The 57,671-nt window shown below is 72.9% G+C and carries 45 protein-coding genes (1 of these 45 running past the window's edge); 17 read left to right on the top strand and 28 right to left on the bottom strand.

What is annotated here, in order from left to right; genetic code table 11:
- The 3 genes in view from AB0J71_RS34875 to AB0J71_RS34865 are tightly spaced (at most 19 nt apart) and all read left to right on the top strand, a layout consistent with a single transcriptional unit that may run on beyond the window.
- Window positions 1–190, top strand: partial view of a hypothetical protein gene (locus tag AB0J71_RS34875; RefSeq protein WP_352319611.1) — the end only. Its footprint begins 725 nt before the window's first position; the window shows 190 of its 915 coding nt (coding positions 726–915); its start codon lies off the left edge, out of view; the stop codon is at window positions 188–190.
- A 12-nt stretch (window positions 191–202) separates the two neighbouring features.
- The gene (locus AB0J71_RS34870) at window positions 203–3,913 is read left to right on the top strand and encodes a signal recognition particle (protein ID WP_364418161.1); all 3,711 of its coding nucleotides are present in this window, start codon (window positions 203–205) and stop codon (window positions 3,911–3,913) included.
- A 19-nt stretch (window positions 3,914–3,932) separates the two neighbouring features.
- Window positions 3,933–6,626, top strand: a complete 2,694-nt coding sequence (locus AB0J71_RS34865; RefSeq protein ID WP_364418159.1) for a DUF3962 domain-containing protein — start codon at window positions 3,933–3,935, stop codon at window positions 6,624–6,626.
- 237 nt (window positions 6,627–6,863) lie between these two features.
- Here the strand turns inward: AB0J71_RS34865 and AB0J71_RS34860 are convergent, their stop codons facing one another.
- Window positions 6,864–7,724 carry an alpha/beta hydrolase gene (locus AB0J71_RS34860; RefSeq protein ID WP_364418157.1) on the bottom strand — a complete coding sequence of 287 codons (861 nt, stop codon included), beginning with the start codon at window positions 7,722–7,724 and terminating at the stop codon, window positions 6,864–6,866.
- A 76-nt stretch (window positions 7,725–7,800) separates the two neighbouring features.
- On the opposite strand from AB0J71_RS34860, the gene AB0J71_RS34855 reads away from it, so the two are divergent.
- Window positions 7,801–8,745, top strand: a complete 945-nt coding sequence (locus tag AB0J71_RS34855; RefSeq protein ID WP_364418154.1) for an RNA polymerase sigma-70 factor — start codon at window positions 7,801–7,803, stop codon at window positions 8,743–8,745.
- A gap of 104 nt (window positions 8,746–8,849) precedes the next feature.
- Complete coding sequence (locus AB0J71_RS34850) at window positions 8,850–10,046, top strand: FAD-dependent oxidoreductase (RefSeq protein WP_364418152.1); 1,197 nt, start codon at window positions 8,850–8,852, stop codon at window positions 10,044–10,046.
- 37 nt (window positions 10,047–10,083) lie between these two features.
- Here AB0J71_RS34850 and helR read toward each other — a convergent pair whose 3' ends face one another.
- The 3 genes from helR to AB0J71_RS34835 all read right to left on the bottom strand — a co-directional run bounded on the left by helR (window position 10,084) and on the right by AB0J71_RS34835 (window position 14,030).
- Window positions 10,084–12,315 carry an RNA polymerase recycling motor ATPase HelR gene (gene helR, locus AB0J71_RS34845; RefSeq protein WP_364418150.1) on the bottom strand — a complete coding sequence of 744 codons (2,232 nt, stop codon included), beginning with the start codon at window positions 12,313–12,315 and terminating at the stop codon, window positions 10,084–10,086.
- 291 nt (window positions 12,316–12,606) lie between these two features.
- A complete protein-coding gene (locus AB0J71_RS34840; protein ID WP_364418148.1) occupies window positions 12,607–13,587 on the bottom strand; it encodes a sporulation protein in 981 nt (326 codons plus the stop codon).
- 170 nt (window positions 13,588–13,757) lie between these two features.
- Complete coding sequence (locus tag AB0J71_RS34835; protein ID WP_352319599.1) at window positions 13,758–14,030, bottom strand: GlsB/YeaQ/YmgE family stress response membrane protein; 273 nt, start codon at window positions 14,028–14,030, stop codon at window positions 13,758–13,760.
- Window positions 14,031–14,297: 267 nt separating this feature from the next.
- Here AB0J71_RS34835 and AB0J71_RS34830 point away from each other — a divergent pair, with 267 nt between their 5' ends.
- Entirely contained in the window at window positions 14,298–14,903 is a 606-nt protein-coding gene (locus AB0J71_RS34830; protein ID WP_364418146.1) for a YbhB/YbcL family Raf kinase inhibitor-like protein, read from the top strand.
- A 4-nt stretch (window positions 14,904–14,907) separates the two neighbouring features.
- On the opposite strand, the gene AB0J71_RS34825 is transcribed toward AB0J71_RS34830, so the two are convergent.
- The 4 genes from AB0J71_RS34825 to AB0J71_RS34810 form a co-directional block, all read right to left on the bottom strand.
- Entirely contained in the window at window positions 14,908–16,464 is a 1,557-nt protein-coding gene (locus AB0J71_RS34825; RefSeq protein ID WP_364418144.1) for an alpha/beta hydrolase, read from the bottom strand.
- Window positions 16,465–16,556: 92 nt separating this feature from the next.
- Window positions 16,557–18,371, bottom strand: coding sequence for a glycoside hydrolase family 15 protein (locus tag AB0J71_RS34820; RefSeq protein WP_352319593.1), 1,815 nt, complete (start codon window positions 18,369–18,371; stop codon window positions 16,557–16,559).
- A 30-nt stretch (window positions 18,372–18,401) separates the two neighbouring features.
- A complete protein-coding gene (locus tag AB0J71_RS34815; protein ID WP_364418142.1) occupies window positions 18,402–19,646 on the bottom strand; it encodes an RNA polymerase sigma factor in 1,245 nt (414 codons plus the stop codon).
- Window positions 19,639–19,980, bottom strand: coding sequence for a YciI family protein (locus AB0J71_RS34810; RefSeq protein ID WP_352319589.1), 342 nt, complete (start codon window positions 19,978–19,980; stop codon window positions 19,639–19,641). The genes AB0J71_RS34815 and AB0J71_RS34810 overlap by 8 nt, the downstream gene beginning before the upstream one ends.
- A 276-nt stretch (window positions 19,981–20,256) precedes the next feature.
- On the opposite strand from AB0J71_RS34810, the gene AB0J71_RS34805 reads away from it, so the two are divergent.
- Complete coding sequence (locus tag AB0J71_RS34805; RefSeq protein ID WP_364389157.1) at window positions 20,257–22,563, top strand: tetratricopeptide repeat protein; 2,307 nt, start codon at window positions 20,257–20,259, stop codon at window positions 22,561–22,563.
- Window positions 22,564–22,572: 9 nt separating this feature from the next.
- Here AB0J71_RS34805 and AB0J71_RS34800 read toward each other — a convergent pair whose 3' ends face one another.
- Window positions 22,573–23,259 carry an alpha/beta fold hydrolase gene (locus AB0J71_RS34800; RefSeq protein ID WP_352323220.1) on the bottom strand — a complete coding sequence of 229 codons (687 nt, stop codon included), beginning with the start codon at window positions 23,257–23,259 and terminating at the stop codon, window positions 22,573–22,575.
- Between the two features lie 11 nt (window positions 23,260–23,270).
- Window positions 23,271–24,224: an alpha/beta hydrolase gene (locus AB0J71_RS34795; RefSeq protein WP_352323221.1), complete on the bottom strand. Its 954-nt coding sequence runs from the start codon at window positions 24,222–24,224 to the stop codon at window positions 23,271–23,273.
- 185 nt (window positions 24,225–24,409) lie between these two features.
- Here AB0J71_RS34795 and AB0J71_RS34790 point away from each other — a divergent pair, with 185 nt between their 5' ends.
- The gene (locus AB0J71_RS34790) at window positions 24,410–25,135 is read left to right on the top strand and encodes an alpha/beta hydrolase (protein ID WP_364418140.1); all 726 of its coding nucleotides are present in this window, start codon (window positions 24,410–24,412) and stop codon (window positions 25,133–25,135) included.
- A 42-nt stretch (window positions 25,136–25,177) separates the two neighbouring features.
- Here AB0J71_RS34790 and AB0J71_RS34785 read toward each other — a convergent pair whose 3' ends face one another.
- From AB0J71_RS34785 to hisG (AB0J71_RS34735), 11 genes are all read right to left on the bottom strand, one after another.
- On the bottom strand, window positions 25,178–26,110 hold the full coding sequence (locus AB0J71_RS34785; RefSeq protein WP_352323223.1) for a 2OG-Fe(II) oxygenase family protein: 933 nt from the start codon (window positions 26,108–26,110) through the stop codon (window positions 25,178–25,180).
- 48 nt (window positions 26,111–26,158) lie between these two features.
- A complete protein-coding gene (locus AB0J71_RS34780; RefSeq protein ID WP_352323224.1) occupies window positions 26,159–26,854 on the bottom strand; it encodes a LuxR C-terminal-related transcriptional regulator in 696 nt (231 codons plus the stop codon).
- A gap of 58 nt (window positions 26,855–26,912) precedes the next feature.
- Window positions 26,913–27,638 carry a GntR family transcriptional regulator gene (locus AB0J71_RS34775; protein ID WP_352323225.1) on the bottom strand — a complete coding sequence of 242 codons (726 nt, stop codon included), beginning with the start codon at window positions 27,636–27,638 and terminating at the stop codon, window positions 26,913–26,915.
- Window positions 27,635–28,564, bottom strand: a complete 930-nt coding sequence (locus AB0J71_RS34770; RefSeq protein ID WP_352323226.1) for a PfkB family carbohydrate kinase — start codon at window positions 28,562–28,564, stop codon at window positions 27,635–27,637. The genes AB0J71_RS34775 and AB0J71_RS34770 overlap by 4 nt, the downstream gene beginning before the upstream one ends.
- The gene (locus tag AB0J71_RS34765; protein WP_352323227.1) at window positions 28,561–29,472 is read right to left on the bottom strand and encodes a hypothetical protein; all 912 of its coding nucleotides are present in this window, start codon (window positions 29,470–29,472) and stop codon (window positions 28,561–28,563) included. Before AB0J71_RS34765 ends, AB0J71_RS34770 begins: the two co-directional genes overlap by 4 nt.
- Window position 29,473: 1 nt before the next feature.
- Window positions 29,474–31,576: a N,N-dimethylformamidase beta subunit family domain-containing protein gene (locus AB0J71_RS34760; protein ID WP_352323228.1), complete on the bottom strand. Its 2,103-nt coding sequence runs from the start codon at window positions 31,574–31,576 to the stop codon at window positions 29,474–29,476.
- Window positions 31,576–32,796: an ABC transporter permease gene (locus AB0J71_RS34755; protein WP_352323229.1), complete on the bottom strand. Its 1,221-nt coding sequence runs from the start codon at window positions 32,794–32,796 to the stop codon at window positions 31,576–31,578. The genes AB0J71_RS34760 and AB0J71_RS34755 overlap by 1 nt, the downstream gene beginning before the upstream one ends.
- On the bottom strand, window positions 32,793–33,884 hold the full coding sequence (locus AB0J71_RS34750; RefSeq protein ID WP_364418138.1) for an ABC transporter permease: 1,092 nt from the start codon (window positions 33,882–33,884) through the stop codon (window positions 32,793–32,795). The genes AB0J71_RS34755 and AB0J71_RS34750 overlap by 4 nt, the downstream gene beginning before the upstream one ends.
- Window positions 33,881–34,900, bottom strand: coding sequence for a BMP family ABC transporter substrate-binding protein (locus tag AB0J71_RS34745; RefSeq protein ID WP_352323231.1), 1,020 nt, complete (start codon window positions 34,898–34,900; stop codon window positions 33,881–33,883). The genes AB0J71_RS34750 and AB0J71_RS34745 overlap by 4 nt, the downstream gene beginning before the upstream one ends.
- A gap of 148 nt (window positions 34,901–35,048) precedes the next feature.
- Window positions 35,049–35,855: an HAD family hydrolase gene (locus AB0J71_RS34740; protein WP_352323232.1), complete on the bottom strand. Its 807-nt coding sequence runs from the start codon at window positions 35,853–35,855 to the stop codon at window positions 35,049–35,051.
- Window positions 35,852–36,718, bottom strand: a complete 867-nt coding sequence (gene hisG, locus AB0J71_RS34735) for an ATP phosphoribosyltransferase (protein ID WP_364418136.1) — start codon at window positions 36,716–36,718, stop codon at window positions 35,852–35,854. Before hisG (AB0J71_RS34735) ends, AB0J71_RS34740 begins: the two co-directional genes overlap by 4 nt.
- 183 nt (window positions 36,719–36,901) lie before the next feature.
- Between hisG (AB0J71_RS34735) and priA the strand changes: the two genes are divergently transcribed.
- Window positions 36,902–37,639, top strand: a complete 738-nt coding sequence (gene priA, locus AB0J71_RS34730) for a bifunctional 1-(5-phosphoribosyl)-5-((5-phosphoribosylamino)methylideneamino)imidazole-4-carboxamide isomerase/phosphoribosylanthranilate isomerase PriA (RefSeq protein ID WP_352323234.1) — start codon at window positions 36,902–36,904, stop codon at window positions 37,637–37,639.
- Here priA and AB0J71_RS34725 read toward each other — a convergent pair.
- The 5 genes from AB0J71_RS34725 to AB0J71_RS34705 are packed head-to-tail and all read right to left on the bottom strand — an operon-like array spanning window position 37,636 to window position 43,894.
- Window positions 37,636–38,121 carry an NUDIX domain-containing protein gene (locus AB0J71_RS34725; RefSeq protein WP_364418134.1) on the bottom strand — a complete coding sequence of 162 codons (486 nt, stop codon included), beginning with the start codon at window positions 38,119–38,121 and terminating at the stop codon, window positions 37,636–37,638. The genes priA and AB0J71_RS34725 overlap by 4 nt on opposite strands.
- Window positions 38,118–39,896, bottom strand: a complete 1,779-nt coding sequence (locus AB0J71_RS34720) for an ABC transporter ATP-binding protein (RefSeq protein WP_364418131.1) — start codon at window positions 39,894–39,896, stop codon at window positions 38,118–38,120. Before AB0J71_RS34720 ends, AB0J71_RS34725 begins: the two co-directional genes overlap by 4 nt.
- Window positions 39,897–39,917: 21 nt before the next feature.
- Window positions 39,918–41,669 (bottom strand): ABC transporter ATP-binding protein, encoded by a 1,752-nt coding sequence (locus tag AB0J71_RS34715; protein ID WP_364418129.1) that lies wholly within the window; start codon window positions 41,667–41,669, stop codon window positions 39,918–39,920.
- Window positions 41,670–41,697: 28 nt separating this feature from the next.
- Window positions 41,698–42,753, bottom strand: a complete 1,056-nt coding sequence (locus tag AB0J71_RS34710; RefSeq protein ID WP_364418127.1) for a Gfo/Idh/MocA family oxidoreductase — start codon at window positions 42,751–42,753, stop codon at window positions 41,698–41,700.
- Window positions 42,746–43,894 carry an aminotransferase class III-fold pyridoxal phosphate-dependent enzyme gene (locus tag AB0J71_RS34705; RefSeq protein ID WP_364418219.1) on the bottom strand — a complete coding sequence of 383 codons (1,149 nt, stop codon included), beginning with the start codon at window positions 43,892–43,894 and terminating at the stop codon, window positions 42,746–42,748. The genes AB0J71_RS34710 and AB0J71_RS34705 overlap by 8 nt, the downstream gene beginning before the upstream one ends.
- A 354-nt stretch (window positions 43,895–44,248) precedes the next feature.
- On the opposite strand from AB0J71_RS34705, the gene AB0J71_RS34700 reads away from it, so the two are divergent.
- The 5 genes from AB0J71_RS34700 to AB0J71_RS34680 all read left to right on the top strand — a co-directional run bounded on the left by AB0J71_RS34700 (window position 44,249) and on the right by AB0J71_RS34680 (window position 49,371).
- On the top strand, window positions 44,249–44,968 hold the full coding sequence (locus AB0J71_RS34700) for a phosphoribosylaminoimidazolesuccinocarboxamide synthase (RefSeq protein ID WP_352323240.1): 720 nt from the start codon (window positions 44,249–44,251) through the stop codon (window positions 44,966–44,968).
- Window positions 44,955–45,659, top strand: coding sequence for an SDR family NAD(P)-dependent oxidoreductase (locus AB0J71_RS34695; protein ID WP_364418125.1), 705 nt, complete (start codon window positions 44,955–44,957; stop codon window positions 45,657–45,659). The genes AB0J71_RS34700 and AB0J71_RS34695 overlap by 14 nt, the downstream gene beginning before the upstream one ends.
- A gap of 44 nt (window positions 45,660–45,703) precedes the next feature.
- Entirely contained in the window at window positions 45,704–46,591 is an 888-nt protein-coding gene (hisG, locus tag AB0J71_RS34690) for an ATP phosphoribosyltransferase (protein WP_352323242.1), read from the top strand.
- Between the two features lie 71 nt (window positions 46,592–46,662).
- A complete protein-coding gene (locus tag AB0J71_RS34685; protein ID WP_364418123.1) occupies window positions 46,663–47,871 on the top strand; it encodes an MFS transporter in 1,209 nt (402 codons plus the stop codon).
- A 51-nt stretch (window positions 47,872–47,922) separates the two neighbouring features.
- Window positions 47,923–49,371, top strand: a complete 1,449-nt coding sequence (locus tag AB0J71_RS34680) for a cation:proton antiporter (protein ID WP_352323244.1) — start codon at window positions 47,923–47,925, stop codon at window positions 49,369–49,371.
- A gap of 55 nt (window positions 49,372–49,426) precedes the next feature.
- Here the strand turns inward: AB0J71_RS34680 and AB0J71_RS34675 are convergent, their stop codons facing one another.
- Both AB0J71_RS34675 and AB0J71_RS34670 read right to left on the bottom strand, forming a co-directional pair.
- Window positions 49,427–52,588, bottom strand: a complete 3,162-nt coding sequence (locus AB0J71_RS34675) for a hypothetical protein (RefSeq protein WP_364418121.1) — start codon at window positions 52,586–52,588, stop codon at window positions 49,427–49,429.
- A 71-nt stretch (window positions 52,589–52,659) separates the two neighbouring features.
- Window positions 52,660–53,463 (bottom strand): class I SAM-dependent methyltransferase, encoded by an 804-nt coding sequence (locus AB0J71_RS34670; RefSeq protein WP_364418119.1) that lies wholly within the window; start codon window positions 53,461–53,463, stop codon window positions 52,660–52,662.
- A gap of 72 nt (window positions 53,464–53,535) precedes the next feature.
- Between AB0J71_RS34670 and AB0J71_RS34665 the strand changes: the two genes are divergently transcribed.
- The 3 genes from AB0J71_RS34665 to AB0J71_RS34655 form a co-directional block, all read left to right on the top strand.
- Window positions 53,536–54,135 carry a TetR family transcriptional regulator gene (locus AB0J71_RS34665; protein WP_352323247.1) on the top strand — a complete coding sequence of 200 codons (600 nt, stop codon included), beginning with the start codon at window positions 53,536–53,538 and terminating at the stop codon, window positions 54,133–54,135.
- 106 nt (window positions 54,136–54,241) lie between these two features.
- Window positions 54,242–55,024, top strand: coding sequence for an SAM-dependent methyltransferase (locus AB0J71_RS34660; protein WP_352323248.1), 783 nt, complete (start codon window positions 54,242–54,244; stop codon window positions 55,022–55,024).
- A gap of 116 nt (window positions 55,025–55,140) precedes the next feature.
- Window positions 55,141–57,671, top strand: a 2,531-nt coding sequence (locus AB0J71_RS34655) for a WD40 repeat domain-containing protein (protein WP_364418117.1), incomplete at its 3' end; no start/stop codon positions are given.

Below are 57,671 nucleotides of genomic sequence, written 5' to 3'. Positions count from 1 at the left end.
GCGATGCGAGATTCACAACTGTCCGGATCATCGCTGGCGCCGCGGCGGCAAGGAGTTGGACAGGGCCGATGGCCTGTACCACGTGGCCCGGCCGCTACGAGAGTTTCTCGTCGCACCACGACGGATCAAGTCATCGAATCAACGGTCACCGATGGCGCCTGACTCGCCGCGGGACGTAGAGTGGCGGTAAAACATGCGTAGCATGGGGGCTCACCTTACTCAGGCGCTCGGCAATGTGTCGAAGTCCGAGGCGGACGAGTTTCGGGAACTTACCCAAGCCGCCCTCGATTATCAGGTCGAACTGGGGCTCCGTCTCATCTCTCGAGTGGACGAGAAGCTGAGCCCGGTCGATGGATGGACGCTCTTCGGCGGTTATCCATTCGCCCGTGTCCACCGTTTGGAGCAGGACGTGCGGGGGGCCGAACTCGACGTCATGCTGCGCGCGGCCAGGTACCACCTGGAACCGATGCACAGACGCGCGGTTTGGGTGTCTGCCCTGCTCAACTACCTCCGCCGGGTTCCACGACGGCATCGCCTGTACGACGCCCCGGCCGGCCTAGGAGTGCCGGCCATCCAGGGGCAGCCTTCCATGGCCGCCAACCGAGTCGTCGTCTACGATCATCTGCTGAGCACCGACGCCCCTTTCGTCAAGAGCGACATGAAAATCGCCGAGCCGGGCGAGTACCGGTTCTTCGGACGTCGTATCGGTGTTCAGAGCGTCGTCGTTCCAGATCGGCTGGCGGAACTCGACGCGGAGGCACAGGTTCATATGAACCTGGGTTTGCGCCCTGATCGCGTCCCCTTCAACCAGCCCATTGAGGAACTCGAGGAAACCGCCCGCAGGATGGCCGAGCTTGACGAGATCGATCTGCCGGGCGAGTTCGAGCGAAAGCCCGACGATTGGGAGAGCCGCTTTCAGGCGATGGAGCTCTTCGTCCACCGTGACGGGAACGACCGGTTTGAGAAAGCCGACGGTCTAGTCATCGACGGGCTGCTCAATCTCATAGGCATCCCGGGAGTCGGCAAGAGCACCTTACGTGACATTGTCACCACGCATGCGGTGACAATGCTCAACCAGCATGTCGTTATCGTCGTCGGTGACGTCGCGGAGGCATTGCGCACCGTCCAGCGCTTCAACCGGCTTCGGGAAGCCGCCTCGCAACGCACGGGCGACTCCCGGTTCTCGGGATTCACCCGGATGCGAGCGGCACCGCTGATCGGAACCAGCACTCGCGAGCAACACCTGGGGCGTTTGCACCGTAGGGTGTCGCGACGATATCCGCTTCCCTTGCTGCAACACGACCCGGCCTTCGCCTTCCTGAGTACAGCTTGTCCTCTTAGTGCTTCACGTGGTTCGGAGGCCGACGAGCCGCTTCCCTATGAGGAGGCACCCTGCACGGACCTGCGACCGGTCAAGTTCCCCCTGGAGCAGGCCGCCACCTTGGAGGATCTGGTTCTCTCGACGGCGAAGGTGCATCGAGGCTGCCCGCTGTGGTCGTCCTGTCCTCGCCACGACATGGAGCGCGAACTGCTGAAGGCCGCCATCTGGGTGGCCACACCGGAGTCACTGGCCGCGACCTCCTTGCCACGGCATCTGAATCCCGAACGGCTCCGCTACCTGGAACTGGCCTGCCGACGCAGCGACCTGATCATCGTTGATGAGGCAGACCAGGTGCAAATCCGCTTGGATCAGGTGTTCGCGCCGACCGCGACGCTCTACAAAGCCGGCACCGACTCGTGGCTGGACGAGCTTCACCGACACAACGTGGCCGAGCTGGCCCGGGAAGGGCGAATCCAGCTGAGCGACACTGTAGTAAAGCAGTGGACTGCGGCGCTCGACATGGTGTCGGTCAGCGCGAACCGGATCTATTCCATGCTGGTGGATGACGCACAGCTCCGCGACTGGGTGGGAACGGATTTCTTCAGCGCGTGGACCCTTCAGCAGGAACTCCTCAGCAGATGGCCGGCCACTCTTGTCCCCAAGAAAGAAAGGCCACCCGCAGAGAACAACCCGAAAGGCAAAAAGAAGAAGATCTCCCCACGCGCCCTGAGTGCACATCTGCTTGCCCTCCTGGACGCCCAGCCAGATCAGCCACCCGAGGCGAGATCCGAACGGCGCAAGACCGTGCAGGCAATCCTCGACGCCTTCCGCGACGATCCGCTCGATGACGACGGCGCAGAATCAACGGACGAAGTCATCCGGACGGAAGTCCGCCGGTTGACGGACCAGACCCGGAGGCTGATCACCAACACGCCTGGCAGTTCCCAGGTCGAACGTGGCGTGCGAGCCGTCCTCCAGTCCCTCTCCGGACTGCGTGACCCCTCGGCCGACAACGACGACTCGAAACCCACCGGCACTGAGGACGAGACGTCACATCAAGACCTGGTCGACGAGTTCGAGCGAGAACGGCGCCGGTTCGAGTTCACGCTGCTCCTGTCGGTCATGCATGACCAGCTGAACGTCCTGACCGGCCTATGGGGACGGGTCGAGACCGCACTGCGGCTGGCTCCCGCCGCGAATGCGCTGTACCACCGGACGCCACTCGACTATGCACCGGTCATCCCTGAGTCCCCCATGGGGAACGTGCTGGCATTTCAGTTCGCCCGTGACGGGCGTGCCGACTACACCCGCACCGGCGAGCTGCGCTTCGTCCGATGCCAGGGAGTTGGCAGGGAACTCCTCCGCGCCCTTCCGACCCTCCACTCGGTGGAGGGCAGCCGAGGCCCGAACATCCTGCTCATGTCCGGGACGAGCTGGGCCGGCTTGTCGACTCGCTACCACATCGCGGAGCCGGTGGGAGCTGTCCTGCGCGCCGCCGGAGGCGGCGCCGACCAGCGGGGTACCGAGGCGCCCTCCTCCATCACCATGATCGAGAACTATGTATACGACCTCGACGACGACACCGGGCAGCTGACGCCTCTCCAGGCATCCGGGGCAGGAGAGCGGCGGACGGACGTCGTACAGAGGATGATCCGCAGGCTCGCCGAGCCGAAGCCCGACGGCATGGAGGCCCCGCTCCTGCAAGAACTCCACCATCTGAGGGAGCATCGGGTCGATCGTGCCAACCTCCTTCTGCTTACCGGGAGCTACGCTCAGGCGCGCCTCGCTGCACAGACCCTGCACGACTACCCGTTCTGGAAGGGACGCGTCTGCGTCCTCATTTCGGACGATATGGACATTACGTCGATGAGTGCGGCGCCGGGCACCGACGACGCCGTCCCAGTGCTACGGCGCGGAGACGTCGCCAGCCTGCGCGAAACCCCGTACACCGTCCTGGTGGCCCCGCTGCTGGCGGTCGAACGAGGGCACAATATTCTCAACACTCTTGACGAGGCGTTCTTCGGGTCGGTGTTCTTCCTCATGCGGCCATTTCCGGTCCCGTCCGACACGAATGTGCTCATCCACTCGCTCAACGACTGGACCGTTCGCGCGACTCGTCCCGGCGGCGACTTCGGGAAGATCGTCCACAGGAGCGAATCGCTGGACGCCGCAGGCTTGGAGTGGCGGCACGAAGCCCGACAACGCCTGCACACGCTGGCCAATCGCGAGATGTCATGGCGACGGTTGTCGCCGGCCGACCGTGAACGGCTGACATGGGATCTGCTCGTGGTGCTGTGGCAGGTGATCGGGCGGCTGACCCGGGGTGGTGTGGATGCTCGGGTTCACTTCGTGGACTCCGCCTTCGCGCCGAACCGGGCACTCGGACGAAGGAGAGAAACGGCCGGCAGCAGTCTTCTGGTCAGCATGCACGACGTACTCGCTCCGTACCTCGGCCAGCCGTGCATCTCCACAGTGAAGCCGGTTCCCGAGCGGCCTCCCGCAAATTTGTCCAACAGGTACCTTGTTGAGGCGCTCTACCGGCCGCTGTACAACGCGCTGCACGCACTGCTCACATCCCCTCCCCTGTGCTGAAGAAGGCCTCATAACCGCGATGACCTACAACGCGATAAAGCTGGCGGCCTATCAGCCGACGGGCGAGATTCCCTGGCCGGTCCACATCATGCGTGTACCCGCCGAACTGCGGGCGGCCCTGGAAGAGCTGTATCGCTCCGGCCTTCCCGAACACCTCGCCAAGTCCACGCGAACGTTTCCGATCCGGTCGCTCAACGCCCTGCTTCCGCTCGCGGCGCCGGACGTCCTGTCGGTGGGCCGCCGAGTGTCGATCGAAGACGACGTGCCGTGGCTCTACTCTTTGCAGCCGGTGGATGCTGACCTGATACGTGACCTGATCGGGATCTGGTCTCTCGGCCTCAAGGGCGACGCCGCCTGCCGGGAAGAAGCCGACCGCGTTCTCGACGAAGTTCCCCTTGCCTGGGAGGAGAGACCACTCGATCTGGCGCAAGCAGCGGTTGGTCCCGGTGGAACGGCTGAACCGGCTGACCATGTCTATCCTCTGCTGACGGCATTCATCGCCCGGCAGATCAGGTTGAAGGCCGATCTGTCGTCGGGAAACGGTGACCGTCTCGCTTTCATGGAATCTCCTTGGCGGGGACGAGCGGCAGAACTGGTCTCCTGGCCGCCCAGGCAGGGCCTCCCCGAAGAACCTGACAGCTGGTTCTCCTACGTCATCGTCCTGAGCGTTCAGACCCTTCCCTTCCAACCGACGTTCCGTATCCACGTCCGAACGGGGGTCAGGCGATGGGTGACGAGTACCGGTTCGCAAGGATTGGTCTACACCGCCGGACGCTCGGTGTCGGTGTATCTGGCGACCACGACGGCGTGGCCTGGAATGGCCGACGTACGCAGCCGGTTGGCGGTTCATCGGCTTCGTTACGACGCCAAGGCCGCTCAGCATGTGTGGCACTCGATCGATCAGCACGAGTTGCTTCCGCACGCCAGTCTGATCCGTTCTCCTGTGGACGCGGCGGACCTCAGCGCTGACCCTCTCAAGCACCTGACCGGCTCGGGCGAGGTGCGCGCGGCCATCCCGTACAGCACCAGCATGGGGAGGCACACGGTGGGCGCAGGGCTCATGGCGGGCGACCGCGTGCCGTTCCTCGAAGGGATCGACCAAGTCGTCTCAGAAGTGTTGGAACGAGTGGGAGCCAGATGCCGGGTCGAGCTTCCCGACAGGCCTACGAACCACCAGTCTCGGCCGACCTTTTCCACGAAGCTCTCCAAGGAGGAGCGAGATCGCCGTTCGGAGGAAGAGAAGAGCAGGCGGAAGGCTGAGGCAGCTCAGACGCGACGAGCCGCGCTCCGATCCGTGCTCTCGAGCGGCACCTTCACAGCGCGGGTCCTCTGGCAGGACCCCGCCACCCGTGACGCCCTGGTCCAGGGGCTGTGCGACGTATTGGGCCTCATGCCCATGGATGCCTCGGAGGCCGAAACTCTACGGTGGAGCACATCGGAGATCGAGGTCGTCCTCGGCCTCGCGTGCAGCGGCGACCTCTGTGGCGGACTGGACGTGGATGTGAACCGCCCGTCGCGTGCCAACGTCGACCAGGCCGTCCAGGCACGCCGCACGGCGGCGGCACTGACCTTCCGGCACTCAGCTGCGGACGCGGCTGTCGTGGAGATCGACCGTGTCTTCAAGTCCGCGCATCTCGACCCCAAATTCGCCATCCGGCTGGGTTCGGCCGACGCCGGCGTACTGACGCAGTTCGTCCAGACGGCCGAGCAGGGAAGCGCTCTCGCCAAGAACCGGTCCCACCGGGCGCAGCAGGCATGGCTTGATCTGCTCAGGCAGCTTGGCGCGGCACGGCTGCCGCTTCCCCCTCTCTACGACAGGTTCGGGGGCGATATCCAGTTCATCGCTGTGTGGGCGGTCAACCGTCAGCGGCGGAGCCTGATCAACTCCCGGCTGTGGCGGCCAATCGCCATCAAATACCAGCCGCGTTCCACGCAACCCATCACAGGATGGCGTGATGACATCAGGCAATGGACGCCCTACCGGGAATTCTTGCTCTGGCTGGCCCAAGATGCCCAAGCAGGGACACCGGACGATGACCTTGAGGAGAGCGAAGGCGAGCCGGAGGGCCAGCGAACCGGCCGATGGCGGCTTGAGGACCGCCAGCGCGAGACGATGTCCTTCATCCGCCCCCTGCTCTCCGCCCAGAGAGGCCGGCCGACGGTATTGCTGGTACATGCACAGAACCTCCGTTCCGACTGGCCGTGGATCAGCAACACGAATCTCATCCCGGATCGCCTCGATGCCGGTGATGGCGAAGACGTTCCTGTGGCGCTCTGGGACGCTGGGCTTCGCGTCGTCCGGGTACGGGACAGTCAGAGAGACGCAACACCGCAACACTATGGAGCCGACGGCAATCACGGGTTGCCCATGGGGCTCTGGAGAGAGCTCTCGATTCCAGAGAATCGGCTCTACTACTCCACCGGTGAACGAGCAGCGACGGGAAGCAACGCTGCGATCGGAGCCCGGAGGGAAGGCGTGCGGGTCACCGCGAGCAAGCGGGAGATCATTGACACAGGCACACCGGCTTACAACCCTAATCTGCTGGAAATCTGCGTCACGGCCTGTCAGGAAGGCGACGAGCCCGCCGAGTTGGCGTCCTTGGCTCACCAGTTACGCTATGCGCCGGAGCTCGACAAGTGGCTGACCCTGCCCTACCCACTCCATTTGGCCATGAAGGCAGCTGAATACGCGACGCCAATCGCCGCCGATTAGCCCATATCGCGGAATGTGCGGACGCCATCCGTTGGCGCGGCGGCAACCGTGACCGCGGCTTGGTTGTATGGCAGCTCCTGTGGCGGCACATGGCCCAGGACCGACGTCACCACTGGGATGAGGGAGGCGAGGCGACCTCGGGTAGGAGCCAGGCCTCCCTCCGCGACACGGCGATCGTCGCCCGGTCCGGCATCGCCCTGCTGAATCTTTCCCGGCCGGCGGCCGTTCGTCAGGGCGTCATTCGCGCAGGAAGGTCAGCAGGGAGGCGGCGAGTTCGTCCGGGGCCTCTTCGGCCACGTGGTGGCCGCTGTCGATCGGGTGGCCGGTCACGTCGTCGGCCCAGGTGCGCCAGATCGCCAGCGGGTCGCCGTACAGGTCCTCCATGTCGTCCTTGGACGTCCAGAGGAACAGGGTGGGGCAGGTGAGGCGGCGGGAGGCGGCGCGGTCGGCGTCGTCGGCCGCGCGGTCCACGGTCAGGCCGGCGCGGTAGTCCTCGCACATCGCGTGGACGGTCTCCGGGTCGTGGATGGCCCGGCGGTAGTCCTCGTACGCCTCCTGGCCCATCTGCTCGGCGCTGCCCTGGTACCAGGCGTCGGGGTCGGCGTTGATGACGCGTTCGGCGGGTTTGGCGGTCTGGCCGAGGAAGAACCAGTGCCACCAGGCCGCCGCGAAGCGGGCGTCGGCCCTGGCCAGCGCCTCGCCGATGGGGATGCCGTCCATCACGACCAGGCGGGTGACGGCGTCCGGGTGGTCGGCGGCCACGCGGTGGGCGACGTAGGCGCCGCGGTCGTGGCCGGCGACGGCGAAACGTTCGTGGCCCAGCGAACGCATGAGGGCGACCATGTCGCGGGCCATGGCGCGTTTGGAGTAGGGGGCGTGGTCGGGGGTGGTGGGCGGCTTGCCGGAGCGGCCGTACCCGCGCAGATCGGGGCAGATCACGGTGTGGTGGGGGGCCAGGAGGGGCGCGACGCGGTGCCAGGTCGCGTGGGTGCGGGGGTGGCCGTGGAGCAGCAGGAGGGGCGTGCCGGTGCCGCCGTACCGGACGAACAGCTCGGTCTCGCCTACGTCGATCATGCCGGCCGCGAAGTCGTCGAACATCGGCCCCCTCTACCCGGGACCGTCTTGGATCAACACCGGCGTTCCGCCGCATCAGGGGACGTTCTAGGATCGGGCCATGCCTTTGACCGTGGACGACGTCGACCGGTTCGTGGCCGCCAGACCCCGTCTGGAGGCCATCGCCTACCGCCTGCTCGGCTCGGCCGCGGAGGCCGAGGACGCCGTGCAGGAGACGTTCCTGCGCTGGCAGTCCGCCGACGCCGGCCACATCGAGGTGCCCGAGGCGTGGCTGACCAAGGTGCTCACCAACCTGTGCCTCAACCAGCTCGGCTCCGCGCGGGCCCGCCGCGAGACCTACGTCGGGGAGTGGCTGCCCGAGCCGCTGCTCGCCGGCGACCCGATGCTCGGCCCGGCCGAGACCGCCGAGCAGCGCGAGTCGGTCTCGTACGCCGTCCTCACGCTGATGGAACGCCTGTCTCCCAACGAGCGGGCGGTCTACGTGCTGCGGGCCGCCTTCGACCACTCCCACCGGGAGATCGCCGAGATCCTCGACATCACCGAGGCGGCCAGCCAGCAGATCTTCCACCGCGCCAAGAAGCACGTCGCCGACGGCCGGGCCCGCACCGAGGTCGACGAGGCCGCCGCCCGGCGGATCGTCGAGGAGTTCCTGGCCGCCGCCACCAGCGGGCAGACCGAGCCGCTGGTCCGCCTGCTCACCGAGGACGCCGTCGCGATCGGCGACGGCGGCGGGAAGGTCCCGGCCCGCGCCAAGGCGTTCGTGGGCGCCGTCGCGGTCGCGAAGTTCCTGTGGGGCCTGGTCAAGCCCGGCAAGGCCAAGCGGGCCATCATCGGCGGCTCGCCCGAGATCTACCCCTGGACGGCCAACGGCGAGCCGGCCGTCGTCGCCGTCCTGGACGGCCGGGTCGTCTGCGTCATGTGCCTGGAGGTCACCGCGGAGGGCATCGCCGCGTTCCGCAACCAGATCAACCCCGACAAGCTGGACCGCGCGACCGCGCGCTGGGCGGCCAGCGACCACGGGGAGCCGGTGTTCAGAGCCTTCTGAGACACGGTGTGACGCGGTGTGACGCGCTTCACACCGTGATCCTGTCAGGAAAGCGCGGGCCGTCCGGTTCAGGTGGCGAACCCGCGTCAGACAGGAGCGAGGAAATGCAGCACCGCATCATCGTCCTCGGAGCCGGCTACACCGGAGCCGTCGCCGCCGGCCGCCTGGCCAGGCAGCTGAGCCGCGAGGACGTCGCCATCACCCTCGTCAACGCCGAGCCCGACTTCGTGGAGCGCGTCCGGCTGCACCAGGTGGCGACCGGGCAGGACCTCAGGCCCAGGCCGTTCCGCGAGATGTTCGCCGGCACCGGCGTCGAGCTGCGGCTCGGGACGGTCACCGGCCTCGACGCCGACCGCGGGACCGTCACCGTCACCGGCGCGGACGGCGCCGAGGAGCTGGCCTACGACACGCTGGTCTACGCGCTCGGCAGCGGCTGGAACGCCGAGGGCGTGCCCGGGACCGCCGAGCACGCCTACGACATCGCCGGCCGGCCGGGGGCGCTGCGGCTGCGCGAGCGGCTGGCCCGGCTCGACGCCGGTCAGCGCGTGGTCGTCGTCGGCGGCGGGCTCACCGGGCTGGAGGCCGCGGCCGAGATCGCCGAGGCCCGTCCCGACCTCGACGTCGCCCTCGCCGCCCGCGGCGCTCTCGGCGACTGGCTCTCGCCGAAGGGCCGCGCGCACGTGCGCAAGGTCCTGGACGGGCTCGGGGTGAGCGTGCACGAGCACACGGTCGTCACCGGCGTCGAGGCCGACCGCGTCACCACCGACGGCGAGCCCATCCCGGCCGAGGTGACCGTCTGGACGGCCGGCTTCGCCGTGCACCCGATCGCGCGCGCGACCACCCTGGAGGTCGCCGGCACCGGCCAGATCGTGGTCGACGGGACCATGCGCTCGGTCTCGCACCCGAACGTGTACGCCGTCGGCGACGCCGCCATGGCGATGGGCCCTGGCGACAAGCCGCTGCGCATGTCGTGCGCGTCGGGCATCCCGACCGCCTGTCTGGCCGCCGACTCGATCGCGGCCCGGCTGACCGGCGGGAAACTGCCGAACACCACGCCGCACTACTTCAACCAGTGCGTCTCGCTGGGCCGGGGCAACGGCCTGATCCAGTTCGTCACCGCCGACGACCGCGCCCTGCCCAGGGTGCTGACCGGGCGGGTCGCCGCCGTCTACAAGGAGCTGATCTGCAAGAGCGCCGCCTGGGGCGTCGCCAACCCGATGATGGGCAAGCCGGCCCGGCGGCGCCGCGTCGTCCGCCCGAACGCCCCGGCCGGCCCCGCCGCCGCCAGGGCGCGTGCGTGACGACGGACGGCGCGGCGCACCCGGCGGCGGGCCCCCGTCAGGGGGTCGTGAGGACGACGAGCTGCCGGGTCGCCCGGGTCATCGCCACGTAACGGTCGACAGCGCCCTCGACGCCCTCGACGCCCTCGACGCCCCCGACGCCCCCGACGCCCTCGCCGAACCGGTCCGGATCGACCAGGACGACCAGGTCGAACTCCAGCCCCTTCGACAGCTCCGGCGTCAGCGACCGGACCCGGGGCCGCTCCCGGAAGGCCGGGTCCCCGATCACGCAGGCGATCCCCTCGGGGTTCGCGGCGAGCCAGGCGTCGAGGATCGCATCCAGCTCGGCGACCGGCCCGCGCGTGACCGGGATGCCGCTCTCCCGGATGGAGACCGGCACGTTGGCATCCGGCAGGGCGGCCCTGATGACCGGCTCGGCCTCGGCCATGATCTCCGCCGGGGTCCGGTAGTTGACGCTCAGGCCGGCCAGCTCGACGCGGTCGATGCCGACCCGGGCGAGCCGTTCCGCCCACGACTCGGTGAACCCGTGCCTGGCCTGGGCGCGGTCACCGACGATGGTGAAGCTCCTGGACGGGCAGCGCAGCAGCAACATCTGCCATTCCGCGTCGGTCAGCTCCTGGGCCTCGTCCACGACGACGTGCGCGAACGGCCCGGCGAGCAGGTCCGGCTCGACGGTGGGCAGCTCCGACTCGTCCACCAGGTTGCGCTGGAGGTCCGCCCGGCGGAGCTGGGTCACCAGGCCCTCGCCGTCGTCGTCGGCCTCGATCAGGTTGTCGACGACCTGGGCCATGCGCTCGCGCTGGACGGCCAGGGCGGCCTCCTGCCGGCGCTGCCGGCGGGACGTCTCCGGGTCGCCGAGGCGCTGGCGGGCCGCGTCCAGGAGCGGCAGGTCGGAGACCGTCCAGGACTGCGCGTCGGCGCGCTGGAGCCGCCGGATCTCCTCCGGGGCGAGCCAGGGGGCGCACAGCCGCAGGTAGGCGGGGACCGTCCACAGGTCGCCGACGAGGTCGGCGGGCTCGATCAGCGGCCAGGCGCGGTTGAAGGCGGCCAGCAGCTCCCGGTTCGCCCGCAGCGACCTGCGCAGCAGCTCCGGCGAGACGACGTCCTCGCCGTGCCGGTCGTGCGGGTCGTGCTTGTCGTGCTTGTCGTGCTTGTCGTGCTTGTCGATGAGGATCGTGAGCAGTTCCTCCCAGATCTGGTCGCGGGCCTCGTTGTGCGGGGTGCCGGGGTCGGGGGCCTGGAACGCCTCGATCCAGTCCTCGACGCTCAGCCAGACGTCCGACCAGTGCGTGCTGACCGTCATGCCCTTGGCGGGCGGGTTCTCGTAGAACCGGACGGCCGGCTCGATCGCCTTCACCATGTCCGCGGACGCCTTCAGCCGCGCCACCTCCGGGTCCCGCTCGGGGCCCGCCGCCGCCCCCTCGGGCACGAGGTCGCGCAGGGTGCAGGTGCGCACGCCGTCCTCCCCCAGGCTGGGCAGCACGTCGGCGACGTAGGCCAGGTAGGGCTGGTGCGGGCCGACGAACAGCACGCCGCCCTTGTTGTGGCCGAGCCGGGGGTCGGAGTAGAGCAGGTAGGCCGAGCGGTGGAGGGCGACGACGGTCTTGCCGGTGCCGGGGCCGCCGTCCACGACGAGGGCGCCGCGGGAGCCGGCCCGGATGATGGCGTCCTGGTCGGCCTGGATGGTGCCGAGCACGTCGCGCATCCTGGGCGAACGGTTGCCGCCGAGGCTGGCGATGAAGGCGGACTGGTCGTCGAGCGCGGCGTGGCCGTCGAAGCCGTCGGGGGTGAACACCTCGTCCCAGTAGTCGCTGATCCGGCCGCGGGTCCAGCGGTACCGGCGGCGGCTGGCCAGGCCCATGGGGTTGGCGTGGGTGGCGCCGAAGAACGGCTCGGCCGCGGGCGAACGCCAGTCGAGCAGCAGGCGGCGGCCGTCCTTGTCGGTGAGGCCGAGCCGTCCGATGTACACCGGTTCGGGGTGGTCGGCGGTGACCATGTGGCCGAGGCACAGGTCCAGGCCGAACCGGCGCAGCGTCCGCAGGCGGGCGGACAGGCGGTGGATCTCCAGGTCGCGGTCGAGCGCCTGCCGGCCCTTGCCCCCGGGGGCCATGCGTTCGGCGTCGAGGCGGGCGGACAGGTCGGCGATCGACTGCTCCAGGCTCTCGGCGAGGGCCGCGAAGTGTCGCTCGTCGACGGCGATCAGCGCCGGGTCGGCCTTGGCGGCGAGGTTGCCGGGCAGGTCGAACACGCCGGTGGTCAGGGGATTCATGTATGTGGCTCCGCAACGAGGTCGGTCTTCGCGTGGCAAGGCTTCTGGCCTCGGCGGACGATTCTGCGCCACGACGGGGGTCTTGCCGCAAGCCCCCCGGTGCGCTATACGTTAAGAGTGGAAAGGAGTAGAAGCTCCTTTTTCTGCCACTTTGCTCCGCGACACAGGCCCTGCCCCGGCGATGCCGGCTTCGCTTCGCGGTCCAGGCTTCGCTTCGCGGTCCAGGCTTCGCTTCCCGGCACGGCGGAACCGGGGTGACCCGCCCGTGACGGGCGGATCACCGGTCGAGCGTCACCAGTCGCCGTCGCCGCCCTCGTCCTCGTCGCCCTCGAAGATCTCTTCGACGATCTCGCCCGCCACCAGGCCGCCCACCACGCCGGCGGCGCCGGCCGCGGCCACCGCGCCCCAGCCCGGCCCGCCGTGGTGCTGCTCGTGATGACCATAACCATGGTGACCGTGGTGGTCGCCGTACGCGTGGTGGTCGCCGTGGCCGAAGCCCGCGTGGGCGTGCGCGGCCAGGCCGGACAGCCAGCGGTCGAGCTCGGCGGCCCAGTCCGTCTGCAGGGCGTCGGCGTGGCTGACGGTGAAGCGGCCGATCGCGTCGCCGGAGTAGCGGCCGGCCCGCTTGTCGGCCTCCAGGACCACCTCCAGCCCCGCCGGGTCGGCCACGAAGGTCACTTCGAGCTCGCCGAGCACGCCGGCGTACCGGCCGGCCGGGTAGAACTCGATCTCCTGGTAGAACGGCAGCTCCTGGCGCACGCCGTACAGGCGGCCGGCCTCCAGGTCGGCGGACTTGAACGCGAAGCCGAGCTGCAGCAGCGCCTCCAGGATGCGCAGCTGGGAGGCCAGCGGCTCGACCGCGACCTCGTCGAGGTCACCCTTGTCGACCGCCTTGGCGATGGCGAGCTCGGTGCGCACGCCCAGCGCCATGCCGTGCAGCGGCTGCCCGCCGATCTGGCTGATCGGCGCCTCCCACGGCACGCCGACCTGGAACGGGATGGTGCGCTCCTCGCCCTGGCGCAGCACGAACGGCCCCGACACCTGGACGCGGGAGAACTCCCCGGCCCCCGCGTGCTCGCCGTCGCCGTGCTCGAACTCCACGCGGGCGACCAGGCCGAGGGTGACGTGCTCGATCTCGGCGTCGAAGTCGCCGCCCTTGAGCCGCACCTCGCCGGACAGCGTGCCGCCCGGCTGGACGCGCGGTGTCGCCAGAACGGTGTCCACCGAGGGCGCGCCGACGCCGAAGGCACCCAGCATGCGTTTGAAGACCACGGCTTGTTCTCCCTGTCGAAGATCGAATGTGTGCAGCCGACCCGCACAACGATCTCCGTCCGGCCCCGGTTCCGGCCATGCCGAAAACGTCTGCCGCGCAGGGGGCGGGAACGGCGGGATCCCGGAGTGCGGCGCGTTCGCCGCTCTCCGGGATCCCGGCGCGTTCCGCTCTACCGGACGCTGCGTCTGCCGTAGAGGCCCGCCGCCAGGGCCACCCCCAGACCGGCGAGGACCACCTGGATGACCAGTTCGATCCAGTCGATGCCGCGGGTGTCCGCGACGCCGACCGCGGCGGCGATCGCGGTGCCGATGAGGGCGGCGACGATGCCGATCACGATGGTGAGCCAGATGGGGATGCTCTGACGGCCCGGCACGACCAGCCGGCCGAGGACGCCGATGACGAGCCCGATGATGAGGGCGGAGATGATGCCGGTGACTTCCACGCTTCACACTCCCGTTCTGCCGCGCCGGGTGTCGCCACCCCTCGTGGGGGAGGAGTGCCCCCGGCCTGACAGGGCCATTGCTTCCCAGCAGCATCACGAAGAAACCGCACCACTCAGCCTGATATCGGTTCATGACGGACGGGTTCCATGGAGGTGTGCCGTTCGCGGTGGTGGCGCGGGCGGCCTCGCGGTGCCTACACTGCGGGCACACCCCACGAACAGCAGACGCGAACGAACGGCGCACCGAACCCCCCTCAGGAGCCCTTTGTGACCGTCAGACGAATCGTGCTGCACGCCCTGCTCGCCGCGACGACCGCCACTGCCGCCACTGCCGCCACTGCCGCCGCTGCCGTCACGACGACCGCCGCGACGCCGGCGAACGCCACGGCCTTCACCCTCACCAGCACCGCCTTCCCCCAGGGCGGGATCATCCCGAAGGTGCACGAGTGCACCAGCGGCGGCCAGACCGACCCCGGCCGGCGCAACGAGTCACCGCCCCTGACCTGGAGCGGCGGCCCGGCCGGGACCCGCGGCTACGCCCTGGTGATGCGGGACCTCGACAACAACAACCTCATCCACTGGGTGATCTACGACATCCCGGCGGACGTGACCTCGCTGCCGCAGAACGTCGAGCACGCCTACCGTCCCGCGGCCCCCGCCGGGGCCCGGCAGATCTACTACCGCGGCAGCGCCAGCCTGTACGGCTACCAGGGGCCGTGCTCCCCCTGGTCGGTCAACACCTACCAGTTCACCGTGCACGCCCTCGACCGGGCCGCCCTGACCGAACTGGGCTCCGGTTCGTCCACGACGACCGCGGCGAGGGTGATCTCCAGCGCGTCCCTGGGGACGGCCGTGCTGTCCGGCGAGTCCTGAACGTTCAGGAGCGCCAGGTCCAGCCCGGCAGACCCGGCACCGGCCCGGCCGGACGGCGAGGCCCGGCGGTGAGGCCCCGGGCGGGCGGCACCGCCGGGCAGTGGGCGCCGGGGGCGGGCAGGGCCAGCGTGGTCAGGTAACGGTCCACGGCCCCGGTCAGGCAGGGGCTGCGGCCGTAGGCGCCGTGGCCCCAGCCGTCGTACGTCAGCAGGCGGGCCTCCCGGCCGATCTGGCGGGCGGTGCTCAGCGCCCACGGGTAGCCGGTCGCCGGGTCGTGCAGGCCGTTGACGAGCAGCAGCGGCGGCGTGCCCGAGACGCGCAGCCGGTGTTGCGGGTCGGGGATCGGCGTGGGCTGGCCCAGGCAGGCGACGGTGAGCGAGACCGAGATCGGGCTCATCCGCATGTCGGGCGCGATGGCCGCCAGCCGCCGCAGGTGCCGCTCGAAGGCCCGCTGGTCGCGTACGGGGAGCAGGTAGTCCTGGCAGATCACCTGCGTGACGTCGTTGAACACCTCCTGGTCAGGGCCGGGCGGCGCGAGCGGCGGCACGGCGCCGGAGCCGGCGTCGAGGTCGCGCAGGAACGTGGCCAGGCCGGCCCAGTCGGGGGCGTAGAAGGTGCTGAACGTCAGGTAGAGCAGCGTCGACGGGGTGAGCGGGCCGTCGGGCAGGCGCAGCTTGCCGCGTCCGGCCCGGGCCAGCAGGTCTCCCAGCAGCGCCCGCACGTCACGTCCGCGCAGCACGCAGGCGGGGGCCGTCGCGCACCACGAGACGAACGCGTCGAAGGAGTCCTGGGTGGTCCAGGTGTCGGTGTCGAGCATCTCGGCGGTGCCGAGGCTGTGGTCCATGTTGCTGTCCAGGGCCAGCGCGCGGACCCGCCCGGGGAAACGTTCGGCGTAGAGCTGGCCGATGAGGGTGCCGTAGGAGATGCCGTAGAAGGTGAGGCGTTCCTCGCCGAGCGCCGCCCGCAGCGCCTCCAGGTCGCGGACGACGGACGCGCTGTCCACGTGGTCGTAGAGCGGCCCGGTACGGGCCCGGCAGTCCTGCCGGTAGCGGGCGTTGTACGCCAGCCGCCGGTCGAAGCCCGCCTGGTCGCGTGTCAGCGGGTCGGGGGCCTGCCGGGCCAGCGGCAGCGAGCAGAGCACCGGATGGCTGCGGGCGACGCCGCGCGGGTCGAAGCCGACCACGTCGAAGCGGGCCGTCAGCTCCGGGCTGAGCCGCAGGTCGTCGCGCAGGACGGCGTCCACGCCCGAGTTGCCGGGGCCGCCCGGATTGATCACCAGGGAGCCGATCCGGGCGGCGGGATCGGTGGCCGGACGCCGCGCCACGGCCAGGTCGAACGCCGGACCGCCGGGACGGGCCCAGTCGACCGGCAGGGTGAGCCGGGCGCACTGGGCGGCCGGATCCTCCGGGCACGGGGACCAGCCGGCGCCCGGGGTCGCGGCGACGGGCGGGGTGGCGGCGACGGGCGGGGTGGCGGCGGCGGGCGGGGTGGCGGCGGCGGGCGGTAACGGGACGAGCACGGCCACGAGGAGGGCCAGTGCCGCAAGGATCGGTCGCAGCATGAGATGTCCCATCGGGTCGGGGGGTGACACCGATCATGAGCTTCCGGCGGCTCCCCCGATACCCCCCGGGTCACGCCTTGGGATCCCCGCGGTCAGCCGAGGGCGCGGTCGAGATTGAAGGCGGCGCTGATCAGGGCCAGGTGGGTGAACGCCTGCGGGAAGTTGCCCTGCTGCTCGCCCGTACGGCCGATCTCCTCGGCGTACAGGCCGAGGTGGTTGGCGTAGGTCAGCATCTTCTCGAAGGCCAGGCGGGCCTCCTCCACCCGGCCGGCGCGGACCAGCGCCTCGACGTACCAGAAGGAGCAGATGGAGAACGTGCCCTCCTGGCCGCGCAGGCCGTCGGGGCTGGCGTCCGGGTCGTAGCGGTAGACCAGCGAGTCGGACACCAGGTCGGCGGTGAGCGCGTCGAGCGTGGACAGCCACTTCGGGTCGGTGGGCGAGACGAACTTGGCCAGCGGCATCATCAGCAGCGCCGCGTCGAGCACGTCGCCGTCCTCGTGCTGGACGAACGCCTGCCGCACGTCGGACCAGCCGTGGGCCATGATCTGCCGGTAGAGATCGTCGCGCGCCCCGCGCCAGTGGGGGATGTCGGCGGGCAGGCCGCGGCGGGCGGCCATGCGCATGGCGCGTTCGATGGCGACCCAGCACATCAGCCGGGAGTACAGGAACTTCTTGCGCCCGCCCCTGGTCTCCCAGACGCCCTCGTCGGGCTGGTCCCAGTTGTCGCAGACCCAGTCGACCAGGGCGCAGACGGCGTCCCAGTGGTCGCTGGAGATGGGCTTGCCCCATTTGTCGTAGAGGTAGACGGAGTCGAGCAGGGCGCCGTAGATGTCGAGCTGGAGCTGGCCGGCGGCGGCGTTGCCGACGCGTACCGGGGCCGAGCCGCGGTAGCCCTCCAGGTGGTCGAGCTGCCGTTCGGGCAGGTCGGTACGGCCGTCGATGCCGTACATGATCTGGAGGGGGCCGTTGGGGCCGGCGGGGCACAGGCTGACGTGCCGGGTAAGGAACGACATGAACGCCTCGGCCTCGCCGGTGAAGCCCAGCCGGAGCAGGGCGTAGACGCAGAAGGCGGCGTCGCGGACCCAGAGGTAGCGGTAGTCCCAGTTGCGCTCGCCGCCGATCAGCTCGGGCAGGCTGGTGGTCGGGGCGGCGACGATCGCGCCGGTCGGCGCGTACGTCAGCAGCTTGAGCGTCAGGGCCGAGCGGTGGACCATCTCCCGCCACCTGCCCCGGTAGCGGGAGGCCGACAGCCACTTGCGCCAGAACGCGACCGTGGCGGTCAGCTCCTCCTCCGCCTCGACGTGCGGGCAGCCGCGGGGCGGGATCTCGGCCTCGACCCGGTCCAGCGCGAAGACCTCCGACTCGCCCTCCACGAGGGTGAAGCACGCCCGCACGTCCCTGCCGTCGCACTCGACCGGCACGGTGGCGCTCAGCGCGAGCGTCAGGTCGGCGGACTCGAAGACGGTCAGGCCGTCGGCCTCGCGCACGACGTGCGGCTGGGCCCCGTAGCCGAAGCGGGGGGCCACCCGCGCGTGGAACGGCAGCGAGCCGCGCACGCAGAGCACCCGGCGGATCAGCCGCTGCCGGCCGCTGCCGCCCTGCTCGCCGATGATCGGCATGAAGTCCTGGATCTCGCCCACCCCGCTCTCGGTGAAGAAGCGGGTGATGAGCACGTTGGTGTCGGGGAAGTAGAATTGCTTGGTGCGCGCCGGCACGTCGGTGGCCAGCTCGAACGCCCCGCCGCGGTCGGCGTCGAGGATCGCGGCGAACACGCTGGGCGAGTCGAAGGCCGGGCAGCAGTACCAGTCGATGGTGCCGTCGGTGCCGACCAGGGCCACGCTGCGCAGATCGCCGATGAGGCCGTGCTCGGCGATCGGCAGGTAGCGGTCACCGTCTGCTCCACCCATCGCAGCAGTTCTCCCTGGTCAGGGCGGTGCTCAAACCTCGTGCCCGGCCTCCTCCAGCGCGGCCAGGCGGCGGCGGACGTGGGCGCGCTCGGGCTCGCTCCCGGCCGTCCGGAGCGCGGCGCGGTACGCCTCGGCGGCCTCGGGCAGCCGGCCGAGCCGGTGCAGCAGGTCGGCGCGGGCCAGCAGGTACGGGTGGTAGTCGCGCAGCCGCCGGGCCCCGGCCGGCTCCTCCAGCAGCGCCAGCCCGGCCTCGGGCCCGTCGCGCATGGCCACGGCCGCCGCCCTGTTCAGCGCCACCACCGGGGAGGGGTCGAGCGCGAGCAGCACGTCGTACAGGGCCACGACCTGCGGCCAGTCGGTCGTGGCCAGGTCCGGGGCCTCGTCGTGCAGCGCCGCGATCGCGGCCTGGACGCCGTACGGGCCGGGCGGGCCGCCGCTGAGCGCGGTCACCACCAGCGCCGAGCCCTCCTCGATCATGGCCCGGTCCCAGAGGCCGCGGTCCTGCTCGCCGAGCAGCACCGGCTCCCCCTCGGGCCCGGTACGGGCGGCGCGCCGCGCGTGCACCAGCAGCAGCAGCGCCAGCAGCCCGGCGACCTCCCGCTCGGCGGGCAGCAGCCGGTGCAGGATCCGGGCCAGCCTGATCGCCTCCTCGGCCAGGTCGAGCCGCTGGAGGAAGGGCCCGGAGCTGGCCGCGTAGCCCTCGGTGAAGATCGAATAGATCACCTGGAGCACGCCGGGCACCCGTTCCGGCAGCTCGTGGGCCTCCGGCACGCGGAACGGGACGCGGGCCTGCCTGATCTTCTTCTTGGCCCGGACGATGCGCTTGGCCATCGTCTGGGCCGGCACCAGGTAGGCCCGCGCCACCTCGGGGGTGGTCAGGCCGGCCAGGCAGCGCAACGTCAGCGCCCCGCGGTCCTCGGCCGGCAGCGCGGGGTGGGCGCAGGTGAAGAAGAGCCGCAGCCGTTCGTCGGGCAGGCCGCCGTCCTCGCCGGGGGGCGCTTCCGGAGCGGCCCGCTCGGCCTCCGCCGCCAGGACGGCCAGCCGGGTGGCGAGCGCCTGCTCGCGTCTGAGCCGGTCGACCGCCTTGCGCCGCGCGGTGGTCATCAGCCACGCGCCCGGGTTGGGCGGCACGCCCTCGGCGGGCCAGTGCCTCAGCGCCGCCTCGACGGCGTCGGAGGTGACCTCCTCGGCGAGGTCGAGGTCGCCGAAGCGGCGGACGAGCGCGGCCAGCAGCCGGCCGCGCTCCTCACGGAAGACGGCCTCGATCTCACGCATCGAAGTCGGCGACCGGGCGCACCACCACCGAGCCGCCGCCGCGCGCACCCGGGCAGCGCACGGCCCAGTCGAGGGCGGCGTCGAGGTCCGGCACGTCGATCACGTAGAAGCCGCCCAGGACCTCGCGCGTCTCGGCGTACGGGCCGTCGGTGACGGTGGGCGTGCCGTCGGCGCTCACCCGTACGGTGGTGGCGGTCACCAGGTCGGCCAGCGACTCGCCGGAGACCAGGATGCCCGCCTCCCGGACGGACTTGTCGTAGGCCATCCACTCCTGGAAGTCGCCCGGCTCCTGCTCGTCGGAGGTGCCGGCGTTGATCAGCAGCATGTACTTCACGGTGTTCCCCTTCACGGTCGGCGTACGGCGGGGCCGCCGTACGCCTTCACCACGAACGGGACCCGCCCGGATGGACACGCCACGACGATGAGTTTTCCGGGTCCGTCCGGTCATTGTCACGACACGTCACATCAGGTGGACCGACGAGCGTACTGCGAGCATGTCCGGACCGTGACGTACACCTCCATCGACCAGCACCTCAGCCCGTTTTCCGGCAGATAAGGTTGACATGCGGCGTTTCGGGGGTTTCGCCGCTCACGATGCTGAGGGGGACGGGTGGCGGAGTCGTTCGGCACGATGCTGCGGAGCCTGAGACACGCCGCCGGGCTGACCATCGAGGAGCTCTCCCACGCCTCCGGCGTCAGCGTGCGCGCCATCGGCGACATGGAGCGGGGGGCCAGCCGGGGCCCGCAGCGGCGCACCGTCGAGGCCCTGGCCGAGGCGCTGCGGCTGGACGAGCCGCGGCGCACGGCGCTGTCCGACGCCGCCCGCGCCGGCCGCCCCCGCCAGGACGCCGCGCCGGGCGCCTGCGAGCCGCCCCGCGGCGTGGGCGACTTCACCGGCCGCGAACGTGAGCTGCGCCTGCTGCGCGACCTGGCCGCCCGCACGACCGACCGCACCGCCGAGGACGCGCCCGCCGTCGTCGCCGCCGTCTCCGGAGCCGCCGGCATCGGCAAGACCGCCCTCGCCGTACGCGCCACCGCCCACCTGGCCGACCTCTTCCCCGACGGCCGCTTCTACCTGGACCTGCGCGGCATGGACCCGGTCCCGCTGGACCCCGGCACGGCGCTGTCCCGGCTGCTCAACGCCCTGGGCGTGGCCGAGCGGCGCATCCCGGCCGACGAGGAGGACCGCGCCGGCCAGTACCGCGCCCTGCTGCGCGGCCGGCGCTGCCTGGTCGTCCTGGACAACGCCGCGCACGAGGCCCAGGTGCGCCCGCTGCTGCCCGCCGAGGGCCCGGCGATGACGCTGGTCACCGGCCGCCGCCCGCTGGCCGGGCTGGAGGGCGTGCACCAGGTGCCGCTGGCGCACCTGGCGGCCGGGGAGTCGGCCGCGCTGCTGCGCGCGATCGTCGGCGCCGAGCGCGCCGACGCCGACCCGGACGGGGTCGCGCGGGTGGCCGACCTGTGCGGGAACCTGCCGCTGGCGCTGCGCATCGCCGGGAACCGGCTGCAGAGCAGGCCCGGCTGGACCGCCGGGCACCTGGCCGCCCGCCTCGGCGACGAGGGACGCCGGGTGGAGTCGCTGGCCGCCGGCGACCTGTCGGTGGCGGCGGCCTTCGCGCTGTCGTACCGGCAGCTCTCGGCGCCCGCGCGGCGCGGCTTCCGGCGGCTGGCGCTGGCCGCCGCGCCGGACTTCGGGGTGCCGATGACGGCCGTCCTCGCCGAGCTCGGCCCGGACGAGGCCGAGGACGCCCTGGAGGAACTGGTCGATCTCGGGCTGCTGCAGTCGCCGTACCCCGGCCGCTACCGCTTCCACGACCTGGTACGGCTGTTCGCCCGCGCCCGGCTGTCCGACGAGGAGCCCATGACGGCCCAGCGGCAGGCGCGGCGGCGGATGGACGACTGGCTGCTGGAGGTCGCGACCGTCGCCGGGCGCTGGTTCGAGCCGGGCTACGGCGCGCCGCCGTCCGGGTGGAGCTCGCTGGTCGAGCTGGACAGCGCGCGGCAGGCGCAGGAATGGCTCCAGGCCGAGGGCACGGCGTGGCTGGCCGCGCTGCGGCAGGCGGCCCGCGCCGGCGAGCACGCGCGGGTCGTCGAGGTGGCCGAGGCCATGCACTGGTTCTCCGACCTGTGGATGCACTGGGGGCACTGGCCCGAGGTGTTCGAGCTGTCGTCCGGCGCGGCCCGCGAAGCGGGCGACCGTGCGCAGGAGGCGGTTCATCTCAACTACCTGTCCTGGGCGCGCACGTACTGCCAGGGCCGCCACGACGAGGGCGAGCGGACCGCGCTGCGCGCGCTGGAGCTGGCCCGCGAGGTCGGGGACGTGCGCCAGCAGGGCTGGGCCCTGACCTACGCCACCTGGGCGCTGTGGGGACGCGACGAGCGGCGCGCCACGGAGACCGGCCTGGCGCACGCGCGGCGGGCGGCGGAGTGCTTCCGGCAGGCCGGCGACCCCGAGGGGTACGCCCAGGCCATGCTCAGCGTCGGCAACGGCCTGCGCCGGCTGGGCCGCATCGAGGAGGCCGTACGGCACGGGCTGGAGCTGCTGGAACGGCTGCGCGACCCGGCGTTCGGCGGCACGCCGGTCATCGTCGCCCACGCCGTCGGGACGGCGCTGGACCTGCTGAGCGACGGCTACTTCGCGCTCGGCCGCTGGCAGGAGGCCGCCGACCACTACCGCGAGGCCCTGGTCGAGCTGCGCAAACGCCCGATCAACCGGGCCACGGCCCAGACCCTGACGCACCTGGGCCGGGCGCTGGTCGAGCTGGGACGGCGGGAGGAGGCCCGCGAGGCGTTCCAGGAGGCCCTGGAGCTGTACGAAGCCTCCGCCGACGCCGTCCGGGCGGCCCGCGTGACCGCAGAACTCACCCGCCTGGCCCTGGCCGGGACCACGGTGACGACCCCGGAAGGCGCCCGCTGAGCGGGCCGGTCAGGGGTCCACGAACCGTTCGATGAAGGTCAGGGCGGTGCCGCAGACCTCGCGCCAGCCGCTGTCCACGGTCATCGAGTGCCCGCGCCCCGGCAGCTCGACGATCTCGGTCAGATGGTGCCGGTTGCGCGCCTGCCACAGGTAGGAGGCGTGCGCGGCGGCCCACGGGACCGTGCGGTCCAGCTCGCCGGCGACCAGCAGCAGCGGCCCCCGGTCCGGCGCGGCGCCGTCGAGGCCCCACGGGTCGGCCGCCTGCGCCGCCTGGACGGCGTACGTCTCGTACAGCCGCCTGGCCTCCTCCTCGCCGACGGCGTTGGCCACGGCGTGCCGGAAGCGCCCGTACGTGAGCGCCCCGCGGAACGGCGCCGGGCTGATCGCCACGCAGGCGCAGGCCAGCCCGCGCCCGGCCAGGATCTGCGCGACCAGGCCGCCGGCGGCGTGGCCGACCAGGGCCGGCCGGCGCGCCAGCCCGCCGATCAGCCCGGCGAAGTGCCCTGCGGCAGGCCCGGCGAACTCGCCGTCCTCGGGCCAGGAAGGGACGACGGGGACGAACCCCGCCTGCCCGAACACCTCGGCCCAGGGCTCCCAGCTCTCGGCCAGCAACCACGGGTCGTGGACGAAGACGACCGGGACCCGCCCGGTGGCGTTGGCGTGCCGCACCTGGTCGAGGTCGTAGGCGGAGGGCATGGCGCGGGAGGTCAGCTCTCGTGCAGGGCCCGGCGCAGCGTGCCGGCGGCCAGCTCGATCGCCGACCCGGCCGCGTACGTGCCGCGCAGCGCGTTGAGCATGACGAAGTCGTGGATGATGCCCTGGTAGCGGACGGCGGTCACCGGCACCCCGGCCGCGCGCAGCTTGGCGGCGTACGCCTCGCCCTCGTCGCGCAGCACGTCCGCCTCGCCGGTGATGACCAGCGCCGGCGGCAGGCCGGCCAGTTCCTCGACGGTGGCCCGCAGCGGGGAGGCGGTGATCTCGGCGCGCTCGGCCTCCGAGGTCGTGTACTGGTCCCAGAACCACTGCATGCCGTCCCGGCGCAGGAAGTAGCCCTCGGCGAACTGCCGGTAGGACTCGGTGTCGAAGGACGCGTCGGTCACCGGGTAGAACAGCACCTGCCCACGCAGCGACAGCCCGCCGCGCCGCTTGGCCATGATGGTCAGCGCGGCGGTCATGTTGCCGCCCACGGAGTCGCCGGCCACCGCGACGCGCGTGGCGTCCAGGCCCTTGGCTGCGCCGTCGGTGACGATCCAGCGGGCGACCGTCCAGTTCTGCTCGATGGCCACGGGGTAGCGGTGCTCGGGCGACAGGTCGTACTCGGGGAAGACCACGGCGGCGCCGGCACCGGTCGCCAGCTCGCGGACCAGCCGGTCGTGGGTGTGGGCGTTGCCGAAGACCCAGCCGGCGCCGTGGATGTAGATGATCACCGGCAGGGCGCCGGTGCTGCCGGCGGGCCGCACGATGCGGGCCCTGACCTCGCCGGTGGGGCCGCCGGGGACCGTCACCCACTCCTCGTCCACGGCGGGCAGCTCGACCGGGCCGGACTGCACCTCGTTCACGGCCTTGCGGCCCTCCTCCGGCGGGAGCTGGAAGAGGTACGGCGGCTCGGCGGTGGCCTCGGCGAACGCCTGAGCGGCGGGTTCCAGGACGGGCTTGATCATGATCGCTCCAGGAAGGAAGGGGTGGGAAGCAGGGGGGCCGTTCCCCATCCAAGCGACCGGCCTGGGGATAGACGAGGCGGAACCACAGGCAGAAGTACGTTTCCGCCTCGTGCGCGCGAGCGGCCCGGCTGTTGGATCGCCACCGGGGCCGACCGGTCCCTTTCGCCCCGAGAAGGAGTTTTTCCATGACGGAGAGCACCACCCCGACGGTCGTCCTCGTGCACGGCGCGTTCGCCGACGCGGCCAGCTGGTCCGGCGTCATCGCCGAGCTGCAGCGGGACGGCGTCCCCGTGGTGGCCCCGCCGAACCCGCTGCGCGGCCTGGCCTCGGACGCGGCGTACGTCGCCTCCGTGGTGGCCCAGATCGACGGCCCGGTCGTGCTGGCAGGCCACTCGTACGGCGGCGCGATCATCACCGTGGCCGGCGCGGCGGACAATGTCGTCGGCCTCGTCTACGTCGCCGCGTACGTCCTGGAGGAGGGCGAGAGCCTGGGCGAGCTCCAGGGACGCTTCCCCGAGCCGCCGCTCGGCGCGAGCCTGCGGCAGGCCGCCTACCCGCTGGCGGACGGCGGCGCCGCCGTCGAGTTCACCATCGCCGCCGACGCCTTCCCCCAGGTCTTCGCCGCCGACGTGCCGGCCGAGGTCACCCGGGTCCTCGCGGTGGCGCAGCGGCCCCTGGCGGCCGGGGCGTTCACCGAGACGGCGGCCACGGCGGCCTGGCGGACCAGGCCGTCGTGGGCCGTCATCGCCGACGCCGACCAGGCCATCAACCCCGACGTGCAGCGGTTCGGGGCCGAGCGGGCCGGCGCGACCGCCGTGGAGCTCGCCGGCGCCTCGCACGCGGTCGCGGTGTCGCGGCCGAAGGAGGTCGCCGACGTGATCCGCGCGGCCGTCCGGGCCAGCGCCTCCTGATCGCCTCCTGACGGCCTGCCCGGCCGCCAGGAGGCCGGGCGGTCAGGACTGCTTGCCGAGGCCCTGGAAGCGGCTGTCGATGAAGTCGCCCCAGGTGGCGTTCAGCGACATCAGCTCGCCGTCCACCATCTTCCACTGGCGGGCCTTGTGCTGCGGGTAGGCGAAGAGCACCGACGACAGGCGCTCGTAGCCGGCGGGCATCGGCTTGGTGTGCACCCGGTGCGTGGACGGCCGGAACCGCCCGTCGGAGGCGCTGGTGAGCATCCGGCCGATGTTGCACAGCACGACGTCGGTCCCGGCGATCACCGGCTCGACCCAGGTGCCGTCGTGCAGCACGTACTGCAGGCCCTGGTCGGACGGGGGAAGCTGGAGGCCGAGCATCTGGATGCCGGAGTGCTCGTGGGCCAGCACCTCGCGGTCGCCGACGTCCCGGTAGTGGATCACCCGCAGGTTCGTCGCGTCGTGCGAGAGGTCCAGCTCGGGCGTGCCGGGCGGCATCATGCCCCGGACGACCTCGCCGAAGAGCGAGATCAGCCGGAAGGCGATGTCGAACACCTCGGCGGCGCGGGCGCCGAACTCCGGGAAGGCCCGCAGCACGTCACCCGCCCCGGGCGGCTGGTCGCCGATCATGGCGCCGCTGACGTGGATGAACTCCTTCGGGTCGGGCACGCCGTTGGCCAGGCGCGGGATCTCCGAGTTGTACGGGAAGAACCCGTGCGTGCCGCCGACGGCGAGCTGCGGGACGACGTCGTAGGCGTAGTCGGACAGGCTCGGCCCGGTCGCCCGGCAGGCCGCGGCGAACTCGTTCATCATGGCCTCGACGCGCTCGCCGATGCCGGGCACCTCCGCGGCCATGAAGCCCCATCCGGTCAGCTGCGACCTGATGGCTTCGGTGGCGGCGGCCATGTCGGCCTCGATGTCATGCAGCCTGACGACGGGGGCGCGGCCGCTGAGTTCCATGAGAGGGACGTCCATTGTCACTCCGTTTCTCGATGACCGTTCGGGGATGGTTCGTCGTACGTGCTACGTGCCGGTGCTGCTCAGGTGGCGCGGGTTGCGGACGGCGGGGTCGAGGCCGAGACGCTGGGCGACCAGGGCGACCTCGGTGCGGTTGGAGCAGTTGAACTTGACGAGCAGGTTGGAGATGTGGCGCTTGACGCCGTGGATGGAGATGCCCATCGAGCGGGCGATCTGGTGGTTGCTCATGCCGCGCAGCAGCAGCGCCAGCACCATGTGCTCGCGCTCGGTCAGGCGGCCGAGCAGGTCGGGGCCGCCCCTGGACGGGACGGGCGCGTCGCCGCGCAGCAGCCGATCGAACATGCCCGACAAGCCGGCGACATTGATCTCCTCCCACGGCAGGCGACCGGCCAGCCCGTAGCGCTGGGCGACGCAGGGGGCCGGCTCCTCCCCCTGACGCACCATGGCCAGGATCTGCGGGCGGGCCCGGCGGGGGCGTCCGCCGAGCACGTCCGGCAGCACGGCGAGCGGGATCACCGCGACGTCGAAGTCCTCGCCGGCCAGCAGCAGCCGGGCCTCCGCGCAGCTGCGCACGACCGCGACCCCGGCCACGTTCGGCACCTTCATCAGCAGCGGCGGGAGCCCGTAGAAGGAGACCTCGTCCTCGGCGAGCCAGAAGACGGACAGCCTGGAGCACCTCGCCCGGAGGCTGGAAGGGGAGGCCGGGATCGGCTGGGCGGCCTCCAGCGTGATGGCACTCATCGCATGATCCTCTCTGCGTCGGCGAACGGCGGTCGGTCGGTACGCGGCGGCGGCTCACTCAGTCGCGGCGTCTCACCAGGTGGAAGGAGAAGTCGGTGCCCCTGTGGTAGTCCTGCGAATACAGCACCGGCCGTCCGGCGCTGTCGTGGTGGGTCTGGAGGAGCAGCAGCCAGGCGCCGCCGTCCTCGTGGGTGCCGATGCGCTCGGCCTGGGCGTGGCTGAGGGTCACCGCCCGGACCTGGGCGACGGCGTAGGCGATGGTGTGGCCGTGCTCGGTGAGGAGCTGGAACAGCGAGCCGGTCCAGTCCACCTCGTCCATGGGGCGGCCGATGAGCGAGCGCGGGAACAGGTCGATGGAGTACAGCAGCGCGTCGTCCCGGTGCCGGCGCAGGCGTTCCAGCCGGACGATGGCCTCGCCGGGCGGCAGTTGCAGCAGCTCGCGCTGGTGGCGGTCCGGCTCGGTGGCCACGACGTCGAGGACGGTGTTGTCGGCGGTGAACCCGCGGCTGGCCAGCATCTCGGTGACGCCTTCGAGGCGGGTCAGCGGCCGGTCCAGGCTGGGCTGCGAGGTGAGGTAGCGGCCGTCGCCGTGCCTGGCCTGGATGAGCCCTTCCTGCTCCAGGAGCTTGAACGCCTCTCTGATGCTGGTGCGCCCGACGTCGAACAGGGTCATGAGCTCGTTCTCCGACGGCAGCCTGTCACCGGGGCGCAGCCCCTGCTCGACGATCAGGGCGTGCAGCCGGTCACGGATCTGGATGGCCAGGGTGGGATGACGTCGTGTCACGCGGGTCTCTCCTGCACGGACGGACCGCGGAGCGGGGCGATGCCGAGCTCGGCGGCCGATGGGTAGCTGGGGGCACAGAACCGGCGCGTGACCGAGACGGTCGCCACCTGGCAGGCGAGCCGGACGCCGCGCTCCAGGCCCGTGCCGGCGCAGAGGGCGGCCGCCAGGGCGCCGGTGAAGGCGTCACCCGCGCCGGTGGTGTCCACAACGCGCACGCTGGGGACGCCGATCAGCATAGTGCCGCCGTCGTCGGCGATCTCGGCGCCGTGCTCGCCGCGGGTGACGACGACGGTGCGTCCCCTCGTCCGGCCGCGCAGGTCGTCCAGGTCGCCGGGGGTGTCGCCGGCCAGCGCGGTCAGCTCGCCCTCGTTGAGCACCAGCACGTCGGCGCGGGCCAGCAGCTCCTTCCCGGTGCTCTCCAGGAACGGTCCCGCCGGGCTCGGATTGAGCAGGACGCGCACGCCCGGCGGGGCCGCCGTCGCGGCGGCGTACGAGATCTCCAGCGGGATCTCCCCCTGCAGCACGAGCACGGCCCCGGCGGGCAGGCCGGCGGCGACGGCGGCCGCCTGGGCGGGCGGCAGCAGGTCGGCGGCCCCCGGCCAGGTCATCACCATCTGCCCGCCGCCCGCGTCGACGTAGACGAAGCTGCGCCCGGTCGCGACGCCGACGGCCGTGGTGCACTCGCCCACCTCGATGCCCTCGGCGCGCAGCTCGGCCAGCGCCACCGGCCGGGCGGCGTCGTCACCGAGGCAGCCGACGAAGCGGGCGGCCGCGCCCAGCCGGGCCGCGGCGACGGCCACGTTCGCGGCCTTGCCGCCGTGCGCGGTGGCGTAGTCGGCGGCGTTGACGCTCTCGCCCGGCTCCGGCAGGTGGTCGCCGAACATGTAGAGGTCGACGATGTAGGCCCCGACCGCGACGACGGTCACGAGCCCAGCCCCAGGGCGCAGGGCGCGATGCTGTCGGCGTCGACGGTCACCCGCACGTCGGGGTGGTGGTGCGCGAAGGTCACCGGGAGCAGCACGTCCGGCTCGGTGGTGAGCAGCAGCACCCGGACGATGTACCGCTTCCAGGCGCCCCCGTCGGTGATCAGGTGCAGCCGGCGGGCGGAGAGGATCTCCGACATGCCGACGGTGATCGCCATCCGCGGGATCGCCTGCGTGTAGCCGCCGGTCACCCGGTGGGAGTGGGCCACGATCGTGTCGTCGAGCAGGGGGACGACGCGCGTGGTCGAGGCGGCGAACTCCGCGGCGGTGTACTGGTGCCAGCGCGTGGACGGCGGCTCGTTGAAGGCCAGGTGCCCCCGGTAGCCGAAGCCCGCGTAGCAGGTGTCGGCGCCGCCCTCGGCGCGCAGGCGCTCGCCGAACGCGTCGGGGTCGAACACGTCGGGGAAGACGACGTTGCCGGGATGGGGCCGCAGGTCGGGGTCGAGGAGCTGGTAGAGGTTGCGGTCGCAGTAGCCGCGGAAGCTGAAGGGATGGGAGGGGTCCACCGGCCGGCCCTGCCAGTCGAGGAACTCGTCCATGTGGAAGGCGAAGACGTCGGCCCAGCTGATGCGCTCCTCGTTGCAGATGCGCGCCAGGATCGGGTACTGCGCCTTCGGGCCCACGGGCAGGATCCAGCGGGTGGGCTCGCCGCGCATGTTGCGGGCGCGTAACTCGTCGGCCATCTCCCGGGCCAGCCGGTAGTAGAGCTCGGTGGTGTCGGGGTAGACGGTCAGCGGGTGGCGGGCGATGGCCGCCAGTTCCTCGGCCGGCATGGACAACATCTCGTCGGTCAGCTCGGCCGACGTGCGGGGATAGGGGTAGTCGAGGTGCCTCGCGCTCGCGGTGGTCACGTCACTCCTCCTCACAAGCTGCGGGTTGCAGGAATCGGGACAGGACGTTTCGGGTGATTCGCCTGATGTCACCGTCACAGCAGGCGAGGCTGGTCACCCAGTTGACGGATCCGGCGGCGAACACCGCGCCGCCGGATCCGAGCAGTCGCAGGGTCATGTCGGCGCGTACGGCCCCCGCGCCCGACCCGGCCTCCTCGGTGGGGGGCCGGTAGTGGTGGCTGTGGCCGCCCGCGGAGGTCGCGAGCACCAGGGTGTCCGGCGGGGTGCCGAGCTCGGGCGCGGCCCGGTCGATCTCGTCCCCCGCCGCACCGCCGAGCGCGAGGCCGCAGCAGCCCACCGGGTCGGTCCCGACGCCCTCGAACACCCAGGACGCCTCCTCCCGGCGGCTGTCGGGCAGGCGGGTGTAACCGGGGGCGGGCCCCCAGCCCTGGGCGGCGAAGCCGACGCCGAGCAGCTCCTGCGGCGCCAGGCCGCGGTGCCGCCAGAGGCCGCCGGGCTCGCCGGTGGAGGTCAGCACGTCCTCGCCGGGCTCGTCGTCCCACCAGTCGCCGACGTGGCCGCGGCGGACCTCGATGGCGTGCGGGTGCCGGGGGTCGACGCCGGTCACCCAGTAGAACCCGTTGCCGCCCAGGTACATGAGCCGGCCGCCGCCGGACACGTACGCGCCGAAGGCCGCGCGTTCGGGGGCGGTGACGTACTCGGGGTGGCTGCCGGTCAGGACGACGCGGTAGGCGGACAGCAGGTCGGCGCCGCCTTCGTGCACGTCCTCGTCGGCCAGCACGTCGAAGGCGAAGCCCGCCGAGCGCAGCCAGCGCAGCAGCAGCAGGTCGGCGGCGAAGTGGCGCGGCGCGCCGGTCATCCACCAGCGGTAGTCCGGGGTGAGGTTGAGCACCGGGCGGCGTCTGGAGGAGTGGGTGACGTGGCCGCCCTCGCGCCGCTGGTCGTACAGGGACAGGCCGAGCTCGCGGTGCTCGTTGAGGTAGGCGTCCACCGGGGAGAGCGTGATCACGCGGTCGGTGACCTGCCGGTAGTCGCCGAAGTACTCGGCCTCGCTGGACTGCCGGTGGTTGGCGTAGGCGAGGTAGGTGAAGGTGGGCAGGACGACCGCGACCGGGTTCCTGCGCGTCGCGTCCGGGCGCAGCACCACCGGCAGCACGCACGACTGTCCCCGGGTCCGCAGGCGGACGCCGAGCACGGTGGAGCCGGCGTCCCGCGGGACGGTCAGCTCGCAGGTCACCGGCCAGCGGGCGTCGTCGAGGTCCTCCGGGCTGACCTGGAGCGCGGTTCGGGCGCCGCCGCCCGGCCCGAGGAGCCCGGCCAGCGGCCGGTTGACGGCGTTCGCGTGGCGCCCGTTGCCGCTGACGTCCGGGACGACGGGCGCGCCCGGACCGGCGGACGGGTCCCACAGGGCCAGCAGCTCCGGGCCGAGGTGTTTGACCAGTTCGGGACCGGTGGTCAGGTCGGTCAGCGGAACACGGCCGGGCATGGCGAGCGGGCCGTCGGTCAGCATGGGCAGGGCGATCCGGCCCGCGTACGGATGCTCGTCGCCTGCCCCGATCCGCAGCTCGCCCGACGGGGACGGCAGCGGCAGGCGGGCCCGCCCGGCGCTCACGCCCGTGGTGCGGAAGTCGTTCAGATGCAGCACGGTCATCAGCGGCGCCGCCTCCCACGCCACGGCCAGCAGCGACCACTCCCCCGCCGGGACGGCCGAGCGCAGCCGGCAGCCCATGCTCCCCGACGGCGTCAGCACGGTCGCCTCGGGCCGGCCCTCCTCGTCGAGCGCGAGCAGCAGCCGCCATCCTGCGGCGCCCAGCCGGGCCACGACCTGGCGCGGCCCGAGCCGCTTCGGCCGGATCCAGAGGGCGAGGCCGCCCCTGGCGGGCGTCGGCACCGAGGCCGCCTCCAGCCGGGAGCCGGGCCGCAGGGGCCGCGGCGCGACCGTCACCGGCACGGCCGGGGTCAGGTCGCTGTCCCGGACGAGGTCCACGAGCGCGGCGTCGGCGTCGCCGTCCGGGCCGGAGGCGTGCACGGCCAGCCGCTCGCCGGGCGCCGCGGACCAGCGGTCGGCGTACCCCATGAGGCGGGGTTCCCGGTCGACGGCCATCACGCGTCTCCTCGCCGGTAGGGGATGCCGACGTAGGCCGGCATGCGGAGCCGTTGGGCGACCGTGACCAGCACCAGCAGCGTGGTGAGGTACGGCGTGGCGTACACGAGCTGGGTGGGCACCGAGTCGGTGCCCTGGAAGACCGCGAAGGCGGCGGCGCCGAGCAACGCCAGCGTCGCGGCCGCGCGCAGCCGCGTGCGGACGAGCGCGACCGCCGCGACCCAGGCCAGCACGGCCCCGAGCAGCAGCAGCACGTGCACCGCGCTCGCCTGGCGCAGTTGCAGCGCGTCGGCGTAACCGAACAGCAGCGCCCCCGCCGCCGTGCCGGACGGCCGCCAGTTGCCGAAGATCATGGCGGCCAGCCCGATGAAGCCCCGGCCGCCGGTCTGGCCCTCGCGGTAGACGGTCGAGGAGACGGTGACCAGGTAGGCCCCGCCGAGCCCGGCCAGCCCGCCGGAGACCAGCACGCCGTAGTACCGCATCCGCAGCACCGGGACCCCGAGCGAGTCCGCCGCCGCCGGGTGCTCGCCCGCCGACCGCAGCCGCAGCCCGAACGCGGTACGCCACAGCAGCACGAAGGTCAGCGGGACCAGCGCGACGGCGACCACGGTGAGCAGCGAGACCTCGTGCAGGAAGCCCCGCACGATCCCGGCGAGGTCGGACACCAGGAAGAACCGGCCGCGTTCCAGGGCGCCGAGCAGGTCGGCCGTGCCCCCGCCGCCCGCCAGGACGGGCACGCTGACCGTGCCGATCGACCCGCTCACCGGCGGCGACTGAGTGGCCCCCGCCCCCGGCAGGCCGCTGAAGGCGATGACCGACATGAACCGGGCCACGCCCACCGCCAGGATGTTGATCGCGATGCCGCACACCACCTGGTCGACCCCGAAGGTGACGGTGACGACCGCGTGCAGCAGCCCGGCCGCGACCCCGCCGAGCGTGCCGGCCAGCACCCCGGCCCAGACGCCGAACCCGTACCCGGCCCAGGCCCCGCAGACGGTGCCGATGATCATCATGCCCTCGATGCCGAGGTTGGCGACGCCCGCCCGCTCGCTCCACAGGCCGCTCAGCCCGGCGAGCCCGATCGGGACCGCCAGCCGCAGCGCCGCCCCGACGACGCCCGACCCGGTGAGCTCGTCGGCGCCGGTGAACACCCTGACCACCGACATCGCCAGCAGCAGGACGAGCGCGGCCCGCCACCACCGGTACCGTCCCGCGCTCATGCGGTCGGTTCCAGCGCCGGGGACGCCTGCTCCCGTACGAGCCGCTCGGCCCGCCGGCGTTCCATCCGCCGCGCCACCTCGTAGGCCACCACGACGCTGAGCACGATGACGCCCTGCATGATCGTGACGATTTCCTTGGGGATGCCCTCGATGTCGAGGATCAGCGCCGACCGTTCCAGGAACCCGAAGAGCAGCGCGGCCAGCGCGATGCCCGCGGGCGTGTTGCGGCCGAGCAGGGCCACGGCGATCCCGGTGAAGCCCGCGCCGGAGGGGAAGTCCATGCCGTAGCGGTAGGTCTGGCCCAGCAGGTCGGGCAGCCCGGCCAGGCCCGCCAGGCCGCCGGAGAGCAGCATCGTGACGAGGATCATCCGGCGCGGGTCGATGCCCTGGACGCGCGCCGCCACCGGGTTCAGGCCGCCGGCCCTCAGCTCGTAGCCGTAGCGGCTGCGGGTGAGCAGCACGTGCACCGCCACCCCCAGCACGACCGCGCCCAGCGTGGCCGAGCCGAGCTGGTCGCCCGACGGCAGCGTGAGCTGCGGCAGCCGGGCCGACGGCGGCAGCTCCCGGGTCGAGCCCGAGGTGCTGCCGGCGGCGAAGACCTCGGCCAGCAGGTAGGCGACGACGGCGGTGGCGACGTAGTTCAGCAGCAGCGTGGACAGCACCTCGGAGACCCCGCGCCACACCTTGAGCACCGCGGCGATCCCCGCCCACAGCGCTCCGGCCAGCACCGCGACCAGGCAGACGAACGCCAGGTGCAGCGGGCCGGGCAGCCGCACGGCCGCCCCGGCGACCGCCGCGAACAGCGCGGCCACGTGGTACTGGCCCTCGACCCCGATGTTGAACAGCTTCATCCGGAAGGTGACGGCCACGGCGAGGGCGGCGAAGAAGTAGACGGCCGCCCGGTTCACCGCCGAGACGAGCGAGTCCGGCCGGACCCCGAACTCCAGCATCGTCAGGTACGTCCGCCCCGGCGCGGCCCCCACCGCGGCCAGCAGCGCGGTGGCGACCGTGAGCGCGATCAGCAGCGCGAGCGCCGGGACGGCGAGCACGCCCAGCGCCTCCCGGCCCGCCGCCCGCGCCCGGCTCACCGGCTCTCCGCCGGCCTGGCGGGCACCTTGATCTCACCCGAGACGATCCGTTTGCGCAGCTCCTCCAGCCGCGGCTGGATGTCGGCGAGCTCGCCGCCGCTGGTGGCGTAGCCGACGCCGCCCTCCTTGAGCCCGAACTCGCGCACCCCGGCGATCGGCCGCCCCGCCACCGCGTCCCGGACGATGCTCAGCACCGCGACGTCGAGCTGCTTGGTGGCGCTGGTCAGGATCACCCCGGCGAGCCCGGGATCGACCGTCTTGCGCTGGTCGACGTCGACGCCGATCGCCCACTTGCCGGCCGCCTTGGCCGCCTGGAAGACGCCGAGCCCGGACGCCCCGGCGGCGTGGTAGACGACGTCGGCGCCGCCGTCGTACATGCCGCGGGCCGCCTCCTGGGCCTTGTCGGGGGCGGAGAAGCCGCTGAAGTCGGGCGGCTGGGACATGAACACGCTGGACAGCTGGATGCCGGGTTTCACCGCGCGGGCGCCGGCCGCGTACCCGGCGAGGAACTTCTCCTGCGGCGGCGTCTGCACCCCGCCGACGAAGCCGATCTTCCCGCTGGCGGACTTGAGCGCGGCCGCCGCGCCGACCAGGTAGCTGGCCTGCTCCTCGCGGAACACCACGTTGGTGACGTTGGGCAGCTTCACGGTGGCGTCGTCGATGATGACGAACTGGGTGCGGGGGAAGGCGGGGGCGACCTTCGCCAGCGGCTGGGCGTAGAAGAAGCCGACGGCCAGCACCGGGTTGTGACCGGTCTGGGCCAGCAGCCGCAGGATCTCCTCCAGGTCGGACCCGGCGGCGTTGGGGCTGAGCTCCTTGGCCGAGACGCCCAGCTCGGCCTTCGCGCGGTCGACGCCGGCCCCCACCGAGTCGTTGAAGGATCTGTCGCCGCGCCCGCCGCGGCTGAAGGCCACGCCGACCGAGGTGGCGCCCTTCTTCTCGGCGGCGGGGCTGACGGCGGTGCAGGCGGCGAGCGAGCACAGCGCCGCGAAGAGTGCGAGGACACGGACGAGCACAGGGGCAACGGCTAATCGGGGCACTGGGGCACCTCTCAGACGGGACGCCCGCGCCCGGCGCGGGCCCTGGCGGCCTGCCTCCGCAGGCCGATCCTGGCCGGTGCGTTCCCGGCTCCAGCGACCATCATGAATAGTCGTCAGACAAGCGTCAATACTTCTCTGAGAAATCGGCCGTGGCGTGCCGTTCGAGCCACGCGGCCACCCCGTCCTCGTCGTTGGAGGCGGTCACCTCGCCCACCGCGCCGAGCACGGCGGGATGGGCGTTGGCCACCGCAACCGCGGTTCCGGCCCAGGTCAGCATGGGCAGGTCGTTCGGCATGTCGCCGAAGGCGATCACGTCCGCGCTGCCGATGCCGAGCCGGGACGCCATCGACTCCAGGGCCGCGGCCTTGGTCACGCCGGACCGCATGACCTCGCAGAACACGTCGGCCGAGATGGTGACCTCGCAGCCGGTCAGCAGGCCGCGCACGGTCTCGTAGTACTGGCGGGCGGCGCCTTCGAGCTGGACCATGAGCTTGCCGACGTCGTGCCGGTCGATCTCGTGCTCCAGGCGGGGCACCCGGCGCGCGTCGCGGGCCAGCGGCTCGGGCAGGTGGAAGGCGTCCTCCAGGAGCAGTTCGAGGCGGCACTCGGCGCCCAGGCGCACGCCGGGGAACCGGTCGCGCAGCAGCGCCAGCGTCGCGGCGAGCGGCTGCCGGTCCAGCGGGCGGTAGTCGACCACCTCCTCGCTGCCGAAGTCGAAGGTGATCGAGCCGTTGCCGCAGACGGCGACGGCCGCGTGGTCCAGGGCCGCGGCCACCGGGCGGGTGTCGCGGACCGGCCGCGCGGTCGCGATGACGAACACGTGCCCGGCGGCGCGGGCGCGGCGCACGGCGGTCCTGGTGCGCTCGGAGACCTGGCCGCGGGAGTCCAGGAGCGTCCCGTCGAGGTCGCACACGATCATCCGGCGGCTCACGGCGTGACGTCCTTCCCGACGCGCGACTCGATGACGTCGAGCGCCCCGGCGGCCATGATGCCGCCGATGGTCTCGGCCAGGCCGCGCCGGGCCGCCAGCCCCTGCACGACCACCAGGCTCTCCGTCAGGCCGGTGCCGGCCCGCCAGGACCGCTGCGGCATCGACCCGGCCACCCGCGGCAGGTCGCGCGTGGTGGTGCGCACGGTCAGCAGCACGTGGGCCGCTCCCCCGTCGACCGAGGTCAGCAGCCGCGCGACCCGCTGGATCGCGGCGCGTCTGCGGGCGTCCCGCCAGGCGGCGGGGCTCGCGACGACCTGCGGGAAGCAGGTGCGCAAGGTGGCGACGACCCGCAGGTCGTGCTCGTCCAGGGCGGAGCCGGGGCCGTCGGTCTCGATGACGGCGTCGGCCAGCTCGGGCACCTTGGCCTCCGTGGCGCCGAACGACGGGACGATCCGCACCGGCAGCGGCACGCTCTGGAAGAACTGCCGGGAGATCTTCGGGAAGCCGGTCGCGATCCGGGCCCCGGCGGGCAGGCCGGCGGCGTCCACGGCCGGATGCCCGGAGGGGACGGCGAGCACCAGCCGCCAGGGCGGCACGCACCCGCTCGCCTCGACCAGCTCGACCTTCGCGCCGGTCTCCTCGATCCAGTCGGTGCCGGTCACGCCGAAGTCGAAGACGCCTCGCTCCACGGCGAGCGGGATCTCGCGCGGCTTGTGGAAGGCCACCTCGACGCCGCCGTCGTAGGCGATGCTCGCCCGGTAGCTGCGCTCGGACGGCCGGCGCACCTCCAGCCCGGCCGTGGCGAACAGGTCGAGGACGGGACGCTCCAGGAACGTGCCCTTGGGCAGCGCGAGCGAGACCATGCAGTCCTCCTCGGAACAGGGGGACCGGCCCCCGGCGGCTGGGCGTGCGGCGCGCACCGGCAAGCGTCCCCGTCCGGCCGGGCGGCGGCAAGTGAACCATGGTGGTGGCCGAAGGTTGACTTCGATTCCTGACCGGTGTTCGCGATGATGGAAAAGGGGGGTTCACGGGAGAGGAAACGACGAGTGTCCACATGCCTGACCCTCCTACCCGCCGTCGACGTGCGCGGCGGCCGGGCCGTCCGCCTGCTGCGCGGCGAGTCCGGGTCCGAGACCTGGTACGGCGACCCGCTCGACGCGGCGCTGGCCTGGCAGGACGCGGGCGCCGACTGGGTGCACCTGGTGGACCTCGACGCCGCCTTCGGCACCGGCTCCAACCGGGCGCGGATCGCCGAGGTCGTCGGCGCCCTGGACATCCCGGTCGAGCTGTGCGGCGGCGTGCGCGACGACGCGAGCCTGGCGGCGGCGCTGGCCACCGGCTGCGGCCGGGTGGTGCTCGGCACCGGCGCGCTGGAACGTCCGGCGTGGGTGGCGCAGGTCATCGCCCGGCACGGCGACCGGGTGGCCGTCGAGCTGGACGTCTGGGGCACCACCGTGCGCAGCCACGGCTGGACCCGCGACGCCGGCGAGCTGTACGAGACCCTGGCCCGCCTCGACGCGGCCGGCTGCGCCCGGTACGTCGTCACCGACATCGCCAGGGACGGCACCCTCGGCGGCCCCAACCTGAAGCTGCTGCGCGACGTCTGCGCCGCCACCGAGCGGCCCGTCGTGGCCTCCGGCGGCGTCTCCAGCCTGGACGACCTGCGCGCCGTCTCCTCCCTGACCCCGCTGGGCGTCGAGGGCGTGGTCGTGGGCAAGGCGCTGTACGCCGGCCGGTTCACCCTGCGACAGGCCCTGGAGGCGGTACGCAAGCCGGAGCCCTAGACCGGCCGCATGGCCAGCGCGCGCAGGGCCAGCTCGACCATGCCCGAGCCGGGCGACTCGGCGGCCAGGCGGCGCAGGGCGTCGCCGTCCAGCCAGCGGGCCTCGTCGAACTTGTCGTGCTCGATCGCCGGCCGGGTCAGGTCGCCCTCGACCGTGGCCAGCACGTCGATCTCGCGTCGCAGGCGGCCGTCGCCGCCGGTCCAGTCGAAGACGTCCACCAGGCCGCCCACCCGCAGCAGCCGCCAGCCGGTCTCCTCCTCGATCTCCCTGGCCAGCGCCGCGCACAGCGTCTCGCCCCGCTCGACGTGCCCGCCGACGATGTCCCAGCAGCCGGGGAAGAGCCGCACGTGGGCCGACCGCCGTTGCAGGAACACCTCGCCGAGCGGGTTGAACAGCACGGCGCCGACCACGCAGCGCACGCCCGTGGCGGACGCCTCCCGCTGGATCGGCTCGAACTCCGCCGGGTGGGGGGCGCAGGTCATGCGGTCTCCTGGTGCGCGTAGTAGGTGGCGTAGAGCGCCGCGAACGGGCCGTCGCGGCGCAGCAGCTCGTCGAACCGGCCCTGCTCGGCGATCTCGCCGTCGTGCAGCACGAGGACGCGGTCGGCGCGCCGGATGGTGGACAGCCGGTGGGCGATCACCACGACCGTGCGCCCGGCGCACAGCCGGGCCAGCGCGTCCTGGATGCCGCGCTCGGTCAGCGGGTCGACGCTGGCGGTCGGCTCGTCCAGCAGCAGGATGTCCGGCTCGCGGACGAACATCCTGGCCAGGGCGATGAGCTGCCGCTGCCCGACCGACACGCCCTGCCCGCCGGCGGCCAGGCGGTCGTCCAGGGACATCGGCATGCTGCGGTCCCACACGCGGCGGCCGATCCGCTCGACGGCCCGTACGACGTCGTCGCGGCCGGCGCCGGGGCGGCCGTAGGCGATGTTCTCGGCGAGCGTGCCGGCGAAGATGAACGGGTGCTGCGGGACGACGCCCACCCGCCGCCGGTAGGCCCGCAGGTCGAGGGCGCGGATGTCGCGGCCGTCGACCAGCAGCTCGCCGCCCTGGAAGTCGTAGGCGCGGGCGATCAGCTTGGCCAGCGTGGACTTGCCGCCGCCGGTGTGCCCGACGACCGCCACCGTCTCGCGGGCCGCGAGGCGCACGTCGAAGTCGCGGAACACGGCGGCGCCGGAGCCGTACCGGAAGTGCAGGCCGCGCGCCTCGATCGCGCCGGTCAGCGCGGTCACCGGCGCGTTCCCGCTCTGGACGACGGCGTGGTCGCTGTCGATCAGCGCGAACACCCGCTCGGCGGCGGCCAGCCCCTGCTGGAACAGGCTCCAGAACGAGGCTGCCTGGGTGACCGGCTGCCAGAGCATGCCGAGCGCCTGGAGGGCGAAGTACCACTCGCCCGCCGAGAGCCTGCCGATCGCCGCGAAGCGCCCGCCCTGGTACAGCACGACCGCCGTGGCCAGGCCCGCCAGCAGCGTCAGGACCGGCAGGATGACCGCGTAGATGAGGCCCTGCCGGACGTAGACGCGGTACGACAGCCGGTTGACCTCGTCGAAGTCCTCGTGGACGGCCCGCTCGCGGCCGAAGCTCTTGGCGACCGCGATGCCCAGCATGGTCTCGTGCACGTTGGCGTTGACCTTGGCCATCACCCGCCGCGTGGCGGCCGCCGCCGTGCGGGCCACCCGGCGGAAGGCCAGGGCGGTGCCCAGCAGGAACGGCAGCGCCGCCAGGATGACCAGGCCGAGGCCGGGGTCGATCCAGAACACCACGCCGCCGAGCAGCACCACCAGGAAGAGCTGGCTGATCAGGTTCAGGGTGAGGGTGAGCACCGAGCCGAAGCCCTCGGTGTCGCCGGTGACCCGGCTGAGCACCTTGCCGACCGAGTTCTCGTCGTAGAAGGCGACGTCCTTGGCGAGCGCGGCGTCGGCGGCCTCGCACTGCAGCCGGTAGACCATGCCGCCCACCAGCCGCGCGGTGATCGCCTGGCGGGCCCAGTTCATCGCCCAGGCCAGCACCGCCGCCGCCACCACGAACAGGCACAGCAGCAGGCCGGGGCCGCTGCCGCCGCCGGCCTGGTCGATCAGGCGGGAGACGACGATCGGCACGGAGGCGGTCAGCAGCACCGAGCCCGCGACGAGCAGCGCCGAACCGATCATGCCGGCGCGGTGGGCGCGCAACTGCCGCAGGATGCGGGCCAGCAGGCGGCGGTTGCCGTACACGCGGTCGTAGGCGTCGGCGTGCAGGCCCGCGAACAGGTCGCTCACGGGCGCCGCCGCTTCTGGGCGTCAGCCACTGTAGATCTCCCGGTAGAGCGCGCAGCGCGCCATCAGTTCGTCGTGCGAGCCCTGGTCGACGACCCGGCCGCCGTCCAGCAGCAGGATGAGGTCGGCGCGGCGGATCTGGCCGGGGCGGTGCGAGACCAGCACCGTCGTGCGGCCCGCCGTCGCGCGCTCGATCGCCTCGGTGATCGCCGATTCGGTACGGGCGTCCACGGCGCTGGTCGCGTCGTCGAGGGTGAGGATGCGCGGCTCGGTCAGCAGGGCCCTGGCGATGGCCAGCCGCTGCCGCTGCCCGCCGGACAGCGTCGTGCCGCCCTCGTTGAGCACGGTGGCGTAGCCGTCGGCCATGCCCTGGACGAACTCGTCCGCGCACGCCTGCTTGGCGACGCGCAGGACGTCCTCGTACCCGGCGGCGTGCGGGGCGCCGAAGGCGATGTTGTCCAGCACGCTCTTGGAGAACAGGAAGATCTCCTGGTCCACGTGGCCGATCTGGCGGCGCAGCGCGCCGGGCTCCCACTCGCGCACGTCCCGCCCGTCGATCAGCACCCGGCCCTCGGTGGCGTCGTACATGCGGTTGACCAGTTTGATCAGCATGCTCTTGCCGCTGCCGGTGGGGCCGACGACGGCGAGCGTGCGGCCCGCGGGCAGGTGGAAGGAGACCTCGCGCAGGATGTCGCGGCCCTCGTGGCGCAGCGACACCCGGTCGAAGGTGATCGTGCCCTCGACGGCGGCCGTGCTGCCGCGGGTGTCCTCGCGCTCGCCGGGGGCGCCGTCGATGATCTGCCGCATGCGCGCGGCGGCCGCGAAGCCCTCCTGGATGACCGGCACGGCCTGCTCGGACATGGTGACGGGCTGCGCGAACAGCAGCAGCCAGCCGAGGTAGGTCACCACCTGGGACAGCGCCAGCTCGCCCTGCGAGTAGAGGTAGAGGGAGTGCAGGGAGCCGGTCACCATGGCCAGGGCGAAGCTCAGCGCGGGCAGGTAGACCGCCTGCGCCCGGCCGCGCCGGACGAAGGCGTCCCGGTAGGCGCCGGCGGCCGATTCCAGGGCGTGCCGCTCGAAGTCCTCCTGCGTGGCGGCCTTGACGGTGGCGATGCCCGACAGCGTGGTGGAGAAGCGTTCGTTGAGGTCGGCGAAGGTCTCGCGGGTGCGCATGACCAGCGGGTAGAGCCGGCGCAGGTGGTAGCGCAGCGCGTAGGCGAACACCAGGACCAGCACGCCGGGGGCCAGCAGCAGCCGCGGGTCCAGCGAGGCGATGAACAGGATCGGCACCAGCAGGGCCAGCACGCCGTTGGCGGCGGTGGCCGCCCCGGGGCTGAGCATGTAGTCGACGAGCCTGGCGTCGTTGATGGCGCGGGCCAGGATGTCGCCGATGCGCTGCTGGTCGTGGAAGGCCATGCGCTTGGTCAGCAGGCTGCGGTACAGCTCGTCGCGCACGTCCCGTTTGACGCGCTGGGCGACGACCTCCATCGAGCCGTTCGACAGCAGGTCGGCGACGAACCGGCCGGCCGCCAGCAGCGCGGCCGCCAGCGCCGCCGCCCCGACCGCGCCGAGGTCGTGGCGCGGGCCGGTGGCCTCGGCGAACGCCGCGCCGATCTGCACGGGGACGAGCGTGGAGCACAGGCTCGCCGCCGCGGCGGCCCCGGTGAACAGCAGCAGCGACAGCCGGTGCCGGCGCAGGTGACCGGCGATCCACCGGCCCACCCCGCGCGACGCGACCGGCCGCCCGCCCGCGGCCGGTCGCGCCCGCTCGGTCATTCCTCCCCCTCCTCGTCGGCGGCCCGGCCTAGGCCGAGGCCCGGACGGACCCGGTCAGCAGGCCGAAGCCGTTCGTCGCGGCGGTGTTGAGCTCGGCCATCACCCGGTCGCACAGGGCGGAGGCGGCCAGCGCGTCGGAGACCGACGGCACCCCCTTGACCGCGGGACGGCCGCCCGTCTGGGGCTCGGCCGACCGCTGCGCGCAGGCGTCCACGAACGCCTGCAACTCGGGCCCGAAGCCGCTGCGCCCCCAGCCGTGGTCCAGGTTGCGGGTGGCGTGCAGCTCCTGGCCGTACGGCACGCCGTCGGACAGTTCGAGCGTCACCCGTTCCAGCGACGGCGCGCAGTACCGGCTGCCGTCCATGCCCTGGACGGTGACGCCCACCATGAACCGCTTGACGTGGTTGCCCATGCGCAGCGTGGACAGCGAGCCGTCGTGGTGCCGCAGGAACAGGTTGATCTGGAACCGGTCGGCGTCACTGGCGATGGCGTGCGCGTCCACCTGGACGACCGGCGACGGCACGAACCAGCGGGCCAGGTCGAGGGCGTGCACCCCGTTGTGCCGGATCCACGCCTCCAGGGTGGTGTCCACCCCCCACTGCGGCGCGGACGGGTGGCGGCTGTAGAAGTCGATGGTCACCGAGCACGGCGTGGCCCGGATCCCCTCGCTCAGCTCGTGCAGCCGCTGCAGGGTCTCGGCGTAGCGGAAGTTGAAGCCCACCTGGACGTGCCGCCCGCTGCGGCGCACCACGTGCTCCAGGTCCTGGAGCGCGGGCGTGGACGGCCCGGCCGGCTTCTCGACGAAGCAGTCCACCCCGCGCTCGGCGAGCTGCCGGACCAGCAGGTAGGACGGCTCCGGCGGGACGGCCAGCACGGCGGCGTCCACCATCTCCAGGTCGAGCTCGTCCACCGAGGAGACGCAGGTCGCGCCGCCGGCCAGCGACTGCACGTCGGCGGCCAGCGACAGGTCGGGGTCGACGCAGGCCACGACCTGGTGGCCGCGGATGCGTTGCAGGAACGGGAACAGGTTCTGCTGCATCTGGCGGCCGCAGCCGACCAGGGCGAGGCGCAGGAGGTCAGCCACGGCCGGCCCCCGCGGACGCGCTCCACGCCTCGAACGCCTGCCGCACCCGGTCGCGCAGGTCGTCCCAGACGATGTCGCGGTGGGCCAGGCACACGAAGGACGGGTGCCCTTCGAGCAGCAGGATGCCGACCCCGGCCAGCTCGGCCAGCAGCGCCTCGCGACGCTCCTTGTCGCCCAGCAGCCCCACGTCGTGGTAGACGAGCTCGAACATGCCGCCGCCGAGCACCGGGCGGGCGCCCACCAGGGCCTCGACCCCGGCGTCCGCGGCGGCCGCGGTGAAGGCGGCGGCCACCTGCGTGCCGATCCGGCCGAGCTCGGTCCAGCCGTCCGGCGAGTCGCCGACGGGCTTCTCCAGGATGTCGCGGGTGGCCAGGGCCGCGTAGACGGCGATCATCTCCTTGGAGAAGGTGCCGCTCAGCCGGGCCTTCTCGGCCAGCGCGAGCAGGTCGGCGTCGCCGGCCAGGATGCTCAGCGGGGCGCCGTTGGCCAGCGCCTTGCCGATCACGATCAGGTCGGAGCCGAGGGCGTTGTCGTGGTCGTAGCCGAGGGCCGAGATCCGGCCGCCGGTCTTGGTCTCGTCGAAGACGGTGAGCAGGCCGGCCTCGCGGCACATGGCCACGGCCTGGCGCAGCACGTCGGCCGTGGTGAAGGAGGCCAGGTAGGCGTCGAAGACGAAGCAGCCCAGCCGGCCGCGGTGCCGTTCCAGCAGCTCGGCGAGCGATTCCAGGCGCAGGTCCACCCAGTTGGCCACCGGCTCGGACTCGCCGACGCCGCGCATGCCGTCGGTGTAGCGCAGCTTCTCCCGCAGCGGGGAGTGCAGCGGCTCGTGCCACTTGAGCGAGTCGGCGATCTGGGAGTCGTGCCAGCCGACGTAGCCGCTGCGGATGATGCCGAGCCGGCCGGTGCGCATCGCGGCCAGCCGGAAGGCGGCGGTGACCGCCTCGGAGGCGGTCTTGAAGAACGCGCCGCGGTCGCCGGGCCGCTCGCCGAGCAGCCGGTCGAGGTATTCCTGGTGGAACGTGGTGTAGCCCGGCAGCATGACCCCATTGCCGAGATAACCGCAGAGAATTTCGTTGAACTGGGCGTCCGCGTGACCGATTATCACTGGGCCATAACCCATGACGAAATCGATGTACGGCACGCCGTTCGCGTCGGACACCTCGCCCCGCCGCCCCCGCGAGAACAAGAGCTGCTGCCCCGCGGACCTGAACTTACGGGTGATCTTCGAGTGAGCTATGCGCTCATATTCCGACAACGATCCTCCCCCCATTGGGATTCTAATTAGGCTCGGGAATTTCAATTTCTGAAGACAGTACCGTCCGGTCGCCGGGCCCCGTCAAGTACTCTTTCTTCCAGTGCTCCAGGCACGGACGGACGACATATCAAGACCGCGAGAGCCCCGTCAAGTGCACCTTTTTCCAGGGTCACGCCGCCTTGACAGCGAGGTGCCCGCAATATCAAGTTGTGTGGGCCATTGTCGGCGGATGGAGGCGGCGTGGATAACGGATCAGCTCCGGGAACTCCGGCCGGCCGGGGAGAGCCGGATATCGTCGGGCGCAGTAAGCGTCTGTGGCTGCTGCCCGAGGGGCGGTGCCTGGTGCAGATAATCCCCAGCCTGCGCAGTTTCACGTACCACCGTGATGAAATCGTCGAGCGCACCGGGCCGCTCCGGCTCGATTTCTACGAAAGGGCGGCGGCCCGGCTGGCCGACGCCGGCGTGCCGTGCGCGTTCCGGGAACGGGTCTCGGCCGACTCGTACGTGGCCGACTACTGCCCGGCGCCGCCGTTCGAGGTGATCGTGAAGAACCGGGCCACCGGATCGACCACCCGCAAGTACCCCGGCCTGTTCGAGGACGGCGCCCCGCTGCCGCGCCCGGTCGTGAAGTTCGACTACCGGACCGACCCCGAGGACCAGCCGATCGGCGAGGACTACCTGCGGGCGCTCGACCTGCCGGTGGAGGAGATGCGCGAGTTGTCCCTCGCGGTCAACGACGTGCTGCGGTCCTGGCTGCGCCCGCTGGAGGTGTGGGACTTCTGCCTCATCTTCGGCCGGACCGCCGACGGCGGGCTGACCGTCATCTCCGAGATCTCCCAGGACTGCATGCGCCTGCGCCACCAGGACGGCTCCCCGCTGGACAAGGACCTGTTCCGGGACGGCGTGGCGGGCGAGGAGATCGTGAACCAGTGGAGCCGCGTCCTCGATGTCATCACATGAGACCCCCGTCGCGCTGGTCACCGGCAGCAACCGGGGCAGCGGGCGGGCCATCGCCGAGGAGCTGCGCGAGCGCGGCTACCGCGTCTACTCCCTGAACCGCTCGCTCGCGGGCGAGGACTGGCTCGGCGAGCACAGGTGCGACCTGGCGGACCCGGCGCAGATCGCGGAGGCGACCGCCCAGGTGCTCGGCGCGGCCGGCCGGCTCGACGTCTGCGTGTCCAACGCGGTGGACCGGGTGCTCGACCCGATCGCCGACCTGCGCGCGGAGGACTGGGAGCGGCTGATCGCGATCAACCTGAGCGCCTGCTTCCACCTGCTCAAAGCCGTCCTGCCGGCGTTGCGGGCCGCCGGCGGGATGTTCGTCGCCATGGGCAGCCACGCCGGGACGCGGTACTTCGAGGGCGGGGCCGCCTACAGCGCCACCAAGGCCGGGCTGAAGGCGCTGGTCGAGACGCTGCTGCTGGAGGAGCGCCGCAACGGGGTGCGCGCCTGCCTGGTCTCGCCCGGCGCCATCGCCAACCTCGACGGCGACGGCTCGCCGCACAAGATGAGCACCCGGTCGGTGGCCCGCTGCGTGGCCACCATCGTCGACTCCTGGCCGGACGACCTCGTGGTGGGCGAGATCGAGGTGCGGCCGTCGTGCCTGCCCGAGCCGCCCGTCGTCGGCATCGACCGGCTGCTGCACGTGTGACCCCCACGCCCCCGCCCGCCCCCTCGCGCCCGTCAGGAGGAACCATGATCTCGCTCGCCCTGCCGAAGGGCTCGCTGGAGCGGCGGGCCCTGGAGCTGTTCGCGACCGCGGGGCTGCCCGTACGGCGGCGCTCGGAGCGCTCCTACCGCGGCACGGTGGACCACTCGGGCGTGTCGCACGTGGCCTTCTACAAGCCGCGCGAGATCCCCCTGGTGGTCGGTGACGGCACCTTCGACCTCGGGCTGACCGGCGCCGACTGGGTGGAGGAGACCGGGGCCGAGGTCGAGGTGGTGGAGTCGTTCGACTACTCCAGGAACACCGAGCGGCCGTGGCGGCTGGTGCTCGCGGTGCCGTCCGGCCACCCCGCCCGCAGCGCCGCCGACCTCGACGACGGCGTCAGGGTGGCCACCGAGTACCCGAACATCGGCCGCCGCTTCTTCCGCGAGGCGGGACGGCGGGCCGAGGTGATCGTCTCCTACGGCGCGACCGAGGCCAAGATCCCCGAGCTGGCCGACGCCATGATGGACGTCGTGGAGACCGGCCACTCGCTGCGCCAGAACGACCTGCGCGTCATCGAGACCGTCCGGACCTGCGGCGCGCAGCTCGTCGCCAACCCGGCCGCCTACGCCGACCCGGCCAGGCGCGGCGTGATCAGGAACGTCGCCCTGCTGCTGCGCGCCGCCTGGGTGGGCCCGGCCCACGTGCTGCTGACCGTGCGCGCCCCCGCCGACCGGCTGGCCGAGGTGGTGCCCGCGATGCCGGGCCAGTCGTGGCGCGCGGGCGCCGACCTCGCGGACGGGACCATGGTCGTGCTCCAGGGCGTCCTGCCCAGACGGGAGGTGCCCGAGACGATCGACGCACTGCTGTCGGCCGGGGCGGTCAACGTCACCGAGTCGGGCATCGGCATCTTCGCCACCGGGGAAGCGGGTTGATCGGCGCCGCCGGCATGGCGAAGATCGGACGTGGGAAGCCTGACCCGCGGAGCGCAGTGCGAAGGAGACTCATGGACCCCCGGCCGGCGGCAAAGATCACGGAGGCGTCCCCCCGGCGCTCCCCCTGGCTGACGATCCTGCTCGTCTACGTCGGCGGGGTGGTCGGCGCGATGAGCCTCGGCAAGTTCTCCTCGGTCGGGCCCGCGATGGCGGCCCAGCTCGGGCTGACCCTGTCGGAGCTGGGCTGGGTGATCTCGGCGGTGGTCGGCGTCGGGGCCGCGGTCGGCCTGCCGGCGGGCTATCTCGTCCGCCGGTTCGGCACCGGGCGGTCGCTGGTCACCGGGCTGGTCCTGATCGCGGCCGCGGGTGCGGCGAGCATGGCGGCGAACGACTTCGCCTGGCTGCTCGTCGCCCGCGGCGTCGAGGGCGTCGGCTACGTCCTGGTCACCATCTCCTGCCCGGCGCTGATCCTGCGCCTGGCCCACGAGCGCGACCGGGGCACCGCCCTGTCGGTCTGGGCGACGTTCGTCCCGGTCGGGCTGGGGGCCAGCACGCTGGCCGGCGGCGCGGCCGGCGACGCGCTGGGGTGGCGCGGCTGGACCGGCCTGATCGCCGGGCTGACGCTGCTGATCGCCGTGGTCACGTGGGCGCGGCTGCCGCGCGGCGGCGCGGCGCAGGCGGCCGGGCCCGTGCCGCGGGCGCGGGCGCTGGCCTGGCCGGGCGTGCTGGCGGCGGCCTTCTGCCTGACGGCGCTGGTGACCATCCCGGTGATCGTGCTGCTGCCCACGCTGCTCATCGAGCAGTACGGCCGCTCGGCCGCCGGCGCGGGCGCGCTCACCTCGGTGATCTCGCTGCTCGGCGTGGCCGGCGGGCTGGCGGTGGGCGTCCTGCTGCGCAGGGGCGTACGGGTCGGCGTGCTGGCCCTGTCGGGCCTCCTCGTCGTGCCGGCCGCCTGGATCCTGTACGCCGGCGGCTCCGCCGGGGGCGCGCTCACCGGCGCGGGCGTCATCTCCATGGAGAACGGCTTCCTCGGCGCCCTCGTCTTCGCCGCGCTCCCCCTGGTCCTGGAGCGCCTCGACCACGCCGACGTCGGCAACGGCGTCATCGCCCAGGCCGGCAGCCTCGGCTCCCTCCTCGGCCCCCCGCTGTTCGGCCTGGTGGCCGGCGAGATCGGCTACCAGGCCCTGATCCCCGTCATAGCCGTCGGCATCGTCGCCGCCGTCGGCGCCCTGCTGCTGATCGGCCGGCGGGCGGCCCGGCCGCTCCCAGCCGCCGACTGACCCGGCGAACGGGCCGGGAGCCCGTCGCGGAGTACGCAGGAAGGTGCGACCATGCGCGGACACGACCCGCTCGACGACACCGAACAGGCCCTGCTGCCCGCCCCGGCCCGGGGCCTGGCGGTCGCGCTGCTGCTGATCGCCGTGGCGGGCGTGTCGATGGTGCTGGTGTTCGGGCCGGGCGCGCAGCAGCCGGGGCATCCGGCGGCGCCGGCCGCGCCGGTCGCGCCCGCCGGGATGCCGCCCGTCCAGTCGATCCTGCGGCTGTTCCTCGCGGTGGCGGTCATCGGCGGGCTGGCCTCGCTGGGCGGCGTCCTGGCGCGCCGGGCGGGGCAGCCGTCCGTGGTGGGGCAGATGGTGGCCGGGCTGCTGCTCGGGCCGTCCGCGCTGGGCTCGCTGGCGCCGGGGGTGTCCGCGCTGATCCTGCCGGGCTGGGTCGCGCCGCAGCTCGAACTGCTGGCCCAGGCCGGGCTGGCGATCTTCATGTTCACGGTGGGCCGGGAGTTCGACCCGGCCGCCCTCGGCCGGCAGCGCGTGGTCGTGGGGGTCGCCGCGCTGGCGATGACGGCCGTGCCGTTCGCCCTGGGGGCGGTCGCGGCGGTCCCGTTCGCCGGCGCGCTCGCCGGGCCGTCGGCGTCGGGCACGGCGTTCGTCCTGTTCGCCGGGACGGCGTTGAGCGTCACCGCGTTCCCCGTGCTGGCCAGGATCCTCCAGGAGGCCGGGCTGACCGTCACCCGGCTGGGCTCGCTGGCGATCCTGTGCGCGGGGCTGGCCGACGTGCTGGCCTGGTGCGCGCTGGCCGCGGTGATCGCCCTCGCGCACGCCGGTTCCCCGGCCGGCGTGCTGACCTCGCTCGGGCTGGCCGCCGCCCTGGTCCTCGCCGTGACCCTCGTCGTACGCCCCGCGCTCGCCGCGCTGGCGGCCCGGCACGCCGCCCGCCGGCTGCCCGCTCCGGCCGCGCTCGCGCTGGTCCTGGGCCTGATCTTCGCCCTGGCGGCGGCGACCGACGCCATCGGCGTGCACGCCATCTTCGGCGCCCTGCTGGCCGGGGTGGCCTTCCCGCGCGAGGCCCCCGTGCTCTGCGCGGTGCCCGAACGTCTCGGCTCGCTCAACCGCGCGATGTTGCTGCCGGTGTTCTTCGCCTCGATCGGGCTGCGCACCGACGTGCACCTGGCGTTCGGCCATCCGGTGGTGCTGCTGGGCGGGGCGGTGCTGCTGGTGGCCGCCGTGCTGGGCAAGCTGGGCGCGGCCGGGGTGATCGCCTGGGCGGGCGGCATGCCGGGGCGCCTGGCGCTCGGGCTCGGCGTGCTGATGAACGCCCGGGGCGTCACCGAGATCGTCGTGCTCAGCACCGGGCTCGGCATGGGGCTGATCGCGCCCGGCACGTTCACGGTGCTCGTGCTGATGGCCCTGATCACCACCATGATGACCGCGCCGGCCCTGCGCCGCCTCGGCCTCTACGCCCCCGCGCGGGCCGAGCCGCGGACGCCGCAACCGGCCTGAGCCGACCGCGGCGTCCTCATGACTGGGCCCTGATGACTGGGCCCTCATGGCGGGGTCAGTAGACCTCGCTCCGGTTGTTCACGATCTCGTCGAGCATCGAGGTGGTGTCGGAGTAGCGCCCGGCCGCCGCGCCGCCGGGCGGCAGGGCGAGGGTGGCGAAGGCGTACCTGACCGCCTCGCCGACCGTGCGCACCCCGAGCCGCCGGACGAGCGGCGAGTCGAGCCGGGTGCTCGCGTTGATCTGCCTGGCCGCCAGGTCGAGCAGCGTGGCCAGGAGCTGGAACCGGGCCGGCCCCGGTTGCGGGCCGCCGGCCGACAGCGCGGCGACGGCCTCGGCGTCGGCCAGCTCGCCGTCCCCCTGGCTGTCGAAGCGCTGGTCGGTGGCCTGGACGCGGGCCAGGAACTCGGCGGTGCGCGCCTCCTGGTGGGTCTTCCAGTAGCCGTGCGAGCGCGGGTCGCGGGTGGGGGCGACCTCGGTGACGGTCGTCGTGGCGGACGCCGTGGCCGGCTCGTAGACGCAGCCGTTGGCGTTGCGGTACGCGGCGGCCGCCGTGTCGGGCAGCTCGGCGCCCTTCGTGAACAGCAGGCCGGGCCGGGCCGTGAACCCCACGGACACGTCCGCGCCGGGGTCGAGGGGGCCGAGCGTCCAGGTCAGGGTGGTGGTGCCGTCCGGGTTGCGGGTGACCGTGCCGGGCCGGGGGCCGGTGCCGCGGTCCAGCGCCTTGCTGTAGTAGACCTCCTTGGGCAGCGTGTCGGTGAGGACGACGCCGGTGGCCCTGCCGCTGCCGACGTTGGCCGCCCGCAGCCCGACGGTCATCGCCTCTCCGGCGTTCACCGTGGCCGGTGCGGTCTTGGTCAGGGTGAGCCGCGGCGCGTGCACGGTGGTGGCGGCCTTGGCGGTGTTGTTGCCCGTCTCGGCCTCGGGGCCGCCGGCGGTGTCCGTCGCGGTGGCGGTGGCCGTGTTGGTCAGGACGGCCGTGTCGGCCGTGTCGCACGGCACCTGGTACGTGAACGTCTCGGTCGTGGACCGCCCGGCGCCCAGGTAGGGAATCTGGCGGGCCTGGGCCGGCCCGGTGGGCGGGGTGTCGGTGACGCCGACGGACGCCGCCGGGCCGGTGCCGACGTTGTCCAGCTTCACCTGGTAGGTGAGGGTGTCGCCGGGTTCGGCGTCGGGCTTGTCGACGCTCTTGGCGGTGACGATGTCAGGGTCGTAGAGGTTGAAGAACGACATCTCCTGCCGTACGACGGCGGCGAAGCCGAGCTCCTTGTCCGGCTCGCCGCCCGAGCCGCTGCAGGTGGGCGCGGAGACGGGGAAGCTGCTGCAGGCCGAGCCCTTGGCGTCGGGTGAGAGCGCGGCCCGGTACTTGACGGCGGCCCAGTCGTCGTGGTCGCGCAGGGTCGTGCTGCCGCCGCTGGCGTTGACGTCCACGTTCACCGTCCCCGTGTCGATGAGCGGGGCGCCGGTGCCGGGGGCGGTGTTGTCGTTCCAGTTGATCGGCGCGTTGCCGGCGGCCGAGCGCAGCGGCCGGAACGTGCTGGCGGGGTTGGCGAGGTTGTCGGTCCACCAGAAGGTGTGGTCGGTGCCGTCACCGATGCCGGCGGACTCGTTCAGCGTGCCCTCGGTGAGCGGGGGCAGGCCGCCGCTGGAGTAGCCGACCCGGACCGCGCCGATCTTCCAGTCCCTGAGCTGGTTGACCAGCAGCGGCGGCGGGCCCGTGGGGATGCCCGACTGGAAGAAGTAGTTCATGACGCTGAGGTAGTTGGGCTTCCACTGGTCGTTGACGTCGCCGCCGTGCCGCAGGCCCAGGGCGTGCCCGAGCTCGTGCATGATGGTCCCGGCCTGGTCCTGGACGGTGCCGACCTCGGCGTCGTCCCGGCCGGTGCCGACGGTGAGCACCTGCCGGTCGGTCGGGTCCGCGCTGGTGGTGTCGCACGTACGGTCCGGGCCCACGTGGATCTGGGTGCCGATCACCACGTCGTCGCCCGCCGGGGTGGTCTGGAGCCGGCCGTCGCCACCGTAGTCCACGCCGAAGTCGGCCACGCACATCGTCCGCCACGAGCCGAAGGTGACGATGAAGTCCTTGTTGTTGTCCCTGGTGGGCTCGCAGCACTGCCCCGACGTGCCCGGCGACGTCGAGCTGCCGGTCGCGGTGGTGACGACGAGGTCGTGGGCGAAGATCGTGTAGTGCGCGTACCGGGCCAGCTCGGCGGGGAAGTCGGCGGTGCGCGCGTCGCGGAAGTCGCTGTCGTCGGCCAGGCCCATGGCAGGCTGCTCGGGCAGTTGCGTGCCCTGGAGGTAGACGAAGTCGACGCCGTCCCGGTGCGTCCCCGGGTAAGGGCACGGGTTCTCCGCCTTGACCGGCGCGGCGTCGAAGGCGTTCCTGACCAGGGTGATCGCGTCCGGCTTGGGCCGGTGGGAGTGCCTGGTGTCGGCCATGTAGTCGGCCTGCAGCACGATCGTCTTGCGGCAGGGGTCCGCGCCGAGCGCCGGGAGGTCGGCGAGGACCCCGCCGTTCCGGTCGCGGATCCCGGACAGCTCGACGAGGTCGGGGATGCCGTCGTGGTCGGTGTCGGGCATCACGGTGGAGACGGTGAAGCCGATCCTGGTCTTTCTGCCGTCGTTGTCCCTGGGGAAGCCGTGGTCGCCGTCGCCCTCGGCGCACGTCTGGCCCTTCTGCCGCCCCTGGGAGTCGACGCACGGCGTGCCGAACTGCACGCCGTCGCCCGACAGTGTGCCCGAGCGCACGTCGTAGACGAGGTCGAGGTCGAGGTCGTCGTTCTGGGGGCTGATGTCCATGCGGTCGTCGTTGGTGTTGAGGCCGCCGTCATAGTCCCAGAGGGCGACGGTGATGTTCACCGTCGGCTGGTCGCCGGGCAGGTCGGACTTGGTGAAGACCCAGCCGTTGGGCGCCTCGGGCAGGCCGAGGGGCTCGAACTCGTCGTCCTCGATGCGCGGGCCCGTTTCGAGCGGGCCGTCGGCGATCCTGACCTTCGGGTAGTAGTCGCCGTCGCCGACGCCTCCGCTGTCCGGGTCCTCGATCTGGCGGAGATAGTCGATGGAGAAGGTCAGCGAGAAGCCGGGGACCGCCGCCGACGCCGGCGTGGCCAGCGCCGGTATCAGGGCGGCGACCAGCACGCCGATCGCGGCGAACGAGAGCCGCCCGCGCCACCGCGTCGGCCCTTTCCGCCCGGTATTCATGCCATGTGTGACGCTCACGGTGGTTCCTCCTGGAGTGTCGCTCTGAGGAGGATCGTCCGCGCGCGTTCCCATGACCGCATGAGTAACGGCTACTCAGCCCGCCGGACGGCGGTGAGCACCAGGACGTCGTAGTGGACGGTGAAGGCGCCGCCCACCGCGTCGATCGCGGCCCCGATGCCGGCCAGCAGCTCGCGGCGTCGCTCCGGCGGCAACCCGGTGACCGGACCGTGCGTCGGCACCTGCGCCAGCCACTCGTCGCGGGTGTAGCGGCGCTCCCACGCGTAATCCCAGCGCTCGGGCTCGCCGAACGCGCCCGCCGCCCGGACGCCGTCGGCGATCTTGTCGAGCAGCGACGTGTACATGCCCACGGCCGGGCCGGCCTGGCCGAGCGCCGGCAGGTCGGGCAGCACCCGGCGGTAGACCTCGGCGAACGGCTCGGCCAGGGCGTCCGGCGTCTGGAAGACGTTCCAGAACAGCGCCAGCCTGCCTCCGGGCCGCAGCACCTGGGCCGCCTTGGCCGCGCCCGCGACCGGGTCGATCCAGTGCCAGGTCTGGCCGGCGACGACCGCGTCGAACGTGCGCCCGGCCGGGTCCCAGGACTCGAAGGCGGACACGTCCACCTCGATGCCGTCGCGCCGGGCCAGGTCGGCCATGCGCGGGTCCACGTCCACGCCGGACACCCGGCAGCCGGCCGCCTGGAACTGGCGGGCCGCGATGCCGGTGCCGATGCCGACGTCGAGCACGTCGGGGCCGGGGCTCGCCTCGACGATGCGGGTCACCATCTCGTCGGGGTAGCGGGGGCGGGTGCGGTCGTAGCGGTCGGCGTCGGCGCCGAAGGACTCGGCCATCCGCCGGTGCAGGTGCGGTTCGTTCCCCGAGGTGTTAGTGGGCATGCGCCCACTCTAATGGGCACGTGCCCACTCGTCTACTCTGAACGGGATTCACCAAGGAAGGAGACCGGCCCGGTGCCCACCGGCATAGCCCTCCGCGACGTGCGCGAACAGCTCTTCGACGCCGCCGAGCGCATCCTGCTGCGCGACGGGCCCAACGCCCTGACCAGCCGGGCGGTCACCACCGAGGCGGGCTGCGCCAAGGGCGTGCTCCACCGCCACTTCGCCGACTTCGACGCCTTCCTCGCCGAGCTGGTGACCGACCGCATCCGCCGCGTCGAGGCCCAGTCCGCCGCCCTCATGGCCGTCGCCGGCACCGGCACCGTCGCGGGGAACCTCACCCTCGCGCTGCTGGAGCTGTTCGGCTCGGTCGCCGTGGCCGTCGTCGGCCTCGTCATCTCCCGCGACGGCCTGCGCGCCCGCCTGCGCCAGGCCGGGTCCACGGGCCTCCCGCTCCTCGGCGAGGCCACGACCATGATCGCCGCCTACCTGACCGCCGAGCGCGAGATGGGCCGCATCGCGGTCGACGCCGACGTCGACGCCCTCGCGCTCACCCTGATCGGCAGCGCCCACCTGCTGTTCGCCGGCCGCGAGGACGACCCGCCCGACGCCGCCGTCGTCGAGTGGATCGTCACCACGGCCATCGCCGACGCCGTCCAGCGCCGCCTTCTGTGAGCCGCCCTCCAGACCGGTGACGGACGGCGAGCCCGGACGTGGCCCGCTTGGGGGATCTTGGGGCTACGATCTCCCCCGTAGCCCCTTTCGTCCGGAAGGCGTCGCGATGAGCGAACGTTCGCTGAACACCGATGTTCCGAGCCCCGCCCGCATCTACGACCTGTGGCTGGGCGGCAAGGACAACTACGAGATCGACCGGATGGTGAGCGAGCAGATCCTCGCCGCCGTGCCCGACCTGCCGGTGCTGGCCCGTACGAACAGGGAGTTCCTCGGCCGCGCGGTGCGGTACATGGCCGGGGAGGCGGGCATCCGGCAGTTCCTGGACATCGGCACCGGCATCCCCACGGCGGACAACACCCACCAGGTCGCCCAGGCGGTCGCCCCGGACAGCCACGTCGTGTACGTCGACAACGACCCCATGGTCCTGGCCCACGCGCGGGCACTGCTGCGGGCCGCCCCCGCGGGGACGACCACCTTCGTCGACGCCGACCTGCGCGAGCCCGGCAAGATCCTGGCCGCCGCCGCCGAGCACCTCGACTTCGACCGGCCGATCGGGCTGACGCTGCTCGGCGTCGTGGACTTCCTCCCCGACACCGGCCAGGCCCGCTCGATCATCGCCGAGCTGCTGGAGCCGATGGCGCCGGGCAGCCATCTCGCCATCTCCCACGGCGTGGTCGGCAGGCAGCTCGAAGAGGGCGTCCGCCACTGGAACGAGAGCGGCGGGGCGCCCATGACGCTGCGCAGCCTTGAGGAGGTCACGAGCTTCTTCGACGGGCTGGAGCTGCTGGAGCCGGGCGTGGTGCCGCTGCCGCGCTGGCGTCCCGTCCCCGGGACGCTGTACGCCGACCGCGAGGCCGTCTACTACGCGGGCGTCGGCCGCAAGCGCTGACCGTCCCCGGCATCGCGCCGATCTCGCGCGATGCCGCCTTCCCGACCGGCGTACGCCGCCTGGCGGGTCCGCGTACCCTGAGTCCCCGATCGACTTCGCGGAGTGACGGGAGCGGGATGGACGACGGGTTCGGCGCGGGGCTGGGGAGCGAGCGGGACCGGTGCGCGCGGGATCCGTGCCCCTGGCCGCCGGGTCCGTTCACGACCGGGGACGCCAGGTGGTTCTTCGGCCGCGAACGGGTCGTGTCCGAGCTGGTGGGGCTGCTCGCGGAGCCGCGCGCCGCCCGTCCCGTGATGCTGGCCGGGGCGGCGGGGGCGGGCAAGACGTCGGTGCTGGCCGCCGGGGTGGTGCCGGCCGTCCTGGCGGGTTCGCCGGCGGGGGCTCCGGCGGGTCGCGCCGGGGTGTTGTGGCGGACGCCCGGCTCGCCGGTCCGGGGCGGGGGGCGGCCGGTGGAGCAGTGCGCGCTGCTGGTGGTCGACCGGTTCGAGGAGTTGTTCACGGCTCGGGCGGGGTCCGGGCGCAGGGCGTACGTCGAGGAGCTGTGCGGGCTCGCGGCGGGCGGGCTGCCGGTCGTGATCGGGATGCGGGCCGGCTGCTACGAGCGGTGCCTGGGGTTTCCGCCGCTGGTCGAGGCGCTGCGGACGCGGTCGCTGCCGCTCGGGCCGATGACCGGCGACGAGCTGCGCCGCGCGATCACCGAACCGGCCCGGGTCGCCGGGCTGTCCCTGGAGCCGGGCCTGGCCGAGACGATCCTGCACGACCTGGGCGTCCGCGACGACGGCCCGGCGGCGGCCGACGCGCTGCCGCGCCTGTCCCGCGCGATGCGCGCCCTCTGGCACCACCGCGACGGCGACACGCTCACCCACGCCGCCTACCGGCACGCCACCGCACCACCCCCCGGCCCCGCGCCCGCTCCCCCACCTCCCGCCCCGGAGAAACCCGGCCTCCTCTCCCCCGACCCGGAGAAACCCGGGCTTCTCTCCCCCGACCTGGAGGAAGTCCCTCTTCCGGAGGGGCCCGTTGGGTCCTTTCCTGATTCGGAGGCCGCGGCGCCCTCCCTCGGCGGAGGGCGCGCGGCTCGTGCTTCCGGCGCCGGTGTGGGCGCCAGGGGATGTCCGGTCGGGCGGAGGGTGCGGGCGCTGGTCGTGGCGCTGGTGGTGCTGGTGGTGGTCGCCGGGGCGGGCGCGGGGCTGGCGTGGCAGAAGAGCGGCCGGGCGAGCGCCGCCCGTGTCACCGCGCTCGCCGAGCGGGCCGCCGTCCAGGCGCGGGCGCTGCGGGCCACGGACCCGGCGCTCGCGATGCAGGTGGCGGTGGCCGCCCAGGGCCTGGCCGACACCCCGGGCACCCGCGGCACGCTGCTCGACACCGCCGAGCCGTACGCCACCCGCCTGCGCTCGGCCGGCGACCGGCTGCGGGCGATCGCCTACAGCCAGGACCACGCCCTGCTCGCCACCGGCGCCGACAACGGCGTGGTCGAGCTGTGGGACGCCACCGACACGCGCCGCCGCACCCCGCTGGCCACCCTGCCGCGCGCCGCCGGGCCGGTCGGGGCGCTCGCCTTCCGCCCGTCCGGCGGGGACCGGGTCCTGCTCGCGGCCACCCGGCACGGCGTCGAGGTGTGGAACGTCGTGGACCCCGCCCGCCCCCGGCACGTCGCCGCCCTGCCCGGCGCTGTGACGGCGGCGTTCACGCCGGACGGCCGCACGGTGCTCGCCGCCGCCGCGCACGGCGTCCGGCGTTGGCGGCTCGCCGGCCGCCCGGTCGCCCTGCCCCCGGTACGGACCTCCGCCCAGGTCACCCGCTTCGCCGTCGGCGACGACACGGTGGTCACCGGCCACGACGACGGCAGCGTGCGCCTGTGGGACCCGGCGCGGCCCGCCTCCCCTGCGGACACGATCGCGACCGGCCTCCAGGACGGCCCCGCCGCGCTCGCGATCAGCCCCGACGGCGGCGCGCTGGCCTGGTCGGCGCCCGCCCGCGGCACCTGGCTCTGCCTCCTGCGCGCCCGCCGCTGCGACCGGCCCGTCCGGTACGGCGACCCCGCCGGCGCCCTGGCCTTCAGCCCGGACGGCACCGTCCTGGCCGCCGCCGGCGACGACCGCGCGGTCCGGCTGTGGAACGTGGCCGGCCGCGCGGTCCGGTTGTGGAACGTGGCCGGACGCGCCGAGGTCGCCTCGTTCCCGCACCCCGACCGCGTGCTCGGCCTGGCCTTCACCGCCGACGGCCAGGCGCTGGCCACCGGTTCGGCGGCCGGCGCCTTCTACCAGTGGCGCCACCCGGTCCGCGTGCCCGACCCGGTGACCGGGCTGGTCCTGAGCCGGGACCGGACGCTGATGGCCACGACCGGCCCGCGCGGCGGCGCGCTGTGGGACGTCCGCGACCCCCGACACCGCGTGCTGCTGTCGCGCTGGAACGTTCCAGCAGCCGCCGATCCGGCGCTGAGCGGCGACGGCCGCCGCCTGGCCACCGTCGAACGCGGCATGGCCGTGACCGTGTGGGACATCCGCGACCCCTACCGCCCGGCCCGGCACGTCCGGCTGCCGGTGCGCGGCCTCGCGGTCGCCGCGCTCAGCCCGGACGGACGCGTCCTGGCCACCGGCGACCACGGCGGCCGGCTGCTGCTCTGGGACGTCACCGGTCGCCCACG

Origin of the sequence: Nonomuraea sp. NPDC049637, assembly GCF_040675235.1 — a bacterium.
Classification (GTDB): domain Bacteria; phylum Actinomycetota; class Actinomycetes; order Streptosporangiales; family Streptosporangiaceae; genus Nonomuraea.
Note: the sequence above shows the minus strand (reverse complement) of the source record. Positions and strands in the feature narration are given on the sequence as shown.

What these genes read in the sequence shown, in the direction of transcription:
- AB0J71_RS34870 (WP_364418161.1), top strand. Translation starts at nt 203, where the DNA reads ATGGGGGCTCACCTTACTCAGGCGCTCGGCAATGTGTCGAAGTCCGAG.
- AB0J71_RS34865 (WP_364418159.1), top strand. Translation starts at nt 3,933, where the DNA reads ATGACCTACAACGCGATAAAGCTGGCGGCCTATCAGCCGACGGGCGAG.
- AB0J71_RS34860 (WP_364418157.1), bottom strand. Translation starts at nt 7,724, where the DNA reads ATGTTCGACGACTTCGCGGCCGGCATGATCGACGTAGGCGAGACCGAG.
- AB0J71_RS34855 (WP_364418154.1), top strand. Translation starts at nt 7,801, where the DNA reads ATGCCTTTGACCGTGGACGACGTCGACCGGTTCGTGGCCGCCAGACCC.
- AB0J71_RS34850 (WP_364418152.1), top strand. Translation starts at nt 8,850, where the DNA reads ATGCAGCACCGCATCATCGTCCTCGGAGCCGGCTACACCGGAGCCGTC.
- helR (WP_364418150.1), bottom strand. Translation starts at nt 12,315, where the DNA reads ATGAATCCCCTGACCACCGGCGTGTTCGACCTGCCCGGCAACCTCGCC.
- AB0J71_RS34825 (WP_364418144.1), bottom strand. Translation starts at nt 16,464, where the DNA reads ATGCTGCGACCGATCCTTGCGGCACTGGCCCTCCTCGTGGCCGTGCTC.
- AB0J71_RS34820 (WP_352319593.1), bottom strand. Translation starts at nt 18,371, where the DNA reads ATGGGTGGAGCAGACGGTGACCGCTACCTGCCGATCGCCGAGCACGGC.
- AB0J71_RS34815 (WP_364418142.1), bottom strand. Translation starts at nt 19,646, where the DNA reads ATGCGTGAGATCGAGGCCGTCTTCCGTGAGGAGCGCGGCCGGCTGCTG.
- AB0J71_RS34800 (WP_352323220.1), bottom strand. Translation starts at nt 23,259, where the DNA reads ATGCCCTCCGCCTACGACCTCGACCAGGTGCGGCACGCCAACGCCACC.
- AB0J71_RS34795 (WP_352323221.1), bottom strand. Translation starts at nt 24,224, where the DNA reads ATGATCAAGCCCGTCCTGGAACCCGCCGCTCAGGCGTTCGCCGAGGCC.
- AB0J71_RS34790 (WP_364418140.1), top strand. Translation starts at nt 24,410, where the DNA reads ATGACGGAGAGCACCACCCCGACGGTCGTCCTCGTGCACGGCGCGTTC.
- AB0J71_RS34785 (WP_352323223.1), bottom strand. Translation starts at nt 26,110, where the DNA reads ATGGACGTCCCTCTCATGGAACTCAGCGGCCGCGCCCCCGTCGTCAGG.
- AB0J71_RS34780 (WP_352323224.1), bottom strand. Translation starts at nt 26,854, where the DNA reads ATGAGTGCCATCACGCTGGAGGCCGCCCAGCCGATCCCGGCCTCCCCT.
- AB0J71_RS34760 (WP_352323228.1), bottom strand. Translation starts at nt 31,576, where the DNA reads ATGGCCGTCGACCGGGAACCCCGCCTCATGGGGTACGCCGACCGCTGG.
- AB0J71_RS34755 (WP_352323229.1), bottom strand. Translation starts at nt 32,796, where the DNA reads ATGAGCGCGGGACGGTACCGGTGGTGGCGGGCCGCGCTCGTCCTGCTG.
- hisG (WP_364418136.1), bottom strand. Translation starts at nt 36,718, where the DNA reads ATGGTCTCGCTCGCGCTGCCCAAGGGCACGTTCCTGGAGCGTCCCGTC.
- AB0J71_RS34725 (WP_364418134.1), bottom strand. Translation starts at nt 38,121, where the DNA reads ATGACCTGCGCCCCCCACCCGGCGGAGTTCGAGCCGATCCAGCGGGAG.
- AB0J71_RS34715 (WP_364418129.1), bottom strand. Translation starts at nt 41,669, where the DNA reads ATGACCGAGCGGGCGCGACCGGCCGCGGGCGGGCGGCCGGTCGCGTCG.
- AB0J71_RS34695 (WP_364418125.1), top strand. Translation starts at nt 44,955, where the DNA reads ATGTCATCACATGAGACCCCCGTCGCGCTGGTCACCGGCAGCAACCGG.
- hisG (WP_352323242.1), top strand. Translation starts at nt 45,704, where the DNA reads ATGATCTCGCTCGCCCTGCCGAAGGGCTCGCTGGAGCGGCGGGCCCTG.
- AB0J71_RS34685 (WP_364418123.1), top strand. Translation starts at nt 46,663, where the DNA reads ATGGACCCCCGGCCGGCGGCAAAGATCACGGAGGCGTCCCCCCGGCGC.
- AB0J71_RS34680 (WP_352323244.1), top strand. Translation starts at nt 47,923, where the DNA reads ATGCGCGGACACGACCCGCTCGACGACACCGAACAGGCCCTGCTGCCC.
- AB0J71_RS34670 (WP_364418119.1), bottom strand. Translation starts at nt 53,463, where the DNA reads ATGCCCACTAACACCTCGGGGAACGAACCGCACCTGCACCGGCGGATG.
- AB0J71_RS34660 (WP_352323248.1), top strand. Translation starts at nt 54,242, where the DNA reads ATGAGCGAACGTTCGCTGAACACCGATGTTCCGAGCCCCGCCCGCATC.